Here is a 56,629-nt window from a genome sequence, read left to right on the forward strand (position 1 = left end):
TGAAGCGTCCAAGTCCGAACTTGTATTCCGGGCTCGCCCGGAATACAAAATCTTATATTCACTTGTCAATGAGCAGAATGAACTGGAAATTGACATCCACTTTGGATTTAAACTTATTATACGAGGAGGGGAAAGATGGACACAAAGCAAAAATATTTTTTCGTCATCGCCCCTTGACGTAGCCGTTCAGCCCCATATACAGCAAGGAGACGGCCGCCAAAACCGCAACAATAAAAGCCCCGAACTGCACGCCAACCCGCCTCCGTTTCGGGAAATGGACGATCGCGGCCGCCAAAAATCCACCGAAAAGCCCCCCAAGATGCCCGAAATTATCGACGCCGGATACGGAAAAACCGAAAATCAAATTTATCACGACAAGCATGATGACGCTTGAACCCATCGTCCGGAAAAACAGGTCGCGGTAAGCCGTCCCGATATAAAGCAACGCGCCGAACAGGCCGAAAATTGCACCGCTTGCCCCGGCGGAGATGCTGCTTGAGAACAAGAAACTTGCCAGGCAGCCCGAAAAGCCGGCAAACAAATAGATCCATGCAAAGCGCCATATCCCGTAAATCCTTTCCACAAGTGGGCCGATATAATACAATGACAGCGAGTTCATCAACAGGTGCATGATGCCGATATGAATAAAAACCGGCGTGATCAGCCGCCAATACTGCCCGTCGATAATCAGCGGATTATACTTGGCCCCGAATCGGATAAGGTTTTCCGTATTTTGCGTGCCGCCAAAGAGTGTCATCATGATAAAAACGGCAATCTGTACGGCAAGGAATACATACGTAAAAAACGGCCTGCCTGCATCAAACAGCTGCCGCTCCTGCTCTTCCCGGCGGGCGGCGTGTTCAAGGACAATGCGCTGCAGTGCATAGGTATCTTCCCCGCTTGCGCCGGGTGCGGTTTCAAAATTGCCTCCCGTCAAATTGTTCAGGCGCCTTAGCCCTTCCCCCAAATGCCCGCTTTCCAAAAGAATCGTATGGACTTCCGTTCTGCCCCGGTTCACAAGTAGCGGTTCCGCCAAATACATTTGATATTCATCGACGGGCGCATATTCACTGACGTAGATATTCAGGACACGGAATGCATTCCGGCCTGTCTGCCTGCACAAATCCTCCGCGTGCGCACCCGTATACCGGATATCGCGGTACAACCAACTTCCCCAGTCAAGATCATAACGCAATAGCCGTACAAACGGCATTTTTTTATTCGCAGTATTTTCTAGCCACATTTCATCCCGGCCCCCGCTGAGGTAGATGATCCGGTAGCCGTTTTCCACGACGAAATAGTGGCCTAGTTTCCAAAATAAAAAATCTTCCCTGCTGCTCACAATTTCCCCTGCCTTTTCCATTCGGTCTTACCCTAACTATAGCGAAAAAAAGGACGGCGTGTAAAGCGATTGCGCATTACACCCGTCCTTTTTCGTTTTTTTATTGGAAAGCGGACTGGATAAATCGGGAACGAATTCCGGGAATCCTCATTGCCGCCGTTACCGCCCACTTTCTGATGAGACCATACCCAAGCACGGCATTAAAAATCCGGTAACGGTTTCTGTACAACCCCGTTAAGAGCAGCAGCATCGCCAGCCATTTGATCCACCCGTTCATATTCCATTCCCCCCTTAAAAATTTTGCCGGAACTTTTATTAGGTTTCCAAAGGGAGAGGAAAATTATCCTTTGGCGAAAGAAAAAACAGCAGGAATTTCCTGCTGCTTACTTTGTTTCGCGGTGTAAAGTTGCGCGTTTGTCCCGCGGGCAGTATTTTTTCAATTCAATACGGTCCGGGTTCGTACGTTTATTTTTCGTTGTAATATAGTTACGCTCACCGCATTCCGTGCAAGCCAATGTTATATTTACACGCATGTTCATCCCTCCAAACCTAAATCTCATCAACTGTTCATACGACTTATCTATCATAGCATTTTTCCGCCCGAATTGCCAGTATGTTTTTTTCATACGCATAAATTCTTGCGCGCAACACCTGCGCCTTCCGGATTGGCTGTACACAATGCCGCAAAATCATGTTATAAATAGGGTTAGTACCTGATTAAAGGAGAGAAAACCATGGCGATTACCATCATCACCTTATTGGCGCTATCGGCCGTATTGTTTGTCATTTCTTTTTTCCATAAAGACCCTGCCCGCTACCTGGAAAAAGAATTGGAAGATTTATCCTTACAATTTTTCCAGGAGACATACAAAATCAAAAAAAGATTGCAGGTACTGGAAGAAGAATTAATGGCTGGTGACCCTTTTTTGCCGGAAAAGCCGTCGGCACGCATACAGGTAAATGAAATTGTGAAAAACCAGGTGCTGGCTTTGTTCAAGCAAGGCCTGTCTTTCGAGCAAATCGCGAAACAGTCCGCCCTGCCTGTGCAAGAAGTCCGGCTCATTATTTCCGATTACATGAATTAAGCATAGGATAAAAAACGGATAGCGAGGACACCCCGTTATCCGTTTTTTATTCTTAGCCTGTCCGACGTCAGTTGGATTTCGCCTGGCTTTAATTTTGAACAGTTTGTGAAGCCGTATTGGTTTCACTTCCCGCTTCTTTTTTCTTTAAGTCAAAATAGGCTTTAAATACCTGGTTGGCAATTTTCAAGTTCGTATGCGGATCCGTAGCGTTTCCCATATAGGACCAAGGCACGACAACAGAAATCGCGATTTCCGGATGGTTGTACGGGGCATAGCCGACAAATGTCGAGTTCCATGCCTCATTCCAAATTGCCGGCCGGGCTTTGCCTTCAGCTGCATACTGTTCCACTTTTTCCCCGCCGTATATGGCCTGGGCCGTACCAGTTTTGCCCGCTACTTTTAGACTCGAATCAATTCGTCCGTAAGCGGTCCCGTGTGGCATATTGACGACACGGTAAAAGCCTTCTTTAACACGGTTGATGTATGATGCGCTCATATCAACACGGTTCAGGACGGTTGTGCCGATTACTTTTTCAACAGCGCCGAGCGTTTTTCCATCTTTGCTCGGCTTTCTGATTTCTTTCGCAATATGCGGCTGCACGCGGTAGCCGCCGTTCGCGATCGTCGAAATATATTGGCAGAGCTGGAGCGGCGTATAGGTGTCAAACTGCCCGATCGCAAAGTCAAGCACATTCCCGTTATTCGGCGGTACCGGTGTTTGGTATCCAGTCACTTCGCCCGGAAGATCAATACCCGTTTTGACGCCGAGGCCGAATTCGGCAAAATACTTGCGAAATTCCTTAATGGCTTTCATTTTGTTAATATCCAATGTGCTGTTCGGCACATAGTTCTTCTGCCCGCCGAGGCTCATCGCTAGGCGGAACATATAGACGTTTGAAGAATACTGCAAAGCCGTCAGATCATTAATGGCGCCGAACCCGTTCCCGGCTACCCATGACTTTTTGGTAGGTGTGCCAAGAAAATGGAGCGGCTGGTCAACAAATACCTGGCCCGGCTTAATCGCGCCGGTCTGGTAACCGGTCAGGATCGTTGCGCCTTTTACAGCGGAACCGGATGGATAAGACGTTGTCATATTCCCGAGCGCAAAGTCGGCTATTTTTGCCCTTCCGGTTTTCGTGTCCGTTTGCACCTGTTTACCGGCCATTGCCAAAATTTCACCCGTATAAGGATTCATGACCGTAACAAATGCCCTGTCCACCAGCGGATTGCTTGCCCTTGCCGCCGAAATCTCCTGTGTCAAGATTTTTTCAATCTCTTTCTGCAGTTCGATATCAACTGTCAGGACAAGGTCGCTGCCCGGCTGCCCTTTGCTGATAACTGTCGATTTGATCACATTACCTTCTTTATCCGTCTTTGTTTTGATTTTCTCTTTTTCCCCGCTCAGCACATCTTCGTATTCCTGCTCGAGATAGCTCGTCCCGACGCGGTCATTGCGGCTGTAACCGCGGGCCGTGTAATATTGCTCCTTGTCGGAAGGAAGGCCCTCTTTCTCCGTCGAAACGCCGCCGAGGACAGAACCTAAAACGGAATCGCCGTTTGCTTCTTTAAACACATAATTCCGTTCCCAGTCGGTCGTAATGTCCACGCCCGGCAGAGAAGAAAGATTTTCGCTGACCGTTGCATACTCTTTATCCGTAACGCCCGTATTTTTAATAATTTGCGGTGATAAGGCATAGCCGGACGACATCTTCCTGTAAATCGCCAGCTCATTCAAATCCTGTTGGGAAAAAGAGTCGATATCATTTTTTGTGATACGCTTCAACTGCAATTTATAAATCGCGTCACTGTTGTTTTTCAATTTCTCCTGCTCTTTTTTTGAAACCAGCTGTTTCGCTTCGTTCTGGTGGGTCAGGATCCAAAAATCCTTTTTATCCCGATCCGTAATCTGCTTCAAATCGGAAGGCGATGCTTTCACAATTTTGGCCAAAGCCTTGGCGACCTTCAGCATTTTATCCGTGCTGTCAGCCGTTGTTCTAGTATATGTGATGGCTTTCTCCGCTTTATTTCCAACAATCACCTTATAGTTCCGGTCAAGAATTCTTCCACGGGGAACAGAAGTATTAATCGTCTGGTCCTCCGTCTGTTCCAGTTCTTTTTTATAATCCTGCCCGTAAACAATCTGAACAATGCCCAGACGCACGACTAAGACCGAAAAAAGCACAAAAACAGCAAAGAACAGCATATTCATCCGAAACGGAATATGCGATCTCTTTTTCCGCTTTTTTTTCTTCAAAACTTTTCTGCTCCTTTCGTAAATCGGCTCTACTGTCCATTTTAACGAAAAAAAGCTGCAATGGCTATAAAAAATACCGCCATTTTTGAAAACAGCGGTGCGTTACAGGTCTTCCCGGAGCCGGATGTTCCTTGTAAAAAACGAAATGCATAAATGACCTGCCCCGATCAAAAGCATCAGCACGCGGATGCTCACCTGGTCATTAAAAAAAGTTACAGCCACAATAAACAGCAAGATCGAAGTGATTCTCCCGGAATTGGTAAACATTTCAAGAACGACGATATACTCGATCCGTGCTTCCGCCGCTTTCCATGCCCTCCCGATCACATCATAGGTCATGGAATTATACGGGACGAGCAAAAGCGGATACGCAAGTGCAATCGTTGCCGCATACAAAAGCATTCTTGGATAGGTCACTTCAAAAATGAACAAAAAGACAGCCGCATACAAAAGCAGCCCCCCCAAAAAAATCAAACGCTGGCGGTGTTTGATTTTTACAAATCTGGCGACAAGTGTATATCCCAAAAACTGCAGGAATGAATTGATCAGCCCGAATGTGCCGAGGGAAAGTTCGCTCCCCGTGGAAAGAAACACAAATACGGAGATCATAAAAACAAACGTGCCGTCCCGGAGCCCTTGGACAAAATGCGCGTTTGTGATCCTTTTCCAGTTCGGGTTGTAGCTCCGCTGTTTTAATACGTGTTTAAACAAGTAACGGCCTTGTGCCGGACGAGGTGATATGAAAAAACTAAGCACGACTGCAATGGCAAACAACAGCAAAGATAAAGCAAAAACAACCGTATAGCCGTTTTTCCCGATGGCGGAAATAATCAGTCCGGCTGCAAACGGACCGGCCATGCCGCCGATGGAACTGAAAGCGCCCATAAAGCCGTTAAAAAAATCCCTCGTTTCGGGTTCTGTGATTTCAAACGTCAGCACATTATAGGCAAGCCAGTAGAACCCGTAACCTACCCCGAGCAGCCCCCCGAGCAAAACAATATATTGACTCGCATGCCCGCGGGAAAACAGGACACACAAATAAAACAGCGCCAAAAAAGCCACCCCGATCCGGAACACCAACACTCTGTCCACTTTTTTTGCCCAACGGCCGGCGACAATGAACGTCAGCGGCTGGAGGATGACCACCGATAAATTATAAACCGCCAGATCTATGTACTCTCCTGTTTGTTTCCATAAATAAATGTTGACAAAGGAATTCGACAGGGAAACACTTAAAGAATAAAGCCCCCCGATCGCAAGCAGCAAAACCAAATCCTTTGACAGTTCAATATCTCCAAACCATTTTTGAACTCGCTTCATCAATAAAAACTCCCCTCATTCCCCTATATTGTTTGAAAAAGCGGAGCCTTTATTCATATGGAACAAGCGGGCGGATAAAAAAGAGCGTGCCTGCGAAAACGCGGCACGCTCTTTTTTATCATTATTTTATTTTGTTGCTTCGTACAATTTTGCAACTTCATCCCAGTTGACGACATTCCAGAATGCTGCAATATATTCCGGGCGGCGATTTTGGTATTTCAAATAGTAAGCATGTTCCCACACGTCCAGGCCGAGGATCGGTTTTTTGCCTTCGGAAAGCGGGCTGTCCTGGTTCGGAGTGCTAGTGATTTCCAATTCGCCGTTGTTGACAACAAGCCATGCCCAGCCTGAGCCGAAACGGCCTGCTGCTGCAGCGGAGAATTGTTCTTTAAATTTTTCAAAACTGCCGAATTTGCTGTTGATCGCATCCGCAAGCGCGCCTTTTGGTTCTCCGCCGCCGTTAGGCGAAAGCAGTTTCCAGAACAGCGAGTGGTTCGCATGGCCTCCGCCGTTATTGCGGACAGCCGTACGGATATCTTCCGGAACGGCATCCAAATCCGCGATCAAATCTTCAACTGATTTAGCCGCCAGATCATCATGGCCTTCCAAAGCTTTATTTAGGTTTGTAACATAAGTGTTATGGTGCTTCGTATGATGGATGTTCATTGTTTCCTTGTCGATATAAGGCTCGAGCGCATCGTACGCATACGGCAATTGCGGTAAAGTATAGGTCATTTCTATTCCTCCCCTATGTAATGGTGTGAACTAAAAAGTTCAAAGTTTTGTCATATTTAATGTACCAAAACCCGCTTATTAATGGCAAATTTTATGGCTTGCATTTTTTAAAAACTTGGCGAAGTTCTTGATCAATGTTAATGATCGCGAAATCTGCTTCGCGCCCTGCGTCTGCAAGCCTTATCACTCAATGCCTGTGCACAAGGGGTCTTTTCTTGCTCGTTTATCCCGCAGTAGTCTAAGAAATCAGCGATAATCAACAATAAATTTAACAGAACCAAAAACTTAATCCCCTTTTCCCCGGTTCTGGTTCTATATGGACATCCCTGCACATATACATATAGCACCTTAAAGGAGGGGAATTGTCTCATGTTAAAAAAAATGTTTGCCCTTATCTCAGCCGCCATTATTTCCTACAGCATTTACTACGATATCCACGCCGGCACGATCCCGTCCTATGCGCAGGAAACACCTGAAAAATCCGCTTACCAAAATACAGTACAGCACAAACAGGAACCATTTGCCACGGTCCGGGTCAATCCCGGTGATACTGTCCTTACCATTGTCGAAAAACTTTCCGGCTCTTCCAAAGATCTTTCCATTGAAAAGATCATCCGCGATTTCAGCAGGCTCAATAACGGAATTGCCCCGGAAGATATTCAAATCGGACAGACATACCGTTTCCCAATCTATCATGCCTCCCATTAATTCCTTGTCAATCCATGCAGAAAATTGGTACAATAAAACTTGGCACAATCAGTTTTCACTAGATTGATAGATCATAAAAGGAGCGAATTTCCTTGGGTGAAATCATACATCGTTCAAAAACGCGCCCAGTTAAGGTCGGCAATTTGACGATCGGGGGAAGCAATGAATTATTTATCCAAAGCATGACGACGACAAAAACCCATGATGTGGATGCAACTGTCCGGCAGATCGAACGGTTGGAGGAAGCCGGCTGCCAAATCGTCCGTGTTGCTGTTCCGGATGAAAGGGCAGCCAATGCCATCCCCGAAATAAAAAAGAGAATCCGTATCCCGCTTGTTGCGGATATCCATTTTGATTACCGCCTCGCCTTAAAAGCAATTGAAGGCGGGGTTGATAAAATCCGGATCAATCCGGGCAATATCGGAAAGCGCGAAAAAGTTGAAGCGGTCGTAAAAGCCGCCAAGGAACGCGGCATTCCGATCCGTATCGGGGTCAATGCCGGAAGTCTGGAAAAGCATATTTTGCAAAAATACGGCTACCCGACGGCGGACGGCATGGTCGAAAGCGCCCTGCACCATATTCAAATTTTGGAAGACCTCGATTTCCATGATATCATCGTTTCGATGAAAGCATCGGATGTGCGGCTTGCAATAGAAGCCTATGAAAAAGCGGCAAGAACATTTGACTATCCGCTCCACCTCGGCATTACGGAATCCGGGACACTGTTTTCAGGGACCATCAAAAGCGCGGCCGGGATCGGGACGCTTTTGAACATGGGCATTGGCAATACACTCCGCATTTCGTTGAGCGCGGATCCGGTTGAGGAAGTGAAAGTGGCGCGCGAACTACTGAAAATTTTCGGGCTTGCTTCCAATGCCCCGACGCTCATTTCCTGCCCGACGTGCGGCAGGATCGCGATCGATTTGATCAGCATCGCAAACGAAGTAGAAGAATATTTACAAACCATCAAAGCACCGATTAAAGTGTCTGTGCTCGGCTGCGCGGTAAACGGACCGGGCGAGGCAAGGGAAGCGGATATCGGCATTGCCGGCGCCCGCGGCGAAGGGCTTCTGTTCCGCAAAGGGAAAATCGTGCGGAAAGTACCGGAAGACAAGATGGTGGAAGAACTGAAAAAAGAAATCGACATCCTTGCCGAAGCGTATTATAAAAAACAAGCTGAACAAAATATCAATTTGGTTTAAGAAAACACCGGCTCATTGCTTAGCCGGTGTTTCTTTATGCTGCTATCCAATTTAAAAGAAAGGAAATACAAACAGCCCGAGGATAAGGGATACCGCCCCGATCCCAATGGCCCATGCACCGGTCGTGCCGGCACCTTTGCCGCGGGCGATCAGCCCGAGCACAATGGCCGAAGCGCCCAGCAAAACCGGGAGAAAAAACAGTGAAAGCACAGCGAGAAAGAGCGAAGCCCAACCGTAAAACCGGGAAACCATTCCGTCTTCCGACACCGGCTCCTCCCTCCTGTTTGTATACGCAGGCGCCGAAAGCTCGGCAGCCGTTTCTTCACGATAATCGTGCCCGGCCGTGCCGGAATCGCTTTTCGTCGAAGCCTGTTGCATACGGTCTTCCCTGTCCACGCGCATCCCTCGCTTTCCATGAATAGAAGCACCATTATTTTGCACGCCGGATATCTTTCCATGCTGCCAATTTCCGTTAAAACTTGCTCCATTCCCCTTTTTGCGGGTTTGTGCTACACTGTTAATACTGAAGCAAAGGAGAGGCACCAATGAAAGGGAAAAAACGTTTCGGAATTGATATTGACGGGACTGTAACAAGTCCGGAATCGCTCGTCCCGTTTATCAATGAAGCTTTTCATATTCATTTAAAATATGAAGATTTGACGAAGTACGAAATCACAGATGTAGTCGACATACCGCCGGAAACATTTAACAGGTGGTTCATCCAATCCGAACCGGCCATCTATGAAAAATCGCCGATTGCTGAAGGGGCAAAAGAAGTACTAACCAAATGGGCAGACAGATTTGAGCTATATTTTATCAGTGCGCGTGCATCCCATTTGCTTAAAGTTACCAAAAACTGGTTTTCAAGACAGCAACTGAAATACCACCATATTGAACTGATCGGCACACATCATAAAGTGGAAACGGCCAAAAAATATGATATCGATGTCTTTCTGGAAGACAAGCATGATAACGCGGCCGCGATCGCCGAAGAACTCGGCATCCCCGTCCTTCTGTTCGACACCCCGTATAACCGGGATCCCGTCCCGAAAAATGTATACCGGGTTAAAAATTGGAAGGAAGCCGATGAATGGATCCGCCGCTGGGCCGGAACAACCGGGTAAGCCGTGCGCCTGTAAAAAAACCCTGCTGGGAAAATACAGCAGGGTTTTTTACATGTGCCCTTTCCCATGCGCCATGCATTCCGGGCAGGTGCCGTACACTTCGAATTTATGGCCGGAAATGGCGCAGCCTTCCAGCCCGCTGTGGATCGTCAGCATCGGGCAGTCCGGGATTTCCTTCGTCTTTCCGCACGCCAAACAAATGAAATGGTGGTGATGATGGTCCGTCGAGCATTTGAAACGGAAATGTTTTTCACCCGACAGCTCCGTCACTTCAAGAATCCCGAGTTCCGCAAACAGAGACAAATTCCGGTAAATCGTATCAAAACTCAAGCCCGGGTAATCACTTTTCATCCATTCCAGCACATCTTTCGCCGTTAAATATTTATTTCTTTTGGAAAGCAGGTCAAGCATTTTTTCACGTTTCCCCGTATGTTTATAGCCGTTATCCTTCAATATTTCAATTGCCTCTTCTAAAAGCACTTGACTCACACCTTCTTTTTGCTGAAGCGGATACCGGTCCGCAAACGTTTGATATAGATTGCCATAAGCAAAATAAGGATCGAAATCAGTACAATCGTTCCGCCAGGCGGCAGGTCGAGGTAAAAGGCGCTAACCAGCCCCCCCATCACGGAAATCTCACCGAATAAGACGGAAAACAAAATCGTCTGCTTAAAGCCGCGGCTGATGCGGATGCTTGCGGCGACCGGCAGCGTAATGAGCGCCGAAACGAGCATGATCCCGACAATTCTCATTGCTGCAGATATCACCAATGCAATTAGCACCATAAAAACCAAATGGATCGTTTTCGCCGGAATACCGGAAACTTTGGCGTATTCTTCATCGAAAGAGAGCAAAAATAATTCTTTATACAACAAAATAATAACAGCCGCCACCGCAATACTGATTGCCAATATCAGCCAAAGATCTGTCCGGCTCACCGCACTGACGCTACCGAACAAATAGTTCATTAAATCAACATTATACCCGCCGGCAAGCGAGATAAAAATCAGCCCGATGCCGATCCCGCCGGACATGATGATCGGGATGGCGAGATCCTGGTAATAGCGGTACACGACCCGCAAACGTTCGATCAAAACGGAACCGAGTACGGAAAAACCTGTCCCGATATAAAGCGGATTGAGTCCCGATAATACCGGGAGTTTACTGCTTAAAAACAGGCTGACAGCGATCCCTGACAATGTGACATGGCTGAGCGCGTCCGCAATGAGCGACAAGCGGCGCACGACGATAAAACTCCCGATCAGCGGCGCAATGATGCCGATCATGATGCCGGTAAGAAACGTATTTTGCAAAAATTGATAATGTAAAAGCGCTGTGATCATGCTTTACTCCTTCTCATCCATGTTCATGCGACAAAAGCCGGATATCATGGTGATACCATGAGGACAGTTTCTTATCATCCAGCTTTTCAAACGCTTCCCTGTCGCCGTGGAAATACAAGTGTTTGTTCAGGCAGGCGACATGCGTCACCCTATTTGAAATGGCTCCGATATCGTGGGTAACCAGTATAAGCGTGATCCCAAGCTGTTTATTCAGCCGTTCCAGCATTTCATAAAAAGACTGGACATGGCGCTGGTCAACCCCTACTGTCGGCTCATCCAAAATCAGGATCTCCGGTTTGCTGGCGATTGCCCTTGCGATAAATACACGCTGCTGCTGCCCCCCACTCAGTTCACCGATATTTTGATGCACATACCCTTCCATCCCAACCGAGCGGATCGCGTCCAATACTTCTTTTTTCGCTTCATTGCCTAAAAAGCGAAACAGTCCCGTTTTTTTCGTCAACCCGCTTGCCACCACCTCAAAGACGGTCGCAGGATATCCTGTGTTGAACGAGTTTGCTTTTTGCGAAACGAACCCGATCCGGCTCCAATCTTTAAATTTGTTAATTGGCGTGCCGAACAGACGGATTTCCCCTTCCAGCGGCTTTAACAGCCCGAGGATCAGCTTCAACAGCGTCGATTTTCCGGAACCGTTCGGGCCGACGATGCCGAGAAATGCTGCCCTCGGAATCTTCAAATCAATTTGTTCCAGTACATTTCTCCGGTCATACCGGAAAGAAACGCCGGAAACTTCAACAATATAGTCGTTCATAAACAGTCTCCCTCAATCAGAATCATTCCGATTTAAACATTATACACTTGCCACGCCCGATTGTAAAGGCGACAAAGGAACATTTTCCATAAAGGTGCATATACATGAAGCAGGGAGTGTGATGCGCAGTGAAGCTCATTCAAAATATGGTCAATTATAAGGTAAATATGATTACCGGTGAAGAATTATTTAAATATGCCCGGCAGTTTAAAGTGAAAATCAGCCGCGAAGATGCGGAAAAAATTGCGGATTATTTACGCGGAAAGCAGCTGGATATTTTTGAAGACCAGGCCCGCAGCAAAGCCCTGAAAGACATTGCAAAAATCACCAGCCCGGAAACAGCGCGGGAAATCAACCGGGTTTTTGTACTGTTTACGAAATAGTGTGCAACCGTAATCCGGCATTGCAAATGAGCGCAAAATACGTTTGCCCAACAGGTTTCCCACCCCGGAACGTTTTGTGTCAACGGGCCACTTTTTCCGCAGGAGCCCTACAAAACGCACCGATTGGGCCGGATAAAAAACCGGCTTGGAACCCCAAACCGGTTTTTTATCCATTATTCTACTACTCTTCTGACAACGCCGTTAAAGACGCTCTTCCAATAGCCATTGCTCAAACTGTCAACGGAAACGCCGTGGGAACTGTTGTCATCCAAAAATTGCCCGTTTCCGAGATAAATGCCGACATGGCCGTTCGTTTTGTACGTGTCAAAGAAGATCAAGTCTCCCCGTTTCATTTGTGACGGGCTGACTGCACGGCCCAAACCGACGAGCGTATCCGTCGTCGCACCCGCACCGCCTAAATTGACACCAGCCTGCAAATATGCCCAGTGCACAAAAGATGAGCAGTCAAAACGGCGGTTTGCAATATCGGATGCGTTCCTCCCGCCGCCAAATTTATACGGCGAATGCCCGATCAAAGAAGAACCTGCACTGATTGCTTTTTCAATAATTTCCGATGCGCTCTTCGATGTGCTTCCGCTCGACACCGATGTGTTGCCGGATGAAGGGGAAGAACTTGCCCCCACATTTGAACTTAAACCGGAGCCGGAGCTTGAACTTGCCTGGCTGTCCGATCCTGAATTTGTTTTTGCCTTATGCGTATTTGCGCTTGACTTGCTGCCTGAGCCGGATCCGTTTTGTGATGCGGATGCATCATTCGATTGGACGCTTGACGCCGTTGCGGTTTCCGAAGCGGAAGAAGCTTTTGCGGTGGACTGTTCTTTTTCAAGTTCTGCAAGGGCGGCTTTTTCTTGGGCACTTAAAGAAGCAGCCTTGTATTTCAGCTTGGAAATTTCATCCGCAATGGCCTGTTTTTGGTCATCCAGTGCGGCTTCCATGCTTTTCTGGTCTGCCAGCTCGTATTTATTTGCTTCTTTCAGCTCCTGCAAATCGGCCAAATCGGACTGAATTTTAGCTAGTTTTGCCTGCACTTCATCTTTTGACGCTTTTAATTCTTTTTTGTCTTTTTCCTGGGCCTCGAGGATGGACCGGTCAGCGTTGACAAAAGTTGTAACAGCTGCTGCACGGCTGATGAGGTCGCTTAAACTTTTCGATTCGAGAATGACATCCAAATAGCTGACAGAACCGCCGTTTTGCTGTATATCGCGCGCGCGCTCCGCAAGCACCTGGTTACGTTCTTCAATTCTTTTTTGCGTTTCCTTAATTTTCGTGTTCAGTTCGGCCACTTGGGCTTTTGTATTTTGCACTTCCTGGTTTTTTTCAGTGATTTTCCGGTTGGTTTCACTGATTTTACTGGAAATTTTTTTCATGTCATCCTGAAGCTGCTTCTGGTCCGCCAAAATTTTGGCGATTTCATTCTGCTTGCTGGAAATGCTCGATTGGACAAGCGATTCTTGGCTTTTGATACTTTTCGTAGTGCTTTCGGCAAATGCTTTGCTAAAAGGAACAAAAGTACTGCCGGCCCCGATGAAAGCCGCGGCCGTAATCGACAAAAACTTCTTACTCACTTTAACTCCTCCATAGCTATGTATCGTAATCTATCAATCTCGTAATTTACAATTATGTTAAATACCAGTTTTGTTGTTCTTTTTTATATTTAAATTATAGCATCAAAGTTCGACAAAAAGATTACAGTTTCTTTTCATTTTGCAAAAGCATGTCTGAATTTCCAAAAAAATGAAAAAAGCCTGCCGCATAAAGCGGTCAGGCCGTCAGACGGGCTGCTGCATAATTTTCATTAATAAATCTTCATCAAACTGCCGGTTTCTCAGCATTTCAATTTCATATTTGTACGGCGGTTTCCGGTTCTTTTTATCTTCGCCGACATACGGGGTTTCCAAAATTTTCGGGATGTCCTCAAGCTGCGGGTGGTGCACGATATAGTCGAGGGCTTCAAATCCGATATGACCAAAACCGATATTTTCGTGCCTGTCTTTCCGTGCGCCCGCTTCATTTTTGCTGTCATTGACATGCAAAACTTTGAGGCGGCCGATCCCGATGATGCGGTCAAACTCATCCAGCACATCATCGAACCGGTGCTTTATATCATAACCGGCATCATGCGTATGGCAGGTGTCGAAACAAACCGAAAGCTTGTCATTAAATTTGACACCGTCGATGATTTTCGCCAATTCTTCAAACGTCCTTCCGCATTCGGAACCTTTGCCGGCCATCGTTTCCAGCGCAATTTGGACATTTTGGCCCGGTGTGAGCACTTCATTTAAACCTTCAATGATTTTCCGGATGCCTTTTTCCGGCCCCTCACCGACATGGGCGCCCGGGTGGAGGACGATTTGCTTCGCCCCGATCGCTTCCGTCCGTTCGATCTCCGAATTCAAAAAATTGATGCCGAGCTCAAAAGTGGCAGGGTTGGCCGCATTCCCGATATTGATAATATAAGGCGCATGGACGACAATTTCTTTGATGCCGTGCTCTTTCATGTGGGCAAGGCCGGCTTCGATATTTAAGTCTTCGATTTTCTTTCTTCTCGTGTTCTGCGGCGCACCGGTATAAATCATAAAGGTGTTGGCGCCATATGATGCCGCTTCTTCGCTTGCCGCAAGCAGCATTTTTTTGCCGCTCATGGAAACGTGTGAACCGATTTTTAACATCAATGTTTCTCCCCTTTTATTTGCGTTTTTGCATTTTTCTTTGGCGTTTTTTGATTGTCTCGATTTGCCGCTCGATTTTCTTTTTATACCCCGGCTTCACTTTTTTCGGCCTGCCAATTGCCCTTCTCGCCGCTATTTCCATTTCATCTGCCTGCCTTACGCGTTTTTTGCGGCGGTTCCGGTCGTGCCGTTCCACCCATTCCCCGTTTCTCAAGTCGCGGTTTTCAAAAACGATGCCCAATTTTTCAAGTTGTGTAAGGGCATATTCATCAGAAGGCTCGTAGATGGTCGCGCAAATGCCCGAAAGGTTCGCACGTGCAGTCCTGCCGGCTCGGTGGATGTAAAACGTCAAGTCTTTCGGCAGCTCATAGTTGACGACATGGCTGACGCCTTCAATGTCAATGCCTCTCGCCGCCAAATCGGTAGCGACAATATACTGGAAATCAAGGTTTTTAATTTGCTTCATCGTCTTTGCCCTTTCCCGCGGCGTCAAATTCCCGTGGATGCGGGCAGTTTTCATCCCTTTTTCCGCCAGTCGGCCCGATATCTCGTCCACCATCACTTTTGTATTGGCAAACACAATCGCTAAATAAGGATTAAACGCTTTAAGTACATCATACAATACATCGATTTTCTCCCGCGAGCGTTTTGGTATTAAAATATGCTCGATTTTTTCCGCAGAAATTTGCTTCGGCTGCACCTGCTCGAATTTCGGGTTTTCCATATACTTTTTCAAAAACGGCTTTAATTTTTCCGGAATCGTGGCCGAGAATACGAGCATTTGCAGCTCTTTCGGTATCCGTCCGGCAATTTGGTCGACATCTGCAATAAAGCCCATATCAAGCATGATATCCGCTTCATCGACGACCAAAATTTTTGCAGTATGGACAAATAGGGCCTGTTCTTTCACAAGATCATAGATTCTTCCAGGCGTTCCAACAACGATCTGCGGCTGTTTTTTCAGCTTTCCAATATCGCGCTGCTTGTCCGTTCCGCCGATAAAAAGCCGCGCTGTAATGCCGCCTGTTTCATCCCATTTTAAAATATCCAGGACTTCATGATAGATCTGGCTTGCCAGTTCCCTAGTCGGCGCCGTAATGACCGACTGCACTTCATGAAGGCTTGGATCTGTTTTCTGCAAAACCGGCAGCACATAGGCATGCGTTTTGCCCGTGCCGGTTTGTGACTGGCCGATCGCGCTTTCCCCTTTTAGCACGAGCGGGATCATTTTTTTCTGGATTTCCGTCGGTTCAAGAAATCCCTTATTTTCTACAGCCGTTTCGATAAAAGGCTTAAAACCAAAATCTTTCCAATTCGTATTGATCATGTTTCCACTCCTTATCTCACACGCCTAGGAACGTCTTGTTATTATAATCGACATTCGAAAAAAACGCTACTTTCCGGCAAAGATGCTGCCAAGAAACTTTTCTGCATTCCAGACGTTTCCGCCTGCCCTGCATATTGTATAAATGAACGGCGTTAAAGAACAGAAAGGGGGATAAAACAATGCCGCCAAGAAATATGCCGTTTTTCGGGCCACCAAACCAGGGGCTGGGTCGTCCGATTGGCGGAATGCAAAGGAACCCATTTACGTTGAACCGCCCCGGTATGCTTAGGCCTTTCGGTGCCGGTTTTGGGCATAATCCGGTATTCCGCGCCGGGGGCGGACCCGCCTTCCAGGGCCGCGGCGGGCTCTTATCAAGGTTGTTCCAGCGCGGCGGGCAAAATGCAGCCATGAATCCGGCAAACGCCTTCCAAAGAGGAGCCGCCGGGGGAGGCGGATCGCTGCTGAAGTCGATTGCAAATCCGAATTCGATCAGTTCATTTTTAAACAATACACAAAATGTCATTAAAACGGCGCAGCAGGTCGGGCCGATGATCCAACAGTACGGTCCGCTGATTAAAAATTTGCCTGCCATGTGGAAAATGTACCGCGGATTAAAAAATGCGCCGGTTAATGAAGCAGGGGCAGAGGAATCAAGCGGGCAAAACAAAAAACGCACTTCTCCAAGCACCGCCGGCAAAACGGGGCGCGTCACAAAAAGCGCAGACCGCACATCCGCAAGCAGCTCCAGGAAGAAAAAGGAAAAGAAAAAAGAAGAAAACATCCAGGAAAAAGGCGCTTCCGTACCTAAATTATTTATTTAAAAAACAGGACCGTTTGTACCCCGGTACAGGCGGTTTTTTTGCATGATAAGCCTTATGCCCCATTTTGTATTCTGCCTTAAATTCCGATATAATACAATTGTGTTAGAATACAATTTTAAGTCCGGACTTCATATGTTTCCGGAATATTTACTAGGAGGATCGCAATGGAGGTTATTAAAATTTCCCCCCGAGGCTACTGCTACGGCGTTGTCGACGCGATGGTCATCGCCCGCAATGCCGCTTTAGATAAAACATTGCCGCGCCCCATCTACATACTCGGCATGATTGTCCACAACCAGCATGTGACGGACGCCTTTAAAGAAGATGGAATCATCACCCTGGACGGAAAAAACCGGAAAGAAATTTTGGAGAAGATCAATGAAGGCACTGTCATTTTTACCGCGCACGGCGTATCCCCCGAAGTGCGCGAACTCGCCAGGAAAAAAGGGCTGACTGCAATCGATGCCACGTGCCCGGACGTAACGAAAACGCATGACCTGATCCGTGAAAAGGAAAAAGAAGGCTATGATGTCATTTATATCGGTAAAAAGGGGCATCCCGAGCCTGAGGGGGCGGTCGGGGTTGCCCCGGGGATCGTCCACTTGGTTGAGACAAAAGAAGATGTGGAAGCACTCAACATCCGGAATGATAAAATCATCGTGACGAACCAAACGACGATGAGCCAATGGGATGTGGCGGACATCATGGATCTCGTCCAAGAAAAATACCCAACTGCCGAAAAATATAACGAAATTTGCCACGCAACGCAAATTCGCCAGAAAGCCGTTGCGGAACAGGCAAAAGAAGCGGATCTTCTGCTTGTTGTCGGCGACCCGAGAAGCAATAATTCGAACCGCCTGGCGCAAGTATCGGAAGAAATCGCGCATACGAAAGCATACCGCATTGCCGATGTGGAAGAAATCAAACTGGAATGGCTGGACGGCGTCAGCAAAGTAGCCGTAACCGCGGGTGCTTCGACTCCAACGCCGATCGTCCGTGAAGTCATTGCGTTTCTCGAGCAATATGACCCGGAGGATGAATCGACATGGATGCGCGAGCGGAAAGTGCCGTTAAGCAAAATTTTGCCGAAAGTAAAAAATCCCCATCCTACACTGTCCAAAAAAGCATAAATCTTGATGTGGCGGGTTCCCATGGTCACCCGCCGCTTATTTTTACAGAAACCTGAACGGATCCGTATTTACTTTGGACTCAATAAATCGGACATCAAGCCCTTTTTCCCCGCATGCTTTCTGCAAATAATTCGCAACGCCTTTTTTCATCACTTTTTCGACGTTGTGTCCGGGATCAATAACGTTCAGTCCCATCGCCAAAGCATCATGGGCATTATGGTAATAAAAATCCCCGGTTACGAAAACATCGGCGCCTGCCCTTTTGGCCCGCGAAAAATATTTATTGCCGTCACCGCCCAACACTGCCACTTTTTTCACTTTATCTTCCAAGTTTCCAACCACGCGCAAAGCTTTGACATCGAGCGCTTTTTTTACATGTTCGGCAAATTCCCAAAGTGCCATTTCCTTTTCCAGTTCGCCGATCCTGCCGAGTCCGAGCTTTGTGCCTTCATTTTCAACAGGATAAATGTCATAAGCGACCTCCTCATACGGATGCGTACGGAACATCGCCTGCAGCACCTGTTTTTCAATCGAAGCCGTGTATATCGTCTCCACCCTTACTTCTTCAGTTTCTTCAAGTTCCCCAACTTTTCCAAGAAAAGGGTTCGTGCCTTCCCCAGGCAAAAACCGGCCGGTACCGCGGACGGAGAAGGAGCAGTGGCTGTATGCCCCGATGGCACCGGCGCCTGCATTTCCGATCGCCGTCCTGACTTTTTCCTCGTGAGATACCGGCACATATACAACCAGTTTCCTCAGCTTGTCTTCATATGTAGGCGATAAAATTTCCGTGCTACAGAGGCCGAGCGCTTCCGCCAGCAAATCATTCACCCCGCCGGGCGCCACATCCAGATTCGTATGGGCCGCATAGACGGCAATTCCGTGGCGGATGCATTTTTCAACCAGCCTGCCCTGCGGGGTATCGGTAGCAACATTTTTCAGTGGCCGGTAAATCGTCGGATGATGGGCTATAATGAGCTGCACATCATTTTCAATCGCTTCATCCACAACGTCTTCAATCACATCAAGCGCGACCAGCACATTTTTTACTGGCCGGTTTAATTGCCCGATCTGAAGGCCGACCGGATCTCCTTCCATCGCATATTTTTTCGGTGCAAACTGTTCAAACAGTTGAATCACTTCGTGTCCGTTGGCGTTTTTCATTTTAAAACCTCCTCTGCCAGAGCAATCAAATGCCTGTAATGGCTTTTCTTCTCTTCAAGCTCCGGGCTTGGTTCGGCTTCTGACATTTTCCTGAGAATATGCTGCCATTTTCTTTTTTCGGACTGCCATTTTTTCCGGAATGCCGCGTTGTTTTCTTTTATCAAAATAGGCCCCATCATGAGTTCTGCTTCAGTCAGATTTTGGGGGCGGGCTTCGGCATCTGCTGCGAGTATTTCATAAATTTTCCCGTCTTCTTCAAGAATCCTTTCACCTATAATTACCCATCCGTTTTCCACGCACCATTTCCGGACAAACAATGATCCGACATTTGGCTGGAGAATCAGCCTTTTTGTTCCAGTAAGTTTTTCTTTTCCCCGTTCCAGTATGGAAGCGATCAAAGCACCGCCCATTCCGGCTATCGTGATGCATTCAGCTTCGCCCGGGGAAAGGACATCCAAACCGTCGCCTTTTCTCACACTGATTTTTCCGGCAAGGCCCAATTGTTCCACTTGCCGGCGCGCGGAACGGTACGGCCCGTCCGCGACTTCGCCCGCAACCGCCTCCCTGGCAATCCCATGTTTTACACAATAGCAAGGGAGATAAGCATGGTCGGAACCGATATCGGCAATTTTCGTGCCATTCGGTATAAAAGCAGCCACTGCCCCAAGCCTTTTCGAAAGTTTTTCGCTGTTCATTTCTTCACCACTTTATACAGGATACTTCTATTGTAGCCACTTTTTGCCATAAAAAAAAGGGCACTGTTTGGCGCCCGCATTTCGTTTATTTTAACTTCGATACCCAATCCGCCATTTCATCGATATGGTCCGCTTCAACAAGCCCTGCCGGCATACCGCCGCTTGTGCCGTTTTTCAGCACATCCTTAATTTTATCTTTGGACAATTTCTTGCCAACCCCATGCAGATTCGGCCCAACCGCTCCCTGCAGATTGTTCCCGTGGCAAGTCGCGCATGTTTTTTTGGCGAAACTTTCCGGGTCAAATTTTCCCGAATCAGCTGTCTGCGTTTGTTTAGGGCTTTCCTTTTCCTTCGCAACTTGTTTTGCATCGCCTACCCCCTTGATGGAAAAGAAAAAGACAAGTGCCAACCCGAATACCATGATCAGCAAATATGGTATGACAGGATTCTTTTTCATTGCGCTCCCCCTTTATTTTACCGCTTTTTCAGCGTGCGTCCATTATTTATCTCTTTTATTTTAACTGAAAATTTTTAATAAAGAAAGCCCTAACAACGTTTTTATACGTGAATAGATTTTGGTTGAATGCGCTTACATTTTGTGTTATAATAAAAATGATGTAGAATTCAATAAAAATTCACAATTCCAAATCAACAAAGCCGGAAACCGAAAGTTCCGAATTTAAAATATATTCTATATTAGGATAGAAAATACCAAAATGGCAGTCCCAAGAATTCCCGAAACGGTAAAAAACAGCAGTTTGTAGGATTTTCCGACAACAAGCCACAGGGCGCAGTTGGCAAAAAGCAGCAAATACAAGGAATGGCGCTGATTTCCAAATAACTTTTCATTCACGAGCACACTGAGCATCAGCAAAATAAACGCAGCGCCAATAAAGAAAAGTGAAAAAAAGAATTCTTTATTAGCATAACGAATTCCTACAATAAGTAAAAATCCGACAAAAGCTGTCAAAATCACCGTTTGCAAAATAAAATGTAATTCAGTAAAATAAATGACAAATACAGCTATTCCGGCTAAAGCTAAAATGAAAACGGAAAACACCGCGAGCTTTAGGGTAGGCTTTTTCCTGCCGCCGGCATTTTGTTTTTCGCCGGTTCCGCCTTCCGTGCCGCCATTGTAAAGAGCAAGCAGGAAATCGCAATATTCTTGTGGAATCATATGGTTTTCTTTCCACATTTTAATTTCGTTGATGATAATATTTTTCTTAGTATCATCCATATACAGCACATCCCAAATGATATATTCGATAGGCATTCGGATAATCCTTTTTTTGCACGAAAAAGGTTTACTTCCTTACCGGAGTAAATAAAGAATAAGGCGCTTGGCTGAAAAGGTTATGCACAAGCGCCATGCTATCTTGATGTGCGGAAGCGGGGCATATTATTCCAGGAAGTCTTTCAGCCGCTTGCTCCTGCTCGGATGGCGCAGTTTCCGGAGCGCTTTTGCCTCGATTTGGCGAATCCGTTCCCTTGTGACACCGAATACTTTGCCGACTTCTTCAAGCGTACGTGTACGTCCGTCGTCAAGGCCGAAGCGCAGGCGGAGCACATTTTCTTCCCTGTCGGTTAACGTGTCGAGTACATCTTCGAGCTGCTCTTTCAGAAGTTCATAGGCAGCATGGTCTGAAGGGGAAGTGGCTTCCTGGTCTTCGATAAAATCGCCTAAATGCGAATCGTCTTCTTCACCGATCGGTGTTTCAAGTGAGACCGGTTCCTGGGCAATTTTAATGATTTCCCTTACCTTATCCGGGGATATATCCATTTCTTCGGCAATTTCTTCCGGCGTCGGTTCCCTGCCCAGATCCTGGAGCAGCGAACGCTGTACACGGATTAATTTATTGATTGTTTCGACCATATGGACAGGGATGCGGATTGTCCTTGCCTGGTCGGCAATGGCGCGCGTGATGGCCTGGCGGATCCACCATGTAGCATACGTGCTGAATTTATAGCCTTTCCGGTAGTCGAATTTTTCAACCGCTTTGATCAGGCCCATGTTTCCTTCCTGAATCAGGTCAAGGAATTGCATGCCGCGGCCCACATACCTTTTTGCAATGCTGACAACAAGACGCAAGTTTGCTTCCGCAAGCCGGCGTTTCGCTTCTTCGTCGCCGTTTTCGATTCTTTTGGCCAGTTCAATTTCTTCATCTGCGGAAAGAAGGTCGACACGCCCGATTTCTTTTAAATACATGCGGACCGGATCATTGATTTTCACACCCGGGGGAACGCTCAGATCATTCAGGTCAAATTCTTCATCGTTTTCTTTTTCCAAATCAAGATGTGAAGGCGCAGCCTCATCATCGCCGGGATCGTCCATAAGATCGATACCTTGTTCGGTAAGAGATTCATAAAATTCATCCATTTGGTCGGATGTCAAATCAAAGTTGCCAAGCTTCTCGGAAATGGTATCATAGGTAAGAAACCCGCGTTTTTTCCCGCGTTCAACGAGTTGCTCCTTCGCTTTTTCCAATGTAGACTCACTTTCTTCTAATGCTTTGGAACGTGCTGACTTTTCAGCCATATGTTCCCCTCCTTCCAACAATTTCACTCACAATGGTCCAACTGCAGCTTAATCTATTGTGTAAAGCAGAGATTTATGTGATTGACTTCCGCAATGCCAAAATTTCATTTGCCAATTGCAGTGCCTTTTGAAAATCGTTTTGCCGTTCAGCATCTTTTTGCGCCCTTTGTTTTTCTTTAATAAGCAGCAATTTTTGATGTTTTAGCACATACTGCACATAGTCTTCCAACTCGGCTTCCGATAGCTCCTCGTTGACTGTCATCATTTCGATTTCGGCCACAATCCTTTGCAGCTTTGTATCGGGCAAGTAAGAAAGAAAAGCGCTGGCGTCAGGCGGATTCCCTTCTTCATACCAGCCGAGCAGGTAAGTGAAAATCGCCTGGTGCTCATCCACGTAAAAAGTATTACCGTGGAGAAGGTCTTTTACTTTATAGGCGGTCTCCCCGTCTTTCAACATATGTGCCAGTAATCTTCTTTCAGCGGTTATATTGGCGGGAAGCAACGGGCTTTCAGGGCCAGGCGCCGTCTGCAATCCGAGTCCGGTACCATTCCGGCTAGCCCGTTTTCCGGACCAGCGTATACGGAATTGCCGCTCCTGCTCTTTCAGGGCATCCAAAGATAATGAAAACTCTTCGGACAGTTGGCGTAAATAAAGATCTTTCTCAACGGCATTTTCCAATTTTGAAATTTCCTTTATTACTTCTTCTATATACGCCAGCTTTTCTCCTTCATTTTGGAGATTTTTATTCAGGCGGAAATAATTCATTTTGAAAGCCATAAACGTCAGGCTGGCCCCTATTACATCCCGACGGAATTTCTCGCCGCCGTTTTGGTTTATGTAGTCATCAGGGTCCAGTCCTTCAGGCATTTGCGCAACCCGCACTTCACATCCGTTTTCGCTCAGCATCCTGCCGGCCCGGAAAGCAGCTGTAATCCCAGCCTGGTCAGAGTCATAACAAATGACAACATTGTCCGTCAGCCTTTTGATGATTTGGACATGTTCCGGCGTAATGGAAGTGCCCATTGTTGCAATGCCGTTTTGGACGCCTGCTTTGTCTGCGGATATGACATCCGCATAACCTTCAAAAATCACCGCCTGCTGCTTTTTCCGGATTGGTCCCCTTGCCTGGTGCAGGTTGAAAAGAAGCGTGCTTTTGTTAAAAAGGGGCGTTTCAGGGCTGTTCAAATATTTCGGCTGCTCGCCCTTCCGTACCGCTCTTCCTGCAAACGCTATAATCCTTCCTTTTATGTCAATAATTGGGAACATGATCCGATCCCTGAACCGGTCGAAATATTTACCGTCCCGCTCATTTCGGATGATCAGGCCGCCCTTTTCCATGACAGGAAGTGAATATCCCCGCTTATGGAGCATTTTCGCAGCGAAATCCCAGGCCGGAAGCGCATATCCGATCCCGAACTTTTCAAGGCTTTCATCCGTAAAACCGCGCCCCCGCAAATATTCAAGCGCCGGCTGTCCCTCTTTTGTATGGAGGAGCAAATGATGGTATAATTTTTGCAACAATTCGTGCGCTTCCATTATCTGCGACAGCTCCGGATCGATGCTTTTCGACACTTCCGTCTGCAGCCCTATATCCAGTTCAATATGCAATTTTCGCGCAAGCTTCACTGCCGCTTCCTGGAAAGTGATGCCTTCGATATCCATAAGAAAAGTAAAAACATTGCCGCCAGCGCCGCATCCAAAACAATGGAAAATCTGCTTATCGGGCGAAACGGAAAAAGACGGGGTGTTCTCACCGTGGAACGGGCACAGCCCGAAATAGTTACGTCCCTGTTTTTTTAGCTGGACATATTCGCTGACCACATCCACGATATCCGCAGACTGGCGTATTTCATTGATTTTCTCGTTCGGAATTATTCCTGCCACGAAAACATCCCTTCTGCTCCATTTTTGAAAGCATTTCAGCCAGGGCACGGGCAAAATGTTCCCGGTCTTCGGCTGTAAAGCGTTTCGTACCCTTTCCGTACCTGCCCCGACTCCTTTCTTTTGCCGCCAGATAGCGGAGATCAAGCGCCGGGCCGATCGAGCTTTCCGTGTAAATCGTGCCCCTCGGCGTCAGCGCAGATGCCCCTTTCGGCAAAACGAGGCTCGCCAGGCCGATATCCTGCGTAACGACAATATCGCCGGTTTCCGCATGGTTTGCGATATAAATGTCGGCTGATTCCCGGTGCGGGTCGACGTACACCCAATGGCCTTCCTCAGGATCTGCCATCCGGTTTTTGTACGAAGCAACAAAAACAACAGCCGCCCCGTATTCCCGGGCAACAGAAACAATTTCCCCCTTTACCGGACAGGCATCGGCATCCACAAGTACGGTAGCGCCTTTTATCCTAAATATTCTACATCACTCCACAGAATCCTGCTTTATTTGCGTTTCTTCCCATAATTTTTTTCATATGTCGAATTTTTTTCAAAATTGGGCTTGACATTTGCTAATAAATAGTTTATTCCTTTACCGCCCACTCTAAACCTCATTTAAATACATTTTTATCACAATTTTTTATTATAGTATACTTGCTTCATTTTGACTATATATAAATACTGAAAAAAGGAAAGAAATATGCCTGGTTTTCTGCAATGCAACGAAAAAAAGCGGGGAGAAACAACGGCCAATTTCAAAAGGCCGGTTTCCGCCCGTTTTCCCACAATCTCTTCTTTAAATATCATTGCGTGCCGCAGTTCGCTTTTTCGGACGGAGGCCCCTGCTGATCCGCCCTGCCCGTATTAGGGGCTGAACCAGCATTTGCACTCCCCATTTTTATGCAGCCATCATGTAACTGCCTTTTTCACCATTTTCTCATTTCATTCATAATGATATTTGCTGTTTCTTCAACGGCTTTGCTCGTCACATCAATCACTTTGCACCCGAGCCGTTCCGCGACTTTATTGAAATATTCCAATTCATATTTAATCCTTTCAATTGTCGCATAGCTTGCCGTGCCTTGGAGCCCGAGCGTTTTCAGCCGCTCTTTCCGGATATGGTTTAACGTGTCCGGATCAATTTTCAAGCCGAAGCATTTTTCAGCCGGCACCCGGAAAAGCTCTTCAGGGGGATCCACTTCCGGCACAATCGGCACATTCGCAACTTTATAACAGTGGTGCGCCAAATATTGCGACAGAGGAGTTTTCGATGTGCGCGACACGCCGATCAATACGATATCCGCCCGCACAATGCCGCGAGGATCCCGGCCGTCATCATATTTTACGGCAAATTCGACGGCCTCCACCTTTTTAAAATAGGCTTCATCGAGTTTTCTCACGAGCCCTGGTTCATAAAGGGGCTTGCATTCATAAAGATGGAGCAGCTCGTCCATCAGCGGCCCCATTAAATCAACTGCCGCAATTCCGTGTTTTTTTGCTTCTTCATCCATATATTTTCTCATTTCCGGCTTTACAAGCGTATAAACAATCATTCCATAATTCAAGGAGGCGAGCGAAACGACTTCATCGATATGTACGGTGTCTTCCACATAAGGAAAGCGTTTCAGTTCCGCATCATTCTTTTCAAATTGGCTGATCGCCGCTTTTGTCACCAGTTCCGCCGTCTCCCCGACCGAGTCGGAAACGATATAAATATGAGGTTTTACCAAAGATCACCACATCCTTTTCAATCGCCGTCCGCGAGTTCTACAAATGCTTTTGTAATATTGGTTTTTGTAATCCGGCCTACCACTTCAAGGCCTTTTTCTGTTTCTTTTACGATTGGCATTGAATCAATTTGCTTTTCGATCAGTTTTTTCGCCACATCAATCAGCAGATCGTCCTTTTTACAGTAAGTGATGTTTGGCATTCTTGTCATAATGATATGTACGGGAAGCGAGGTTAATTCCTTATTTCCGAGGCTGGCCCGCAATAAGTCTTTCCGCGACAAAACGCCGACAAGATGGGCTTCATTGTCGACGACATAAAGCGTGCCGACGTCTTCGAGAAAAACCGTTACGATCGCATCGTACACAGATACATTCTCATTTACAACGACCGGCAAAGACTGGTAATCTTTCACATAAATATTTTTCAAATTTTCCGTGAGCAGCTGCGTGCTTGTTTTTCCGGTATAAAAATACCCTACACGCGGGCGCGCATCCAAATAGCCCGCCATCGTTAAAATGGCGAGATCCGGCCGCAGCGTTGCCCTCGTCAAATTCAGCTTTTCTGCAATATGCTCCCCTGTGATCGGGCCGCTCGTTTTGACAATTTCCAATATTTGTTCCTGCCTTTTTGTTAATTCGATCGTAATCACCGCCTTATTAAACGCAACCATATGAAAACATAGTATAGCACAATGCTGCCATTCTGTCTTCAAATGCCGTGTGTTGCACATAAAAGCTTCAAATCTTTATTTATATTGTAGGCACAATATGCATATACTGAATAACAGATTATCCTTCATCCGGTTTCAGGCCTTTTTTTAGCTCTTCCATTTGGCTGAGAAAACGTTTCGATTTCAAATGCAGGCCAGAATATTCATCATAGTACATGGAAATGGCCTGCCTTAATTCTTTTTTTGTCGATTCTTTTACGGAAATGGTGCCTAGCCGGTTGATATCCAGAAAATAAAAAATCCGGAGCAGCCTGATGGAGGGCTGGGACAACGGAAGCCGGTACGGGTCGCGGCCAAAACAGCGGTCGCAAAGAAGTCCGTTTTCCCGGATGGAAAATGCAAAGGCCCCTGCCCGGCTTCCGCATACCGCGCACTTGTCCATGGACGGGTACAGCCCGAGCACATTCAGCATTTTCATTTCAAAAATGTTGGTGATGATTTCCGTATCATAGCCTTCATCGATATATTCAAGCGTGCGCAGCAGCAGTTCAAACAAAAAAGGGTTCTTTTTTTTGTCTTCCACCGCCTTATCCAAAAGTTCAATCACATATACGGCATATGCCGTTTTAAAAATATCTTCGCGGATATAGCGCATGGAAGAAACAATTTCGCCCTGTTGGAGTGTGCCGAGACCCCGCGACGGCTGGAAAAGAAAGTTTCCGTATGTAAAGATTTGGGAAACCGCGGCCAAGCGGCTGTTCGGTTTTTTTGCACCGCGTGCCATTACACTCAGTTTCCCAAATTCCCGCGTATAAATATGCAATATTTTATTGGATTCGCCATAATCCGTATTTTTAATGACGATCCCTTCACATTTTTCGAACAACCTTCCCACCTCTTGCTTTTAAAAAGCGGCCGGCCCGGCCTGCCGGCGGGTCATGTTACCGGAAAATCCGCTTCAGCCGGATCTTCTTCGGGTTCCTGCCGTTCTTTTTGCCGATCCCTTTCCAGTTCTTTAAAAAGCAGGTACGTATCAATATTGCCGGTATCCGCAAAGACTTTCCAGGTAAATTCCAACATCTTCACCACGCCTTTCATGTTGTGAGGGTCATGAATTTTTAAAAGCCTTCACTCATAGCTTCACCAGAGCAGATGCAAACATTCGGCGTAAAAATTGTCAATTGGCGCGTGAATTCATCTCTGGGTTAATATTCGTCTTCCCTGAAGCCAAAATCGCGAAGCTGGCTGATTTTATTGCGCCAGTCTTTCTGCACTTTCACCCACAATTCCAAATAGACCTTTGATCCAAGCAAATTTTCGATATCCCCCCTTGCCCTTTTTCCGATTTCCTTTAACATGGCGCCTTGTTTGCCAATCACAATCCCTTTTTGCGACGGCCTTTCCACCACAATGGTGGCCATGACGCGGATGACATCCCGATTTTCCATCCTCTCAATCTTATCGATGACTACCGCGATGGAATGGGGAACTTCTTCTCTTGTCAGATGAAGCACTTTTTCGCGGATCAGTTCCGAAATGATAAAACGTTCAGGGTGGTCCGTCACCTGGTCGGCAGGATAATACTGCGGCCCTTCCGGCAAATACTTCTGGATGGTTTCAAGCAGCCGGTCAATATTGTTTCCGGCAAGCGCGGAAATGGGGACAACTTCCCGGAATGGATACAAATCCTTATACTGTCCAATGATCCCGAGCAGGTCATCCGGATGGACGAGATCAATTTTATTAATGACCAAAAATACGGGCGTACGAATGTTTTTTAACATTTCAATAATATATTCATCGCCGCGGCCGAGTTTTTCTTCGGCATTGACCATAAATAAAATGAGGTCGACTTCTTTCAGCGTGTTCGTTGCCACTTTCATCATGAAATCGCCGAGCTTATGCTTCGGCTTATGGATCCCGGGCGTATCGATAAAAATCATCTGCGCTTCATCCGTTGTATAGACGCCCTGGACTTTATTCCTTGTCGTCTGCGGCTTATCGCTCATAATGGCGATTTTTTGCCCAATGACATGATTCAAAAATGTGGACTTCCCGACATTCGGGCGCCCGATAATCGAGATAAAACCTGATTTATATGCTGAATTATCCATGCAAATCCTCCGCTGAGAAAGCGCCCGGCAACAGCGCTTCAACCGTTGTTTCCATAATATCACCCTTTAAATTGGCCAGTACAATTTTCATGTCTTTCGGGCAAAGCTCCGAGATGACCTGCCTGCACGCGCCGCACGGGGAGCATGGCCGGTCTGTATCCGCAATAACAGCCAGGGCGGTAAAATCCTTGACGCCTTCAGAATAAGCTTTAAAAATGGCCGTCCGTTCCGCGCAATTGCCGACCGAGTACGCCGCATTTTCAATATTGCAGCCGTGGAACATCCTTCCGTCTTTTGCAAGCAGGGCGGCGCCCACCGGAAATTTGGAGTACGGAACATATGCTTTGTTTCGTGCTGACTTCGCTTCTTCGATTAACTGTTTGATCTTCATATGTTTTCCCCTTTAATTGTATTTTACTACAAGTTTGCCTCAAAGTTAAAATGTATTTTTCATTATTTTTGAATATTTTAAGTTTCGTTAAAATTTTGTCGATGTATGGCTGGTTTAATCTTATTTTATCGTAAAGAAAGACGTGTTTCAAACCGCGCCGACCACAGGAAGGTTTAAAGGGCTATTTACAGGATCATGCGGATCAGTGCGAAATTTGCGGGACTCCTGCGGGAAAAGACGGGCCAGGCGAGACCCCGCAGTACGGAACCGTGCGAGGAGGCTCGGCGCGGGCGGAAAGCGGGCGGATTTCGCGCTGATCATTTCGGTTCTTCATAAAAAAAGAAGCCGCATCAAAAAGCCGCTCCTTCGAATAAGTGAAGCAGTTTCGGAAGAAATACGATGCAGCCGATGATGGCGGCGAGCACCGCAGCCATCAGCACCGCTGCCGCTGCCGCATCCTTTGCCTGCTTGGCAAGCGGATGGTACCGGCCATCCGCCAAATCTACCGTCCGCTCAACTGCCGTATTCATCAGTTCCATCGAAAATACGCCGAAGATTGAAAAAAGCACTGCAATCCATTCGGCTTTGGAAAGGGAGAAAAAGAAACCGAGCAAAACGGCGCAAAAAGCCGCAAAAAGATGAAACCGGAAATTCCGTTCCCGCCTGATCGTCTGCCACACTCCTTCCAAAGCCGGCCGGAAAGGGGTACGGTATTTCGGGATATTTTTACCTTTTGAGCCCATATCCGTCTAAAATCTCTTTCTGGCGTCCGAACATTTCCGCTTCATCTTCTTTTGTCATATGGTCGTAACCGAGCAGATGGAGAAACCCGTGAACGGACAAAAAGCCCAGCTCCCTTAAAAACGAGTGCCCGTATTCCCTGGCCTGCTCCCTTGCGCGCGGCACGGAAATGATAATATCCCCGAGCACACGCGGCAATCCCTCACCAATAATTTCGATCTCCCCTTCCCCGGACTCTTCAAGCGCAAAAGAAATGACATCAGTTGGCTGGTCTTTATCACGGTACTCGCGGTTAATTTCGCGGATCCGCTCGTTATCGGTGAAGGTCACCGACAACTCGGTCCCGTCCTCAACCCCTTCTTGTTCAGCCGCATAATTCAACAAATCTTCAACGAGCCGCAGATTTTCTTCTGCCAGCTCATTCGTTTCATCAATCAAATCAATCGATAAGGTCATGTCAGCCATCCTTTTTCTTTATATTATGCAATTGTAATGTTAACAAATATTGATGGTAAACGCGATACACCCACGGCCGTGAAACTACTTCGGATACTGGATCCTTGAATGGAAAATGCCGTTCAGCGTTTCGCAAAGCGTACATTTAACAATCTTCAATTCTTTCATCATAATGTCACATTCATTAAACTGTCCATCCATCATGCGGGCCTGCACAATGCTGTGGACCAAATTTTGAATTTCTTCCGGCGTCGGACGGCCGCTTCAACGCTGTCCGCAATATTGATGACAGCGGCTTCTTTCGTCTGCGGCTTCGGGCCGGAATAGCGGTAATCTTCTTCTTTTACCTCCGAGCTTTTCTTTTTCGCCTTGCTGTAAAAATATTTTATACATGTCGTCCCGTGGTGCTGTTCGGCAATGTACACCAAAGCTTTCGGCAGCCTATAATTTTTTAGCATTTCCGCCCCGTCTTTTGTATGGGCAAAAATAATGTCCCGGCTTACTTCCGGCTCGAGTCGGTCATGGGGATTGCCGGTATTCATCTGGTTTTCGATAAAAAATTGCGGGCGCTTCGTTTTCCCGATATCATGATAGTAGCTTCCGACACGCGCCAAAGGGCCGTTTGCCCCGATCGCTTCGCACGCCGCTTCGGACAAGTTTGCGACCATCAAACTATGATGATACGTGCCGGGGGCTTCTATCAAGATTTTTTTCAAAAGCGGATGGTTCGGGTTGGACAATTCAATCAGCCGCATCGGGGACAAAATGCCGAACGCCGCTTCAAAAAACGGCTGCAGCCCCATGGTCAAGACCGCAGACAAAATGCCGGACAAAAACGCAAACAAAAGGGAATACAAAAAATCCATTTGTGCCATTTGCCCGGGATTCAACAAATAAATAAAACAGACGGCCAGCATATTGAAAAGCGCGACGGATATCCCAGTTTTAAAAAGCCGTGTCCGCTCAAGCCGCGCCAGCAAAAGTAATATGCCGGCAGTACCGCTCAATAACGCATACACGACCATCTCGGCATTAAACATATCGGCTAATTCACCGTGGAATTCAATGCTCGCGCATGCCGCAAGCAGGACACCAAGCAAAAAAGCCGAACGGTCCCTGAGCAGAATCTGGGCAAGCATTGGGGCCATTGCCGCAGGGTAAACATATTCGATCCCGGCAATTTGCAGGTGGATCAATGCGCCGATCAGCTTCATCAATGCAAGCGCGATCAGAAGAATCATGCCTGCCATGACAAGCCGGTTCTGCTTCGTTTCTTCGGGGGCGCGCATATGGCGGACATATAAATACAAAAGGGTGCAGGCAAGCAGGACAAAAACGGCCAATCCGATATACGGTTTGATCGATCCGCTATTTTTTAATAAGCCGAACAGTTCAAGCTGGCGGTATGTTTCGCGGTCGATCAGATGCCCTTCCTGGACAATGACCTGCCCCTGAAGAATTTTAACAGGCTCCACACTATCCATCGCTTGCTTTTTTCTTTTTTCCGTCAGCTTTGCATCATACACATAATTGGGCACAATGGCGTACTTTCCGAGTTCGGCCGCCGCAGTTTTCAGACCTGCTGGCAATGCGGATCTGCTGATTTTCACCGCAACGGCATCCCGGGCATAAGCCACATCGTCTTCTGTGATTTTTTTGCCGAGCGCTTCTTCGGCACTACTGACCACAACGCTTCTAACTGCATCCAAATCATCCGGAGAAGCGGACAAAAGTGCGAGAAAACTGTTGTCGAAAATGGAACCGGCCACATTGCCTGAAACATTTTCAGTAAGGATTTCTTTTAGTTTTGCCAGTTTTTCTTCCTGTAATTTGTTGCTGCTTTTGCCGCTCTCTTTTTGTTTTTCATATTTCCCATTCACTTCTTCCACCACATCAAAGATAGAATTCATAAGGGAAACACGGTTTTGCACCTGGCTAGTTTCATAAGTGTAAGCTTTTGCCACTTCACGGGCCGCTTTCTGCTTTTCTTCGTTCGTCTTCTCTTCATCAATAACTGTTTTCGGGGAGCGGATCGTATTATTCGCAATCGAAAATAATTTAATATCGTATGTTTGTGGCCTGATGTCTGGATAAAAGATACCGAACATAATAAGGGCCAGAGAACACAGGATAACGGATGTAAACCCTTTAAATCCCAGCATCACCCGCAGCCTGCCGATATGCTCATGCAATTTCATCTGCCGTTTGACACCGCCCTTTTAGAATCAGTCTTAACGCTTCCATCATACCAGTTTTCCGCATAAATTGCATGGCAAAATAACCCGGATAAAAGCATTCGGGTTACGCATTCTGGTAGGCCTCGATGATTTTTGCAACCAAAGGATGGCGGACGACATCGCTTTCTTCAAGATACACAAATGCGATGCCTTGTATATTTTCGAGCACCCTTTCCGCTGTCAAAAGCCCCGATTCCACCCCTTTCGGCAGGTCAATCTGCGTCCTGTCGCCGGTAATGACCATTTTAGAATTTAAGCCAAGCCGCGTCAGAAACATTTTCATTTGCGCCTGCGTCGTATTTTGCGCCTCATCCAGGATGACAAACGCATCATCCAGCGTACGCCCGCGCATATAGGCAAGCGGCGCAATTTCAATCGTTTCCCTTTCTATAAGGCGCTGGGTATGTTCCGCGCCCAAAACATCATTTAACGCATCATAAAGGGGGCGCAAATACGGGTCGACTTTTTCTTTCAGGTCACCGGGCAAAAAGCCAAGGCTCTCGCCCGCTTCAACTGCAGGGCGGGTTAATATGATCCTTTTGACCTGCCCGCTTTTTAACGCATTCACCGCCATTACGACCGCCAAATACGTCTTTCCCGTACCGGCCGGGCCGATCCCGAAAACCAGGTCATGGTGCCGGATCGCTTTGATATAGTCTAGTTGCCCCAAAGTTTTGATGCGAATCGCTTTTCCTTTCGCATTGCGGGAGATTTCTTCTTCATACAGGATGGTAAAATAATCAAGGTGCCCCTTTCTTTCCAGTTCAACAGCGTATAGCACATCACGCCCGCTGATATGGATGCCTTTCCGGACAAGATCAAGCAGCTTGGCCATCACCATAATAACCCTTTCGGCAGCCTCTTCTTCCCCGCTTGCCTGGATCGTTTCACCGCGGGTGATGATATGCACCCCGTAGGCATCCTCAAGTAGTTTCAAATGCCTGTCGGAAATCCCGAACAGGAGCACTGCTTCGTTTGTATTTTCCAATTGTAGTTTTGCCGTGCTTTCTTCTGTCATTCTAAGTCTCCTTGAGCAATTGGTTTTGCAATTGCAATATTCTCTATCACTTCGTAATGGATTGCCATTTTTAATGTACCATTCTCCACTTTTTCTTGCAAAACATATTCATCTGTGATTTGCGCATCCTTTTCCAGTTTTTTGCGCAAATCTTGCATGGCCAAAATCTTTGCTTCCTTCACGGCCTCATTTTTTGTGTATACTCTCGGCGCATCTTCTTTTTCCCGTACCGTCTGCCGGATGATGCGGATCGGCGTCTTCCATTTCAGGAATTTCACGCTATCCGCCTCTTCCGACGTATCGGAATACTTGTACGCTTGGTTTTTAAACCCCCATACATGCAGCTTTACGGATCCGATACCGACGTAATATTTGCGGATTTCATTGCCAGTATAGACTTGGAAGCGGGATTTCAGCGGAAGCTCAACAGCAGTTTTATACCATGTTTTTCCATAGATCTTCCCCTTTGCCGCAACCGGATATTTTTCTTTATCATTTCCAATGATGCCCGAAACAAGCAGCTGGCCTTTTTTGACATACTGGTTGATTTTCACAACCGGCTTTCCCTTTTCGACAAACATATTTTCGACGACCGCTTTCTGCGAGGCGACAAGATGCTGCGGCCCCGGATTTTTAACCGGCTTCGGCGTATTTTTCTCTACGACAGTAAAATGGTAGGTTGTCCCCTGCAAATCAACACCGATCCACGTCACGCCGGGAAGCGCGTTTGTCAGCTTATGCTGGACCGTTTCGATGTCATCCAGGAAAAATTGCAAATTCCCTTTCTTAATTCCCAGTTTGTCCAATTGCTTGCGGATTTCATGCTCAGTTTTCGGGGACGCGCCTTTAATTTCCACCCCCCAAACCACATTGGAAAGAAGCGTGATCATGGCCAAAAACAGAAAAAAACCAAACAGGAATCCGGCGTTTTTCAGCGTCCTTTTCCATAAAAAAGGTACGCCCCGGCCACGTAAAAAGCGGATCTCTAAGTCTTGGCCCCTCGCCTGTTTCCGGAGTTTGTGGATATCAGCCAAATGCATCTCGAACGTGACGGTCATCGTTCCCTTCCGCTTTACATTCCATACCACCAAATCGGACCGTGTCAGCTGGTTGATAAAACGTTCAATCCCTTTTCCTTCAATTTTTACGAGCACTGTCCCCTTTATAAATGTTACCCATTGATTTTTCAACCGAAGCCACTCCTATCCGTTCAAATACACAACTTCATCTATTTTGCCTTCCAATAAGATTTCTTCAGGTAAAATCGTTTTGATGACAAACGACTGGCCTTTGATCAATAGCTGCCCGTTTTCGAGGAGCAGCCGGACTTCTTTATCTGTAAATGTCAAAAGGCCGCGGTGGTTTTCAATGTAAATATGGATCTGGCCAATCATCGTGATTCTTGGAAGGTCCATCATCACATCTTGTGGAAGTTCCATTTTATGTGCCATCCAGTTTTGCAATTGCTGCCGCCATTTTTTTGCCATAAAAAAGAACCCCCCTTTCATCTCATATTTATGACACAAAAAAGGGGTTCATCACTGAATTTGCGATTTTCTTGCAGGCACATTCCGGGATTTTATGTAAAATATTCGATCGTCCCGTCCGGAAAATATTTTTCAATGTATGCTTGAAGTTTTTCTTTCAATTCTGTTTCTTGTTCTTTCGGGTAAATTTACTTGCCGATCCCGTACCTTCCTCATTTTACGCAGTGCTTCTCTTCATCTGGAAAGGGGCTGGATGATCAGGGACGGGAGGATGAAAAGATAGGGAATGGGGCAGAGCATTTAAAAAACCGGAAACCCCTCGGATTCCCGGCTTTATTATGCAAAGATCATGATAATTGCTGCTGAACGATATTTCTAACAATCGAACCGTCGGCTTTGCCTTTTACTTTCGGCATGACGGCTCCCATTACTTTGCCAATATCAGCTTTCGAAGCGGCACGCACTTCCTCAATCGTTTGTTGGACAATTTCACGCAATTCATCTTCAGAAAGCTGCTCCGGCAAATATGCGTTCACATAAGTCAATTCATTTTGGATTTTTTCAACAAGGTCGTCACGACCCGCGTTTTTAAATTCCTGGAGGGAGTCTTTGCGTTGCTTTACTTCGCGAGAAAGGACCGTCAACTCTTCATCATTCGTCAAACCGTCTTTTCCGAGCTTGATCGCTTCGTTTTGAACAGCTGCTTTCAGCATACGAATTACGGAGAGTTTCTCTTTTTCTTTGTTCTTCATCGCTTGCTTCATATCGCTATTTAAACGCTCGAGAAGACTCATCATTCCACCCTCTCTTACCACTTACGTTTTCTGGCAGCTTCAGATTTCTTCTTGCGCCTTACGCTTGGTTTTTCATAGAATTCGCGCTTTCTATATTCTTGCAAAGTTCCCGTTTTGGAAACAGAACGTTTGAAGCGACGAAGAGCATCCTCAAGCGATTCGTTTTTCCGAACGATTGTTTTTGACATTTCTCTTTCCCTCCCTCCGAACACAAACGGTTACATGTCAGGCATGGAAACCCATGTACTTTATAAGTATATAATATCCTCCATATTCGGTCAACATCTGCGCTTCCATGTCTTGTTGATACCGGCTCTTTTTTTCTGCTCGCTCAAGTCAGCATATGCGGAATGTGCAGATGTTTACATGCTTTTGCCTCATCAGGGGCGCATATTTTAAAATTTTGTTATAATGGATGTAAAGTTTCTATAAAAGATTGAGGGATTACGATGGAAAAAAACGAAGTGGCACACGTCATTGTTTCCGGCAGAGTACAAGGCGTCGGGTTCCGCTATCATACCCAGTTTCTAGCAAACCAACTGCATATCCGCGGATGGGTCCGAAACAACGATGACGGCAGCGTGGAAGTGATGGCGGAAGGGGAACAAAAGGCGATGGAAAAGTTTATCGCGGGGCTAAAAAAAGGACCTTCCCGTTTTGCAAAAGTAACCGATGTCTATATTGAATATTTGCCAAACCAGGAACATTTCAAGGATTTCCGCGTGCTTTACTGAACGTCAAGCATTGCATCACAGTTGCCGGAGCCAAACAAGAAAAATAAAGCCCGCTTCATAAAACAGGCATGTTCTTCCCTTTCTTTCCATATGATCTTACGGGGGGAAGGACATGCTTTATTCTGTTTGGTTTCTTTTATTGATCATCACATTTTTATTCGGAATCCACAGGCTGCGAACCGGGCTGTTTGAATTGTCCGGCAACCAGGCCGAGCGTTGGCTAAAAAAACTGGCGGGCACACCATTTTCCGGCATGCTGTTTGGAACAGCCATGACGGCGCTTCTGCAAAGCAGCTCCGCTGTCATGGTCATCACGGTCGGGCTTGTTTCCGCCAAAATGTTAACGTTCGCGCAATCGATCGGCATTATTTTAGGCACCAATATTGGCACCACTTTTACGCTGGAAATGCTGACATTTCATTTATCCGGGCTGATCCTGCCATTTTTGGGTGCAGGCGCGGTTTTGATCTTTTTCGGAAACAAGCGTTTAAAAAGCGCGGGGCATATTTTGTTCGGCCTTTCGCTTGTGTTTGCCGCGATGCGCGGTTTTGAGGTGCTTGCCATTCCGCTTTCGAAAACGGCTTTCGTGCAGCATTTGTTTTCCGTTTTGAACACACACGCTATGTCCGCTTTTTTTCTTGGCATTCTCCTTTCCGCCGCCATCCAGTCGAGCACGGTCACGATCGGAATGGCAATGGGCTTTCTCGGATCGGGCGTTTTTCCGCTTGAAACCGGGATTGCGATTATGCTTGGCGCAAATATCGGGACATGCATAACTGGCCTTTTGGCGAGCATCGGCGCAGGTGAAGAAGCAAGGCTCACGGCTTTTACCCATGTTTGGCTGAATATCGGAGGTGCACTTATTTTTTTGCCTTTCCTCCATTTGCTTGCAGACGGGTGCCGGGCGCTTTCGTCCACCCCTGAACAGCAGCTTGCCCATGCAAGCCTTCTATTTAACTTGATCTCTTCCCTTGCCGTGCTGCCTTTTTCCGAAAACTTCGGCCGTTTCATTGTGACTTTCCACGGAAAAAAATAAAACACCCGGGCAGGAAATTTGCCCGGATGTTTTTATCAACCTTTGACAATTTGGGTGCCGGCACTTGTGCCGATTCTTGTGGCGCCGGCTTCCACCATCGCAAGCGCATCTTCGCGCGTACGCACCCCGCCGGAAGCTTTAACGCCGATTTCTTCCCCGACCGTTTTCCGCATCAAGGCGACATCTTCTTTTGTCGCGCCCCCCGTTGAAAATCCGGTGGACGTCTTCACATAATCTGAACCGGCTTTTACCGCAAGTTTACATGCCTCTACTTTCTCTTCGTCTGTCAGCAGGCATGTTTCAATGATCACTTTGACCAATGCCTTTTCCTTCGCTTTTTCGCAAACGGCACGGATGTCTTTTTCAACGAGTTCAAAGTTTTTGCTTTTTAAAGCGCTGATATTAATCACCATATCGACTTCATCTGCGCCGTTTTGGATCGCATTTTCCGCTTCGAACGCCTTAGCTTCAGGAGTAGTGGCGCCAAGCGGGAACCCGATCACCGTGCAGACTTTCACACCGGTTCCGGCCAAAAGCTGGTGCGCATATGCCACCCATGTTGGATTCACACAAACCGATGCAAAGCCGTATTGTTTGGCTTCTTCGCACAGTTTTGTGATCTGCTCCTGTGTGGCTTCCGGTTTTAATAATGTATGGTCAATCATTTTTGCGAGGTCTACAGCCATTTTTTCCGTCTCTCCTTTCACGTTTACATCGCTTCGTTTACAGCCGGAAGCACATCGTCCATTACCCTGACAAATTTAGCTTCATTGTACGGGTAACCGGCTTTTGTAATTTTAACTTTTACCAGCTTGCCGACCATATCCGGCGTTGCCGGGAAGACAACTTTCAGGTAATTGTCCGTATAACCCTCGTAAAGGCCGCTTTCCGGATCTTCTTTATAAGGCTCTTCCGGAATGACTTCGAGCACTTCGTTTTCAAATTTGGACGCATATTCTTTTGCCAGCTGGTCGCTCAACGTGATCATGCGGTGGACGCGTTCATTTTTCGTTTCCTCATCAATCTGGTCCTTCATTCTTGCAGCCGGCGTGCCTGTCCTTGGCGAGTACGGGAAGACATGGAGTTCCGCAAATTTATGTTCTTTGATAAAATGATAGGTTTCCATGAATTCTTCTTCCGTTTCACCCGGGAAGCCGACGATGACATCGGAAGTTAAAGCAAGACCCGGCAGCGCTTCTTTTAATTTCGTAATCCGCTCGGCAAATTGTGCCATCGTGTATTTACGGCGCATTCTTTTCAGCACGCTATCAGAGCCTGACTGGATCGGCACATGCATATGGCGGACGATGACCTTTGAGTTTTTAATGACATCGATCACTTCATCCGTCAATTGGCTTGCTTCAATTGAAGAAATGCGGACGCGTTTTAAACCATGCACTTTTTCTTCCAAATCCCTTAAAAGCATTGCCAAATTATAATCTTTCAAATCTTGCCCGTACCCGCCCGTATGGATGCCGGTTAAAATCAGTTCTTTGTAACCGGCATCGACGAGCTGCTGCGCCTGGCTGATCACTTTTTCAGGATCCCTTGACCGCATCAGGCCGCGGGCCCACGGAATGATGCAAAATGTGCAGAAATTGTTGCAGCCTTCCTGAATTTTTAAAGAAGCGCGGTGGCGATCCGTGAAATAAGGCACATCCATTTCTTCGTACACGCGGTTTTTCATAATATTTTTCACGGCATTGATCGGCTGGCGCTCTTTCCGGTACTGCTCAATGTAATCAAGCATTTTCCCGCGGTCCTGTGTGCCGACGACGACATCGACACCCGGGATCTCAAGAATCTCACCCGGGGACGTCTGCGCATAACAGCCGGTGACGCAGATGACGGCATCCGGGTTTTGGCGCACCGCCCTGCGGATCACCTGGCGGCTTTTTTTATCGCCGGTATTCGTTACCGTACACGTATTGATCACATATACATCGGAATTCGATTCAAAATCGACCCGTTCATAGCCGGCTTTCTTAAACAGCTGCCAAATGGCCTCCGTTTCATAATGGTTCACTTTGCATCCTAACGTATGGAATGCTACAGTTGACATCACATTCACCTCATTAATTCGAAATGGTAAGAAATGGCGGCAAGCGCATATAATGGCGCCGTTTCTGCCCGTAATATACGCGGGCCCAAACCGCAAGTCTCGAATCCCGATTCTTCAAGCAGGCGGACTTCTCCAGGGGACAGTCCCCCTTCAGGTCCGAAAACCATCAGGACATTGTCCCCTTCCGCCATTTTCGACAACGCCTCCGCAAAACGGCGCCGCTCCCCCAGTTTGGCGCTTTCTTCAAACGCAACCAGCATATGTTTGTATGTACGGCTTTCTTCGAGAAGCTTTTTAAAGGAAACAGGGGAAGATACGTCCGGTAAATGGTTGCGGTGCGACTGTTCCGCGGCTTCCAAAGCGATTTTTTTCCAGCGCTCCCTCTTTTTTGCTTCCTTCTTTGCATCCCATTTTACAACGGATCTTTCGGCAATGAAAGGCAGAAACTGATCGGCGCCAAGTTCTGTCCCCTTTTGGATGACCCACTCCAGCTTGTCAGCTTTCGGGAGGCCGCTTGCAACCGTGATATGCACCGGGAGTTCCTTCTGAGCGTTTTCCCAGCCGACGATTCTTGCAATGACCGTATCGCTTGTGATTTTTTTTATCTCGCATATGCACGCCTTTTCATCCAAAAATACACAATAAAAGCGGCTGCCTTCAGACATCCTCATGACATGGGCGATATGATGGTACACTTCGCCCTGCAGCCGGACTTCCTGTTCCCCGTGATAAAACTGTTTTAGAAAATAACGCTGCATCAAATCACCCGCGCTTTGCGATTAATGCAACCCAGTCTTCCATCACCATCGTTTCCTCAATGGTGAAACCGGAAGACAAAAGCGCATCTTTCACTACATCTTTCTTTTGGCGGATGATGCCGGACGTAATAAACCAGCCGCCCGGTTTCACCGTTTTTGCCGCATCTTCGGTAAACCCGATAATCACTTCGGCAAGGATATTCGCAACGACAACATCCGCCTGCCCATTGATTCCTTTCAGCAAATCATTTTGCTTCACCGTTACACGGTCCTGCATTTTATTGAGTTTGACATTGAGCGTGGCCGCATGGACCGCAACTTCATCCAAATCAAGCGCGGTAACCCGCTCCGCCCCGAGCATGGCCGCAGCAATGCTTAACACGCCGGAACCGGTTCCGACATCGATCACTGTATCGCCCGGTTTCACCGTCCGTTCCAATGCCTGGATGCACATGACCGTCGTCGGATGGGTGCCGGTGCCGAACGCCATGCCGGGATCCAGCTCGATAATCAGTTCGTCGCTTGATACCGGTTCATAGTTTTCCCACGTCGGAACGATCGTAAACTTCTCGGATATTTTGACAGGATTATAGTATTTTTTCCAAGCCGTTGCCCATTCTTCTTCATTGACTTCACTAATCGTCACTTTATTCGGGCCGATATCAATGTCGAAAGTGGCCAAATTGGTAATCGCTTGTTTGATTTCTTCCACTGTTTCGCCTAAAAAACTATTAATGGGCAAATACGCTTTAATGATGACCCCTTCATCCGGAAAATCATCCGGGTCCAATTCGTATATTTCGCCGAACCGGTCCTCATGCTCTTTCAGCAACTCATTCGAATCTTCGATCACAATGCCGCCCGCGCCCGCCTCATATAAAATATTCGAAATCGCCTCAACCGCCTCGTTTGCGGTATGGATCATAATTTCCGACCATTTCATGAAATGACCAACTCCTATTTGTTTAGTCCCCTTTAAAAGCTTTTTTCATTTTGCCAAAAAAATTATTGCTGTGTTCATCCGGGACTTTTCCGCTCGCTTCGGCAAATTCACGCAAAATTTGTTTTTGCCTCTCGGTGAGTTTCGTCGGCGTCACAATTCTTGTAATGACGTGCTGGTCGCCAGTGCCATAGCCGTGGACGTTCGGCACGCCTTTTCCGCGCAGCCTGAATTTCGTACCAGTCTGCGTGCCGGCAGGGATTTTCAATTTTACTTTGCCGTGCAAGGTCGGAACTTCGATTTCATCCCCAAGAGCTGCCTGGGTAAAAGCAATCGGGATTTCGCAGTAAATATCGTCGCCGTCGCGTTCAAACAATTCATGCGGCTTGACGTGAAAAATGATGTACAAATCGCCGGCAGGTCCGCCGTTTACGCCCGGTTCCCCCTGGCCTGCCACACGCAGCTGCTGGCCGTCATCAATGCCGGCAGGGATTTTCACATGAATTTTGCGGCGCTTTTTCACTTTTCCGGTCCCGCCGCAAGTTTTGCATTTTTCTTTAATGATCTTACCGGTTCCGCCGCAGTAATGGCATGTCCTGCGGTTGACAATGCGCCCGAATGCCGTTGTTTGTTCTGTATTTAACGTGCCGGTTCCGTGGCAGTGCGGGCAAGTTTCAGGATGTGTCCCCGGTCTAGCACCCGTCCCGTGGCATGTATCGCATGTTTCCTCGCGCGGTATCCGTATATCCGTTTCCTTCCCGAATACGGCTTCTTCAAATTCGAGCGTCATCGTGTATTGCAAATCGGCACCCTGCCGAGGCGCATTCGGGTCGTTTCTTCTTCCGCCGCCAAAGAAAGTGCTGAAAATATCTTCGAAACCGAAACCGCCGAAATCCGCGCCGCCGAATCCGCCAAAGCCCTGGTTCGGGCCCGCATGGCCGAACTGGTCGTATTGCGCGCGCTTCTGGTCATCGCTTAAAACTTCGTACGCTTCCGAGATTTCCTTGAATTTTTCGGCAGCATCAGGCTCTTTATTGATATCCGGGTGGTATTTTTTTGAAAGCCTGCGGTAAGCTTTTTTAATCTCTTCTTTGGTCGCATCTTTCCCGACGCCCAACACTTCATAGTAATCCCGTTTACTCATTTCTTCTCACTCCCGAAACGTTCACATAGAGGTAATTGTAGCATTGACATATGAAAAAAGTCAAAGCCGAGAATAGACCAGACTTTGACTTTTTCCATGGATATCATGCTGAAATGGGCAACATTGGTTACCAGATTATTTATCGTCGTCGACTTCTTCAAAATCGGCATCAACGACATTGTCATCTTTCTTTCCGCCGCCCTGTGCGCCTTCATTTTGCTGGGATTGTTGCTGTGCCGCCTGTTGGTACAATTTGACGGACAAGTTTTGCACGATTTCCTGCAGAGCATCTTTCTTTTGGCGGATTTCGTTGAGATCATTTTTCTCAATGGCAGATTTCAATTCATCTTTTGCTTTTTGCGCTTTTGAAATTTCGGAAGCATCCACTTTGTCTTCAAGCTCTTTTAGCGTTTTTTCCGCAGTGAAGACGAGCTGGTCTGCCTCATTCCGAAGTTCCGCTTCTTCTTTCCGTTTTTTATCCCTTTCAGCATTTTCTTCCGCTTCTTTTACCATCCGTTCAATTTCTTCATCGGATAATGTCGTGGAAGATTTTATCGTAATGTTTTGCTGTTTGCCGGTGCCCAAATCTTTTGCACTAACATTAACAATCCCGTTTTTATCAATATCAAAAGTAACTTCGATTTGCGGAACGCCGCGCGGTGCAGGCGGAATATCCGTCAATTGGAAACGACCAAGCGTTTTGTTGTCGGCTGCCATCGGGCGTTCCCCTTGCAGCACGTGGATGTCCACTGCTGTTTGGTTATCGGCTGCAGTCGAGAAAATTTGCGATTTCGACGTTGGGATCGTCGTATTGCGCTCGATCAATTTCGTGAACACGCCGCCCATTGTTTCAATGCCGAGCGAGAGTGGAGTAACGTCCAAAAGCACAACGTCTTTTACGTCACCGGTTAACACGCCGCCCTGGATCGCAGCACCCATTGCTACGACTTCATCCGGGTTGACGCCTTTATGCGGCTCTTTGCCGATTTCTTTACGGATCGCTTCCTGTACGGCAGGAATACGGGTCGAACCACCGACTAAGATGACCTTGTCAATATCGGCAGCCGTCAAACCAGCATCTTGCAAAGCCTGGCGGGTCGGACCCAATGTCCGTTCAACAAGGTGGGCTGTCAGTTCGTCGAATTTCGCACGGGTCAATGTCATTTCCAGGTGCAGCGGCCCCGCTTCACCGGCTGTAATAAACGGCAGCGAAATTTGTGTCGAAGTAACCCCGGACAAATCTTTTTTCGCTTTTTCGGCTGCATCTTTTAAACGCTGCAGCGCCATTTTATCCTGGGACAAGTCAATACCATGCTCTTTTTTGAAATTATCGACGAGGTAATCGATGATCGCCTGGTCAAAATCATCACCGCCGAGGTGGTTGTCACCGGCAGTCGCGTGCACTTCGAACACACCATCACCGAGTTCCAAGATGGATACGTCGAATGTACCGCCGCCAAGGTCGAAAACGAGAATCGTTTGGTCTTCATCCGTTTTGTCTAGGCCGTATGCAAGCGCAGCGGCTGTCGGTTCATTGATGATCCGTTCCACTTCAAGCCCGGCAATTTTTCCGGCATCTTTTGTCGCCTGACGCTGGGCATCGTTGAAATAGGCCGGTACGGTGATGACCGCTTTTTCCACTTTCTCTCCAAGGTAATCTTCAGCATAAGATTTCAAATATTGCAGGATCATTGCGGAAATTTCCTGCGGCGTATATTCTTTTCCTTCCACCTTGACTTTATGGGATGTACCCATATGGCGTTTGATGGAAATGATGGTATTCGGGTTCGTGATCGCCTGCCGTTTTGCGACTTCCCCTACTTGGCGTTCCCCGTTTTTAAAAGCGACAACTGAAGGCGTTGTCCTGCCTCCTTCCGGGTTCGGAATGACTTTCGGTTCGCCGCCTTCCAGCACTGCTACACATGAGTTTGTCGTACCTAAGTCAATACCGATAATTTTACTCATGGATAATGCCTCCCTTTTTATTTATGTAAAGCCCGTTACTGATTCACTTTCACCATTGACGGGCGGATGACTCTGTCTTTTAACATATAGCCTTTTTGGAATTCTTCAAGGACTACATTGGACGCAACATCTTCTTCCTGGCCCTGCATGATCGCCTGGTGGAAATGCGGGTCGAATTCCTTGCCAAGCGCTTCAATCGGCTCGGCGCCTTCTTTTTTCAGCGCCTCCAAAATGCTCCGGTACACCATTTCCATGCCGTCCAACAATTGTTTTGTATGATCGTTTTTCTCGGCCATGGAAAGCGCGCGTTCGAAATTGTCAATAGCCGGAAGCAGGTTCGTGATCAATTCTTGCGCCCTGTATTTTTCGGCCGCTTCCCGGTCCAAGTTCACCCTGCGCCGGAAATTCTCAAAATCGGCACGCAGGCGGAGGTAGCGGTTTTCGGCCTGTTCGAGCTCATTTTGCAGTTCTTTTATCGTCTGTTTCGCTTTTTCCAGTTCTTCATTGGCCGGCTGCGCTTCAGACGCGTTTTCTGCCTTCTCCTCTTCAGTTTTCGGCGCTTCCGCTTTTTCGGTTTCAGCGTCTTTGGTTTCCGGAGCCCCTTCCTTTGTTTCGGCGCCGCCGTTTTTTAGCGTATCAGCCGGTTTTTCCGTTTCTTTTTCTTCCTCGAAAACCGCTTCAATTTTTTCCTCTGCGGCTTCATGTGCGTTTTCAGATGGTTTTTTTTGTTCTTCTGCCATTTTTTGTTCACCCCCTTTAAAGTATAAACCGCCGGGCATAAAAAAGCACAATAAGAAGGACTTAAAGCATCCGGCCGCGCTTTAAGCCTTCCTACTTTCCAATATGTCCATATTGCCTATCGGTGATACAGTTTTGTCAAGGCATTGGTCATATCATTGCTTAAGAAATCCACAATACTGATGACTCGTGAATATTCCATACGCGTAGGGCCCAAAATCGCGATCTTGCCGACTGGTTCATCCCCGATTGAATAAGTTGCTGTAATCATGCTGCAGTCTTCCATCTCGGAAATCTTGTTTTCTTTTCCAATTTTCACGTGGATTCCGCTCGGTACTTGTTTTACAATTTCGTAAAAGCTGTCTTCCCGTTCAATCATGTCAAGCAAAGGCCGGACTTTGTCAAGGTCATGGAACTCCGGCTGGTTCAAAATATTGGCTTTTCCGCCGACAAAAATTTTCTCGTGGCGGCCGGCGTTGAACATTTTGATAATCGTATTCAGGATCGATTCATAATTTTCAATATGGCAGCGCAGAATATCCGCCACTTCTTTATGAATTTTATCTTTCAACTCCGAAATCGGCACATTGGCGAGGCGCTCATTAAAAATATTCACCATTTTTTCGAGCTGCCCCGGATGGAACCCTTCCGGTAGCGTAATCGTCTGGTTTTCCACGTGCCCGGTGTCCGTAATCATAATGGCAACAGCTGTTTTATCGTTAATCGGAACAATTTGCATGTTTTTCAGCTTCGTATCTTTCACTTCAGGGCCAAGCAGGATCGCCGTGTAATTGGTCATTTCGGAAAGAATTTGCGCCGATTTTTTTACAAGTCCTTCCATTTCAAAGATTTTTTCAGCGAAAATGGAATGGATTTGCGAAATATCCGCAGGCCCGAGTTTTTGCGGCGATAGAAGATGATCGACATAATAACGGTAGCCTTTTTCGGACGGAACCCTTCCGGAAGAAGTGTGGGTCTTTTCAATAAACCCGAGTTCCTCCAAATCCGCCATCTCATTCCGGATCGTGGCGGAACTGAAAGAGATCCCGCGTTTCTTGGACAGCGTTCTGGAACCTACAGGCTGGGCTGAACGAATAAAGTCATCAATGATCACTTGCAAAATTAACAGCTGACGATCAGTTAACAACTTCCATCACCCCTGTTAGCACTCAATACGAATGAGTGCTAATTTATATAAATAAATTAACAAAATCATGCGCCATTGTCAATATATTTACATGTTTACAGCTGGTCAGCCGAGCAAAAACGCTTCGAATACTTCGTTGCCGAGAAAGCGCCCTTTCCGCGTCAGCCGGATATGCCCGTCCACCTGTTCAAGAAGCCCCTTTTCCTCCATTTCCTTCACTGCATCGGCAAAAATTTCGGATAGATCCACTTGAAATTTTTCACGAAAATGGCGGATGCTAACCCCTTCATTTTTTCTTAAGCCGAGAAACATTTCTTCTTCCATTTTCTCCCGCTTTGTCTCCGGATGCTTCTCGATAACGGGAAGCATGCCGCCCCGAAGCAACTCGATATATTTTTTCAACGCGCCGTAATTCGACATGCGGACCCCGTTTTCATACCCGTGTGCCCCGGCGCCAAAACCGTAATATTCTTCGTTGTTCCAGTAAACGAGATTATGGCGGCTCTCATATCCGGGCAACGTGAAATTGCTGATTTCATATTGGCGGTAGCCGTGCTTTTCCATTTCATCCATTAACAACCCGTACATATCGGCCTCCGCATCCTCAGAAGGCAGATGGAGCTTCCCTTTTCTTTTTAAATGATAAAAAATGGTTTTCGGTTCAATGATCAAGGAATAGCTTGAATAGTGCTGGAGTTGCATGGACAATGCCTCATCCAGCGTATCACGGAAATCCTCCACGGTTTGCCCCGGAAGCCCGAACATTAAATCAAGGCTGATATTGGAAAAGCCAACCTTTACCGCATTTTCAATCGTCCGGTGCACGTCTTCGGCACGGTGCGTCCGCCCGATTTTCTTAAGCAGCCGGTCATTGAACGACTGGACGCCGAAACTTAACCGGTTGACGCCGTATTCGTAAAGGATCCGCAGTTTTCCTTCCGACGTCTCGCCGGGGTTCGCTTCAAACGTAAATTCGCCTTTCCCGTCATACGGCAGGATTTCGCGTATACCCGCCAGCAGGTTTTCAAGCTGGTATTCATTTAAAGCAGTCGGCGTGCCCCCGCCTACAAAAATGGTGTTCAGTTTTTCACATGCCCCGGCCGCCGTTTTCATTTTCATTTCTTTCAGCAGCATCTCGATATATTCATCCACCGGCTGGCCCTTTAATAAAAATTTATTGAAGTCACAATAATAGCAAATATGTTCGCAAAACGGGATATGGATATATGCAGCTTTCACTTCATCACAACCTTACTTGTCGGCTTTTTGAAAAATCCTTGTTATGCATTATCGGCGGGAATACCCGTGATGCGCGCCGGGATATCCCTTCTTCGAAAAATCCCCGGCTTTCCATCGCCGCCCATATTCAAGCAAAAAAAGAGAACAAAGCAGGAAGGGGCACGGGAATACACCAAAGCTGCCCCTTCCTGCCCCGGGCCGGTCATTTTTTCGAAGTATCGTCCATTTTCAATACTGCCATGAACGCTTCTTGCGGGATTTCTACGGAACCGACCTGCTTCATCCGTTTCTTTCCTTCTTTTTGTTTCTCCAAGAGTTTCCTTTTCCGTGAAATATCGCCGCCGTAACATTTTGCAAGCACGTTTTTGCGCAGCGCCTTAATGTTGGAGCGGGCGATGATTTTCTGCCCGACCGCAGCCTGGACCGGCACTTCAAACTGCTGGCGCGGGATGAGTTCTTTTAACCTTTCCACGATCGCTTTCCCGCGCTCGTACGCAAAATCGCGGTGGACAATGAAGCTTAAGGCGTCCACTTTTTCCCCGTTCAGCAAAATGTCCATCTTCACAAGGTTCGAACGCTTATACCCGATCAGCTCGTAATCGAAAGAAGCGTACCCTTTCGTGCTCGATTTCAGCTGGTCAAAAAAGTCGTATACAATCTCGGCAAGCGGGATTTCGTAAATGACATTGACGCGGATATCATCCAAATACTGCATATCGATAAAATTGCCCCGCTTCGCCTGCGCAATTTCCATGACAGCACCGACATAATCATTCGGCACCATTATGGAGGCGCGAACATACGGCTCTTCGATATATTCGATTTTTTGCGGTTCCGGCAAATTTGTAGGGTTGTCAACAGTCACCTCGCTGCCGTCCGTCAGTTTCGCTTTGTAAATCACGCTCGGGGCAGTTGTAATGAGGTCGATATTGAATTCGCGCTCAAGCCGCTCTTGGATAATTTCCATGTGCAAAAGGCCGAGAAAACCGCAGCGGAAGCCGAAGCCGAGCGCCTGTGATGTTTCCGGCTCATATTGCAGTGAGGAATCGTTTAATTCAAGTTTTTCAAGGGCGTCCCGTAAGTCGTTAAATCTGGCGCTGTCGACCGGATACAGGCCGCAGTAAACCATCGGGTTCATTTTCCGGTAACCCGGAAGCGGCTCTTTCGCAGGGTTTACAGTGCTTGTAATCGTATCCCCGACGCGCGTATCTTTTACATTTTTGATCGATGCAGTCAAAAATCCGACATCACCGACAGTTAATTCGTCGACATATACCGGCTTCGGGGTGCTGACGCCGAGTTCCGTCACTTCAAACTCTTTGCCGGTTGACATCATCCGGATTTTATCGCCGACTTTTACCGACCCCTGCATCACGCGGATATAAGCAATGACGCCTCGGTAGGAATCATACAGCGAATCAAAAATGAGCGCCTGCAGCGGAGCATCAGGGTCACCTTCAGGCGCCGGCACTTTCTCGACGATTTGTTCCAAAATATCTTCAATGCCGATCCCGGCTTTGGCGGATGCAAGCACAGCTTCCGACGTATCAAGGCCGATCACATCCTCAATTTCCTGCTGGACGCGTTCCGGATCGGCGGAAGGCAGGTCAATTTTATTGATGACAGGAATAATTTCAAGATTGTTGTCCAAAGCGAGGTATACATTCGCGAGCGTCTGCGCCTCCACCCCCTGCGCAGCATCCACAACGAGCACCGCACCTTCACAAGCGGCGAGGCTGCGCGACACTTCATATGTAAAGTCGACATGTCCCGGGGTGTCAATTAAATGGAGAATATATTCTTCTCCATCATTTGCTCTATATTTAAGCTGTACGGCGTTTAATTTAATCGTAATGCCGCGCTCGCGTTCCAATTCCATCGAATCAAGGAGCTGGTCTTTCATTTCACGCTGGCTTAACGCATGCGTCTTTTCCAATATGCGGTCGGCCAAAGTCGATTTCCCATGGTCGATATGGGCAATTATGGAAAAGTTTCGGATCCTCCTTTGCCTGTCTAGCTTTTCTTTACGGTTCATCATATCATTCACTCCTGTATTCGGCACATGTACACTATTTTTGATTATATCAGCAGGGAAACGGACATTCAATGAAAAACGACGGCGGGGTAAGCTCACCCGCAATCTGCCGCGGCAACCGCTCCGTACATAGCGCGGCCCTCTTTTCCTGCTATTCGCGACAGCTGCCCATGGAACAAAAGAAAAATCCGCCCATTGCCGGCGGTTAATTTTTCCCTGTTTCTGCAGAACCGGAACCACTCACGCTCTGCGCCTGCCAGTAATATTGGGCAAACACATCGGCAAATACATCCATCGTCCGGTACATCTCTTCAAATGTGTTATCGACGCCCCCGACTTCAATCAAAAAAGAATTCCCCGATAAATCCTGGTTGAATTTTCCGTTTGTGAGCGCGCCTTTTTTCAAGATGACACCCCTTGATAAATTTTTATATTTCTTTTTAATCAGGTTGTGCAAATCCTCGGCAAGCTTTGCATTTTTTTCCCAATTCGGGTTTTCCCCGCCAATAATAAAAGCGATTTTTGCGTAAGATTTTCCGTTTATTTCTACTGTCGTATCTTTTCTTCTTCTTGAGTCGCGGTGGACATCGATAAAATACTGGAGATCGCGGTCATTTTTCATGGCAGCTTCAACTACGGTCCGCGATTCCTGGTAGGACTGGGTATAGTCCATATGGTTCTGGACGAGCAATTTTTGAATATCGGTCGTACTGGAGGTGGCGCCGATCCCTCTGTCCTCCAAGTCCTGTGCCAGCTTTTCACCGACTTTCGTGACGTTGATTTTCGAGTGCTGGGCCAGATTCGGGTTCGTAACGCCTTTTAAATATGGCAAGTAAGATTCATGCGTATGCGTAAAATAGATAAATACTCGCTTTTTTCCGCCGGTTGTCCTTTCGGGAGGCTGCTTGGCTTCATCACTGCTGCTTTTATCATCAATTTGATCCGTGTTTTGCGTTGCCGGGTCTTTTGCTTTCAAAGCACTGTCGGGCGGGACGGATTCGATCGGCACATTTGTATAATTAGCGCCATCGCCGGCCACTAAAATTTTGCTGTCAAAGATTTCAAAGCCGGGCAGCTCGCGCCCAAGAAAACTGCGCGGATCTTCAAAACGGATGTTGGTCAACATTTCAAATACAAGATTGCTGACCGGACGCTCGTCCTGAACCGGAAAGTTGTGCACAAGCAGCTGGCTGTCCGACAGTAAGTACTTGTACAATGTTTTGCTTGAAAAATGTTTTGCCGCTTCATTGACAGCGGAAGACGACACACGGTATCCCGGCTTTAATGACGTCAGCGTGCCGATTAATATAAACACAAGCAACAGGGACATGATGACAATGGAAATCAGGTGAATGATACTTGTCAGATTGAGAATAAAAAAATGGCTGGATTGCCTGCCGAGTTTCATCGTCCCACCCTTTCCAATCAAGTCTATTACTATCTAATAAATCTTATGGCTTTCATAGAAAGAATAGAACGAAGAAATGCGGAGGGCGCTTGATTATCGGCGTTCGGATATTTTAGACTCCTGACTGGGATAAAGGAAACATGGCGAGGTATCGAGCCGATATTGACTAATCGTAGGGAAGCGGCCGGAAAATCCGCCAGCCGATAGCGCCAGCAGCTGGACATCCCGAAATGCGGAGGGCGCTTCTCCGGCATGGGAAAAACGCCCTCTCTTCATCCCGTCTTAAACCCTGTATTTTCTTGGTTGACGGATGAATGCAGGGCCGCATTCAGTCCGCTTGCCAACAGATTTGCCATATCCCCGATAAATACATCGATTTCTTTCGGCGTTACCATCAAATTATGGCCGAGCGGCGCGAGCACTTCATGGATCAGCTTCCGTTTTTCTTCATCTTCCAAATTTCCGACCATCCCCATGAACATTTTCCGCGCCTCACTCCCCGGCATATCCTCTTCCGTCAGGGTCCGCTTCTCACCGAATGTAAGCCCTGCCGGCGCAAGTGCCCGCGACGGCCGCGACGACTCTCTTATTTCTTTCCCGAAATGTTTTAAAAGGAAATCGATCGTATCGCTCGTAATCGTCACAGCGTCGACAACGGTCGGAACGCCAATCGCAATCACGGGCACCCCGAGCGTTTCCTTTGACAGCTCTTTTCTTTTATTGCCGATGCCCGACCCAGGCTGGATGCCTGTATCCGAAATTTGTATGGTGGCATTGACCCTTTCCAGCGAGCGGGACGCCAGTGCATCCACGACAATGATAAAATCCGGCTTCGTTTTTTCACTGACGCCGAAAATAATGTCGCTCGTTTCAATGCCGGTCAGCCCCATCACGCCAGGGGCAAGCGCGCTCACCGGCCTGTAGCCGGATTCAACGCTTTCCGGCTCCAACTTAAACAAATGGCGCGTCACAAGAACTTTTTCGCAAACAAGGGGGCCGAGCGCATCCGGCGTTACATTCCAATTCCCGAGCCCCACGACAAGACAGCTCGCATCTTCCTTGATGTTCAAATTTTTTAAATACCGGTTAAATTCTTCCGCAAATACTTCTTCCACTTTTTGCTGGACTTCCGTATCCCCGTTACGGATGCCCTGCACTTCAATCGTAAGATAATTTCCGGCTTTTTTTCCGAGCACTTTCTCCCCTTTTTTCGATATCTTCACGGTGGTGACTTTCATATCGTTTACAGTCCTTTCTTCCACCGTGACGCCTTCAAGCTCACCGCTTTCTTTATTTTTGATTTTTTCTTCAACGGCCAGATCACGGGCTTCAATCGCTAAATCCGTCCGGACGGAATAAATACTCAAATCCATTCGGTTTCCTCCTTTGGCGCTTCAATGTTTTTACCATTGTTTTTCCCTAATCCGGACAAACCATTCGGAAACCGGCAAATTGTTGTACAATGTATTGCAATATCACTTTCCATTTGTTACAATATCATTTGTTCTATAGTGCATGTGGACGAGTTAAAGATGTTTTTGCTCGCAGGAGGTGAAAGAAATGCCAAACATTAAATCCGCAATCAAACGCGTAAAAGTCAGCGAAAAAAATAATGCACAAAACACAGCGGCAAAATCCGCCATGCGTACTGCAGTGAAAAAATTCGAAGCTGCTGCTGCGAATAACGACGAAAATGCAAAAGAACTTTTAGTGAATGCGATAAAACATCTCGACAAAGCTGCATCTAAAGGTCTTATCCATAAAAATGCCGCAAACCGCAAAAAAGCACGCTTGATGAAAAAATTCTCCGCACAAGCGTAAAAAATAAAAAAGACGCCGATTGCGCGTCTTTTTTATTTTGTTCCTGCCTTCATCCCATGCAGTTTAAACAAAAACATTTCAATAATCATTTCTTTTTTCAGGCCGCTGGATTTCATTTCGTAGTCGCTGTCTGCAAGCAGCGACATAATTTGGTTCAGTTCTTCCTGTGTAAACAGTTTGGCCTGCCCGGCCGCCAATTTTAGCCTGTAAGGATGCACTTTTAAATAGGAAGCGATTTGCTGTTGTCCGTAACCGCGCTTCGCCAGTTCTTTCGTCTGGTAAATCAGCCTGAACTGGCCCGAAATAAGCGCCAAAATTTTTATCGGTTCTTCGTTGAGCTTTAAAAGGTCGTAATAGATCCGGAGCGCCTCATCAATTTTACGCTGGACCACTTTTTCCACAAGTTCAAACACATTTTGCTCAAGCGACCGCGCTGTTAAAGCGGCTACCATATCCAATGATATTTCATTTCCCTTGCCCGCATATAAACACAGCTTCATCATTTCATTGGCAAGGGCACTCATATCCGTGCCGGCAAGCGAAATCAGGAGTTCAGCCGCTTCCTTCCCGATCCGACAGCCTTCTCCGCCGGCGCGGCCAACAAGCCATTCTTTCAGCTCCCTTTCATTTAATTTTTTGGCTTCCCCGACAGTTGCCTGTTTTTTGAGCAGCTTCACCAGTTTTTTCCGCTCATCCAGTTTTTCATAAGGCGCAACCAGCACCAAAATGGAATAAGGAGCCGGCATCTTAACATATGCTTCCAGCTTGTCCAATTGGTGTTCCACTTTCTGCTTCGGCTTTTCGGCGGTTAAAAAGTACGGGTGATGCGCAATCACAATTCTTCTCTCCCCCATAAAAGGGAAAGTTTCAGCATCTTCAACAACCGTTTCGACCGGCGTTTCTTCCAAATCATAGGAAGCATAGTTAAAATCCATTTCTTCCGGGGCAAGGGCATGCCCAATCAATTTATTTTTCGTTTCCTGTATTAAATAATCTTCCGTGCCATACAATAAATAAAGCGGGGAAAATTGCCCCCGTTCGATTTTTTTCCATAACTCGTCCATTCTTCTCGCTCCCAAACTGCTCTACTTCCTATGGTATAAAAACTGGCGCTCCGTTGCAAGGAAAACAAATGAAAAAGGGGATTTGTAAGAAATCCCCTTTATCTATATAAACGCTAATGGAAAAGTCCCAGGATGCTTTCCCATTAACGGTGGACCCCTTTACCTTTATTGTCACCCGAAGGCCCAGGGCTATGATTGACAACTCCTGGCACCCAAAAATTTGTAGAAATGATTCAGAAATTATAATATAATCTAAAAAACAAAGGGGGGGATTAGATGAACGAATTCGAGCAGGATGTCCAGTCGAAAACAAATGATGTCGTCGACTCCGCTGCAGGGTTTCTCGTCTCTTTTTTATTTTTTGCCGTTATGTTTATCATTGCCACAGCTGTTGACATCATCGGGAAATAAAACTAAAGGGCCCGGGCGCAATCCGGCAGGGCAAAAGCCGGTTCGGCCGGGTTTTTTTGCTCCATCTTTCTTCTTGAAGCTACTTTATACTATGGAAGGACGGTTAAAAAGGTTCCCCTTTCTTTGAAAAAGCGGTACTGTACCGCTCCGTCTTCATCCGTGCGGAAAATCAACACATGCGCTTTCTTGAGTCTCCGAATTACTTCCTGGTTTGGATGCCCGAAGCGGTTATCTTTCCCTACGGAAATGACCACAACCGAGGGCTTATACTGCCGCAGCAGCGTTTCGCCCGTAGAGGTCTTGCTGCCGTGGTGACCGGCTTTCAGCACATCAATGTGCAATGCCGGATATGCCGCAACCAGCTTTTCCTCCCCCTCCTGTTCAAGATCCCCCGTAAAAAGCCATGTTTTCCCGCCCATTGCGGCGTAAAGCACAAGCGAGCCATTATTGCCTTCATACTTGCTGTCAAACGGCGAGACATATTGGAAAACGCCGAAATTGTTCCGCCATCCATTCCCGTTTTTCATCTCATAAACTGGAATCTTTTTTTGTGCAGCATGAGCGAGCATTTTCCGCATTAACGGCTTTTCCCACGAATGGGGCGAAATATGGATCTCTTTGACGCGCAATGACCGGATAACCGCCGCCGCACCCCCGATATGGTCTTCATCGCTGTGCGTTAAAATCAATTTGTCGATCGTACCAATTCCTTTGCTTTTTAAAAACGGGACAACAATATCTTTACCAACTTCAAACGGATTTTTTCTTTTTTTCCAAGCTGGTTTCTCAAACTGCACAGTTCCCCCTGTATCGATCAAATAGGTTCCCCTCCCCAGCGGAAGCCGGATTAAAATGCTGTCCCCCTGCCCGACATCAATAAATGTAACTTCGCCAAAAAGCGGATGATTTTCGCTTAAGATCAAGCAAAAAATAATAAAAACAAGCGGCAGCACGGAGCGGATGATTTTCTTTCCTCCCTCCATCAAGACAAAGCCATACACAATCGCCGCTGCTATAAGGATCAGCACCCAAAGCGGCGGCTTTCCGGTTAAAACGGTGGACCACCTCGTATCGATCATTTCCCCCATTTTTTCTGAAAGGGCAACCATCCAGTTGAAACATGAAGAAAAAAACGAAAAAAGCGGCGGAGCAAGCCATTCTGAGGCAAACGCCAAAACAGCAAGCGGAAGCAATATATAAGTGTACAATGGAATGTAAACGAGATTGGAAAGCAAGCCGATGGCGGAGAACTCATAAAAAGAATAACAGAGGACCGGCACAGCCGCCAATTGGGAAATGAAAGAAATGGCAAGCCCTTTTTTCAACGCACCCCGCATGTTTTCTAAAATGCCGCCCGAAAGCAAAAGGGCAAGGCAAACGGCAAATGACAGCTGGAAACCGATATTGTAAAGGATAAAAACATCTTTCAGCAAAAATAAAATAAAACAAATCGATAAAGCATCAAGTATGCCGACCGGGAGCTTTTTTTGGGCGGATAAAAGCAAAAGAACCGACATCGCGGCAGACCGTGAAACAGGCGGATTCAACCCGCACAGCACCGCATACACCGGCAGGATCAACATTAAACAGATGGCAGCGCGTTCCCTTGTTATGCCGATCCGGATCAAGAGATAAAAGCATGCGCCCGCTACCAATTGCACGTGCAACCCGGAAATCGCCAGCAGGTGGACGACGCCGAGCCTTTGGTAAAGCTGGTAAACACTGTCGTCAAAATTTTCCTGTTCGCCGAGCAAAAGCGCTTCCGCATAAGGCGCTGTACGTTCCGGGAAAGTATTTTCGATTTGAAGCAGGAGAGTATGGCGAATTTGCTTAAAAACGCTTCTCCATTGATGGGGTGGTTTGCCGCAGGAAAGGATACGGTCCGCTTGAAAAATCCAGTGGATATGCTGATGGGCTAAATATTCGCGGTAATTGAACATAGAGGGGTTGCGGTTCGGCTCCGGGGCTTCCAGTTCCCCTC

The 56,629-nt window shown here is 47.1% G+C and carries 58 protein-coding genes and 2 pseudogenes (1 of these 60 cut by a window edge); 11 read left to right on the top strand and 49 right to left on the bottom strand.

Annotated elements, in window-relative coordinates; all coding sequences use genetic code 11:
• Positions 1-163: 163 nt before the first annotated feature.
• The 3 genes from BpJC4_RS06870 to rpmG all read right to left on the bottom strand — a co-directional run bounded on the left by BpJC4_RS06870 (position 164) and on the right by rpmG (position 1,875).
• Positions 164-1,363, bottom strand: coding sequence for a rhomboid family intramembrane serine protease (locus tag BpJC4_RS06870; RefSeq protein ID WP_253724301.1), 1,200 nt, complete (start codon positions 1,361-1,363; stop codon positions 164-166).
• Positions 1,364-1,442: 79 nt separating this feature from the next.
• Positions 1,443-1,619, bottom strand: a complete 177-nt coding sequence (yqgO, locus tag BpJC4_RS16110; RefSeq protein ID WP_172967454.1) for a protein YqgO — start codon at positions 1,617-1,619, stop codon at positions 1,443-1,445.
• 106 nt (positions 1,620-1,725) lie between these two features.
• A complete protein-coding gene (gene rpmG / locus BpJC4_RS06875; RefSeq protein ID WP_151679850.1) occupies positions 1,726-1,875 on the bottom strand; it encodes a 50S ribosomal protein L33 in 150 nt (49 codons plus the stop codon).
• 201 nt (positions 1,876-2,076) lie between these two features.
• Between rpmG and BpJC4_RS06880 the strand changes: the two genes are divergently transcribed.
• Complete coding sequence (locus tag BpJC4_RS06880) at positions 2,077-2,427, top strand: hypothetical protein (RefSeq protein WP_151679849.1); 351 nt, start codon at positions 2,077-2,079, stop codon at positions 2,425-2,427.
• 88 nt (positions 2,428-2,515) lie between these two features.
• Here BpJC4_RS06880 and BpJC4_RS06885 read toward each other — a convergent pair whose 3' ends face one another.
• The 3 genes from BpJC4_RS06885 to sodA form a co-directional block, all read right to left on the bottom strand.
• Positions 2,516-4,681 carry a peptidoglycan D,D-transpeptidase FtsI family protein gene (locus BpJC4_RS06885; protein ID WP_151679848.1) on the bottom strand — a complete coding sequence of 722 codons (2,166 nt, stop codon included), beginning with the start codon at positions 4,679-4,681 and terminating at the stop codon, positions 2,516-2,518.
• Between the two features lie 102 nt (positions 4,682-4,783).
• The gene (locus BpJC4_RS06890) at positions 4,784-6,001 is read right to left on the bottom strand and encodes an MFS transporter (RefSeq protein ID WP_151679847.1); all 1,218 of its coding nucleotides are present in this window, start codon (positions 5,999-6,001) and stop codon (positions 4,784-4,786) included.
• A gap of 126 nt (positions 6,002-6,127) precedes the next feature.
• Positions 6,128-6,736 (bottom strand): superoxide dismutase SodA, encoded by a 609-nt coding sequence (gene sodA, locus BpJC4_RS06895; RefSeq protein ID WP_151679846.1) that lies wholly within the window; start codon positions 6,734-6,736, stop codon positions 6,128-6,130.
• A 369-nt stretch (positions 6,737-7,105) separates the two neighbouring features.
• Here sodA and yqfZ point away from each other — a divergent pair, with 369 nt between their 5' ends.
• Entirely contained in the window at positions 7,106-7,444 is a 339-nt protein-coding gene (gene yqfZ, locus BpJC4_RS06900) for a protein YqfZ (RefSeq protein ID WP_151679845.1), read from the top strand.
• A 92-nt stretch (positions 7,445-7,536) separates the two neighbouring features.
• A complete protein-coding gene (gene ispG / locus BpJC4_RS06905) occupies positions 7,537-8,646 on the top strand; it encodes a flavodoxin-dependent (E)-4-hydroxy-3-methylbut-2-enyl-diphosphate synthase (protein ID WP_371862162.1) in 1,110 nt (369 codons plus the stop codon).
• A gap of 51 nt (positions 8,647-8,697) precedes the next feature.
• Here the strand turns inward: ispG and BpJC4_RS06910 are convergent, their stop codons facing one another.
• Positions 8,698-9,042 carry a hypothetical protein gene (locus BpJC4_RS06910; protein ID WP_172967455.1) on the bottom strand — a complete coding sequence of 115 codons (345 nt, stop codon included), beginning with the start codon at positions 9,040-9,042 and terminating at the stop codon, positions 8,698-8,700.
• A gap of 149 nt (positions 9,043-9,191) precedes the next feature.
• Between BpJC4_RS06910 and BpJC4_RS06915 the strand changes: the two genes are divergently transcribed.
• Positions 9,192-9,770 carry a 5' nucleotidase, NT5C type gene (locus BpJC4_RS06915; protein WP_151679843.1) on the top strand — a complete coding sequence of 193 codons (579 nt, stop codon included), beginning with the start codon at positions 9,192-9,194 and terminating at the stop codon, positions 9,768-9,770.
• A 48-nt stretch (positions 9,771-9,818) separates the two neighbouring features.
• Here the strand turns inward: BpJC4_RS06915 and BpJC4_RS06920 are convergent, their stop codons facing one another.
• The 3 genes from BpJC4_RS06920 to BpJC4_RS06930 are packed head-to-tail and all read right to left on the bottom strand — an operon-like array spanning position 9,819 to position 11,885.
• Positions 9,819-10,250 carry a Fur family transcriptional regulator gene (locus BpJC4_RS06920; RefSeq protein ID WP_151679842.1) on the bottom strand — a complete coding sequence of 144 codons (432 nt, stop codon included), beginning with the start codon at positions 10,248-10,250 and terminating at the stop codon, positions 9,819-9,821.
• 5 nt (positions 10,251-10,255) lie between these two features.
• A complete protein-coding gene (locus BpJC4_RS06925) occupies positions 10,256-11,113 on the bottom strand; it encodes a metal ABC transporter permease (protein WP_151697707.1) in 858 nt (285 codons plus the stop codon).
• Between the two features lie 13 nt (positions 11,114-11,126).
• Complete coding sequence (locus tag BpJC4_RS06930; protein WP_151679840.1) at positions 11,127-11,885, bottom strand: metal ABC transporter ATP-binding protein; 759 nt, start codon at positions 11,883-11,885, stop codon at positions 11,127-11,129.
• A gap of 128 nt (positions 11,886-12,013) precedes the next feature.
• Here BpJC4_RS06930 and BpJC4_RS06935 point away from each other — a divergent pair, with 128 nt between their 5' ends.
• Positions 12,014-12,268, top strand: a complete 255-nt coding sequence (locus tag BpJC4_RS06935; RefSeq protein WP_151679839.1) for a DUF2624 domain-containing protein — start codon at positions 12,014-12,016, stop codon at positions 12,266-12,268.
• Positions 12,269-12,441: 173 nt separating this feature from the next.
• On the opposite strand, the gene BpJC4_RS06940 is transcribed toward BpJC4_RS06935, so the two are convergent.
• The 3 genes from BpJC4_RS06940 to BpJC4_RS06950 form a co-directional block, all read right to left on the bottom strand.
• Entirely contained in the window at positions 12,442-13,854 is a 1,413-nt protein-coding gene (locus BpJC4_RS06940) for a C40 family peptidase (protein ID WP_151697708.1), read from the bottom strand.
• A 204-nt stretch (positions 13,855-14,058) separates the two neighbouring features.
• Complete coding sequence (locus tag BpJC4_RS06945) at positions 14,059-14,958, bottom strand: deoxyribonuclease IV (RefSeq protein ID WP_151679837.1); 900 nt, start codon at positions 14,956-14,958, stop codon at positions 14,059-14,061.
• 16 nt (positions 14,959-14,974) lie between these two features.
• The gene (locus BpJC4_RS06950) at positions 14,975-16,285 is read right to left on the bottom strand and encodes a DEAD/DEAH box helicase (RefSeq protein WP_151679836.1); all 1,311 of its coding nucleotides are present in this window, start codon (positions 16,283-16,285) and stop codon (positions 14,975-14,977) included.
• Between the two features lie 179 nt (positions 16,286-16,464).
• On the opposite strand from BpJC4_RS06950, the gene vrrA reads away from it, so the two are divergent.
• Together vrrA and BpJC4_RS06960 are read left to right on the top strand one after the other, a co-directional pair.
• A complete protein-coding gene (vrrA, locus tag BpJC4_RS06955; RefSeq protein ID WP_151679835.1) occupies positions 16,465-17,106 on the top strand; it encodes a VrrA/YqfQ family protein in 642 nt (213 codons plus the stop codon).
• Between the two features lie 164 nt (positions 17,107-17,270).
• The gene (locus BpJC4_RS06960) at positions 17,271-18,236 is read left to right on the top strand and encodes a 4-hydroxy-3-methylbut-2-enyl diphosphate reductase (protein ID WP_151679834.1); all 966 of its coding nucleotides are present in this window, start codon (positions 17,271-17,273) and stop codon (positions 18,234-18,236) included.
• A gap of 42 nt (positions 18,237-18,278) precedes the next feature.
• Here BpJC4_RS06960 and BpJC4_RS06965 read toward each other — a convergent pair whose 3' ends face one another.
• The 22 genes and pseudogenes from BpJC4_RS06965 to rpsU all read right to left on the bottom strand — a co-directional run bounded on the left by BpJC4_RS06965 (position 18,279) and on the right by rpsU (position 36,334).
• Entirely contained in the window at positions 18,279-19,397 is a 1,119-nt protein-coding gene (locus tag BpJC4_RS06965) for a Nif3-like dinuclear metal center hexameric protein (protein ID WP_151679833.1), read from the bottom strand.
• Positions 19,394-20,092: a tRNA (adenine(22)-N(1))-methyltransferase gene (locus BpJC4_RS06970; RefSeq protein ID WP_151679832.1), complete on the bottom strand. Its 699-nt coding sequence runs from the start codon at positions 20,090-20,092 to the stop codon at positions 19,394-19,396. Before BpJC4_RS06970 ends, BpJC4_RS06965 begins: the two co-directional genes overlap by 4 nt.
• An 85-nt stretch (positions 20,093-20,177) precedes the next feature.
• Positions 20,178-20,549, bottom strand: a complete 372-nt coding sequence (gene cccA / locus BpJC4_RS06975; RefSeq protein ID WP_151697709.1) for a cytochrome c550 — start codon at positions 20,547-20,549, stop codon at positions 20,178-20,180.
• Between the two features lie 234 nt (positions 20,550-20,783).
• A complete protein-coding gene (locus BpJC4_RS06980; RefSeq protein WP_253718595.1) occupies positions 20,784-21,365 on the bottom strand; it encodes a hypothetical protein in 582 nt (193 codons plus the stop codon).
• Between the two features lie 126 nt (positions 21,366-21,491).
• Positions 21,492-22,628, bottom strand: coding sequence for an RNA polymerase sigma factor RpoD (rpoD, locus tag BpJC4_RS06985; protein ID WP_151679830.1), 1,137 nt, complete (start codon positions 22,626-22,628; stop codon positions 21,492-21,494).
• A 73-nt stretch (positions 22,629-22,701) separates the two neighbouring features.
• Positions 22,702-24,513 (bottom strand): DNA primase, encoded by a 1,812-nt coding sequence (dnaG, locus tag BpJC4_RS06990; RefSeq protein ID WP_151679829.1) that lies wholly within the window; start codon positions 24,511-24,513, stop codon positions 22,702-22,704.
• Positions 24,479-24,955, bottom strand: a complete 477-nt coding sequence (locus tag BpJC4_RS06995; RefSeq protein WP_172968271.1) for a YaiI/YqxD family protein — start codon at positions 24,953-24,955, stop codon at positions 24,479-24,481. The genes dnaG and BpJC4_RS06995 overlap by 35 nt, the downstream gene beginning before the upstream one ends.
• 478 nt (positions 24,956-25,433) lie before the next feature.
• The gene (locus BpJC4_RS07000) at positions 25,434-26,237 is read right to left on the bottom strand and encodes a pyruvate, water dikinase regulatory protein (RefSeq protein WP_151679827.1); all 804 of its coding nucleotides are present in this window, start codon (positions 26,235-26,237) and stop codon (positions 25,434-25,436) included.
• A gap of 17 nt (positions 26,238-26,254) precedes the next feature.
• Positions 26,255-26,908, bottom strand: a complete 654-nt coding sequence (ccpN, locus tag BpJC4_RS07005; RefSeq protein ID WP_151679826.1) for a transcriptional regulator CcpN — start codon at positions 26,906-26,908, stop codon at positions 26,255-26,257.
• A 118-nt stretch (positions 26,909-27,026) separates the two neighbouring features.
• Entirely contained in the window at positions 27,027-27,794 is a 768-nt protein-coding gene (gene recO / locus BpJC4_RS07010; protein WP_151679825.1) for a DNA repair protein RecO, read from the bottom strand.
• A 50-nt stretch (positions 27,795-27,844) separates the two neighbouring features.
• Positions 27,845-27,988 carry a YqzL family protein gene (locus BpJC4_RS07015; protein WP_151679824.1) on the bottom strand — a complete coding sequence of 48 codons (144 nt, stop codon included), beginning with the start codon at positions 27,986-27,988 and terminating at the stop codon, positions 27,845-27,847.
• 125 nt (positions 27,989-28,113) lie between these two features.
• Entirely contained in the window at positions 28,114-29,022 is a 909-nt protein-coding gene (gene era / locus BpJC4_RS07020) for a GTPase Era (protein WP_151697710.1), read from the bottom strand.
• Positions 29,015-29,413: a cytidine deaminase gene (locus tag BpJC4_RS07025; protein ID WP_151679822.1), complete on the bottom strand. Its 399-nt coding sequence runs from the start codon at positions 29,411-29,413 to the stop codon at positions 29,015-29,017. Before BpJC4_RS07025 ends, era begins: the two co-directional genes overlap by 8 nt.
• 350 nt (positions 29,414-29,763) lie before the next feature.
• The gene (locus tag BpJC4_RS07030) at positions 29,764-30,156 is read right to left on the bottom strand and encodes a diacylglycerol kinase family protein (protein WP_151679821.1); all 393 of its coding nucleotides are present in this window, start codon (positions 30,154-30,156) and stop codon (positions 29,764-29,766) included.
• Positions 30,140-30,610: an rRNA maturation RNase YbeY gene (gene ybeY, locus BpJC4_RS07035; RefSeq protein WP_151679820.1), complete on the bottom strand. Its 471-nt coding sequence runs from the start codon at positions 30,608-30,610 to the stop codon at positions 30,140-30,142. The genes BpJC4_RS07030 and ybeY overlap by 17 nt, the downstream gene beginning before the upstream one ends.
• 84 nt (positions 30,611-30,694) lie before the next feature.
• Positions 30,695-32,808 (bottom strand): annotated as a pseudogene (locus BpJC4_RS07040) (HD family phosphohydrolase).
• A gap of 103 nt (positions 32,809-32,911) precedes the next feature.
• A complete protein-coding gene (locus tag BpJC4_RS07045) occupies positions 32,912-33,865 on the bottom strand; it encodes a PhoH family protein (RefSeq protein WP_151679819.1) in 954 nt (317 codons plus the stop codon).
• Positions 33,862-35,055, bottom strand: coding sequence for a sporulation protein YqfD (yqfD, locus tag BpJC4_RS07050; protein ID WP_151679818.1), 1,194 nt, complete (start codon positions 35,053-35,055; stop codon positions 33,862-33,864). Before yqfD ends, BpJC4_RS07045 begins: the two co-directional genes overlap by 4 nt.
• A gap of 12 nt (positions 35,056-35,067) precedes the next feature.
• Positions 35,068-35,352, bottom strand: coding sequence for a sporulation protein YqfC (gene yqfC, locus BpJC4_RS07055; RefSeq protein ID WP_151679817.1), 285 nt, complete (start codon positions 35,350-35,352; stop codon positions 35,068-35,070).
• 92 nt (positions 35,353-35,444) lie between these two features.
• Positions 35,445-35,564 (bottom strand): annotated as a pseudogene (locus tag BpJC4_RS16955) (spore photoproduct lyase family protein); the annotation flags it as partial.
• A 135-nt stretch (positions 35,565-35,699) separates the two neighbouring features.
• Positions 35,700-36,146 carry a GatB/YqeY domain-containing protein gene (locus BpJC4_RS07060; protein WP_151679816.1) on the bottom strand — a complete coding sequence of 149 codons (447 nt, stop codon included), beginning with the start codon at positions 36,144-36,146 and terminating at the stop codon, positions 35,700-35,702.
• A gap of 14 nt (positions 36,147-36,160) precedes the next feature.
• Positions 36,161-36,334 (bottom strand): 30S ribosomal protein S21, encoded by a 174-nt coding sequence (gene rpsU / locus BpJC4_RS07065; RefSeq protein ID WP_151679815.1) that lies wholly within the window; start codon positions 36,332-36,334, stop codon positions 36,161-36,163.
• A 261-nt stretch (positions 36,335-36,595) separates the two neighbouring features.
• Between rpsU and yccX the strand changes: the two genes are divergently transcribed.
• Complete coding sequence (gene yccX, locus BpJC4_RS07070) at positions 36,596-36,880, top strand: acylphosphatase (protein ID WP_151679814.1); 285 nt, start codon at positions 36,596-36,598, stop codon at positions 36,878-36,880.
• 112 nt (positions 36,881-36,992) lie between these two features.
• Positions 36,993-37,916, top strand: a complete 924-nt coding sequence (locus BpJC4_RS07075; RefSeq protein ID WP_151697711.1) for a Na/Pi symporter — start codon at positions 36,993-36,995, stop codon at positions 37,914-37,916.
• A gap of 35 nt (positions 37,917-37,951) precedes the next feature.
• Here BpJC4_RS07075 and deoC read toward each other — a convergent pair whose 3' ends face one another.
• The 12 genes from deoC to gpr all read right to left on the bottom strand — a co-directional run bounded on the left by deoC (position 37,952) and on the right by gpr (position 52,725).
• Entirely contained in the window at positions 37,952-38,602 is a 651-nt protein-coding gene (gene deoC / locus BpJC4_RS07080) for a deoxyribose-phosphate aldolase (RefSeq protein ID WP_151679878.1), read from the bottom strand.
• Between the two features lie 23 nt (positions 38,603-38,625).
• Entirely contained in the window at positions 38,626-39,978 is a 1,353-nt protein-coding gene (mtaB, locus tag BpJC4_RS07085) for a tRNA (N(6)-L-threonylcarbamoyladenosine(37)-C(2))-methylthiotransferase MtaB (RefSeq protein ID WP_151679812.1), read from the bottom strand.
• 5 nt (positions 39,979-39,983) lie between these two features.
• Positions 39,984-40,736 (bottom strand): 16S rRNA (uracil(1498)-N(3))-methyltransferase, encoded by a 753-nt coding sequence (locus tag BpJC4_RS07090; RefSeq protein WP_151697712.1) that lies wholly within the window; start codon positions 40,734-40,736, stop codon positions 39,984-39,986.
• A gap of 4 nt (positions 40,737-40,740) precedes the next feature.
• Positions 40,741-41,679 (bottom strand): 50S ribosomal protein L11 methyltransferase, encoded by a 939-nt coding sequence (gene prmA / locus BpJC4_RS07095; RefSeq protein ID WP_151679810.1) that lies wholly within the window; start codon positions 41,677-41,679, stop codon positions 40,741-40,743.
• Positions 41,680-41,701: 22 nt separating this feature from the next.
• Positions 41,702-42,820 (bottom strand): molecular chaperone DnaJ, encoded by a 1,119-nt coding sequence (dnaJ, locus tag BpJC4_RS07100; RefSeq protein WP_151697713.1) that lies wholly within the window; start codon positions 42,818-42,820, stop codon positions 41,702-41,704.
• Positions 42,821-42,955: 135 nt separating this feature from the next.
• Entirely contained in the window at positions 42,956-44,785 is a 1,830-nt protein-coding gene (dnaK, locus tag BpJC4_RS07105) for a molecular chaperone DnaK (RefSeq protein WP_151679808.1), read from the bottom strand.
• 35 nt (positions 44,786-44,820) lie between these two features.
• Positions 44,821-45,525 carry a nucleotide exchange factor GrpE gene (grpE, locus tag BpJC4_RS07110; RefSeq protein ID WP_151679807.1) on the bottom strand — a complete coding sequence of 235 codons (705 nt, stop codon included), beginning with the start codon at positions 45,523-45,525 and terminating at the stop codon, positions 44,821-44,823.
• Between the two features lie 116 nt (positions 45,526-45,641).
• Positions 45,642-46,670 (bottom strand): heat-inducible transcriptional repressor HrcA, encoded by a 1,029-nt coding sequence (hrcA, locus tag BpJC4_RS07115; protein ID WP_151679806.1) that lies wholly within the window; start codon positions 46,668-46,670, stop codon positions 45,642-45,644.
• A gap of 105 nt (positions 46,671-46,775) precedes the next feature.
• The gene (hemW, locus tag BpJC4_RS07120) at positions 46,776-47,909 is read right to left on the bottom strand and encodes a radical SAM family heme chaperone HemW (protein ID WP_151679805.1); all 1,134 of its coding nucleotides are present in this window, start codon (positions 47,907-47,909) and stop codon (positions 46,776-46,778) included.
• Between the two features lie 202 nt (positions 47,910-48,111).
• Positions 48,112-49,944, bottom strand: coding sequence for a translation elongation factor 4 (lepA, locus tag BpJC4_RS07125; protein ID WP_371862230.1), 1,833 nt, complete (start codon positions 49,942-49,944; stop codon positions 48,112-48,114).
• 205 nt (positions 49,945-50,149) lie between these two features.
• Positions 50,150-51,352: a stage II sporulation protein P gene (gene spoIIP / locus BpJC4_RS07130; RefSeq protein WP_151679803.1), complete on the bottom strand. Its 1,203-nt coding sequence runs from the start codon at positions 51,350-51,352 to the stop codon at positions 50,150-50,152.
• 272 nt (positions 51,353-51,624) lie between these two features.
• Positions 51,625-52,725 carry a GPR endopeptidase gene (gpr, locus tag BpJC4_RS07135; protein WP_151679802.1) on the bottom strand — a complete coding sequence of 367 codons (1,101 nt, stop codon included), beginning with the start codon at positions 52,723-52,725 and terminating at the stop codon, positions 51,625-51,627.
• 187 nt (positions 52,726-52,912) lie between these two features.
• Here gpr and rpsT point away from each other — a divergent pair, with 187 nt between their 5' ends.
• Positions 52,913-53,173: a 30S ribosomal protein S20 gene (gene rpsT / locus BpJC4_RS07140; RefSeq protein ID WP_151679801.1), complete on the top strand. Its 261-nt coding sequence runs from the start codon at positions 52,913-52,915 to the stop codon at positions 53,171-53,173.
• A gap of 32 nt (positions 53,174-53,205) precedes the next feature.
• On the opposite strand, the gene holA is transcribed toward rpsT, so the two are convergent.
• Entirely contained in the window at positions 53,206-54,237 is a 1,032-nt protein-coding gene (gene holA / locus BpJC4_RS07145; protein ID WP_151679800.1) for a DNA polymerase III subunit delta, read from the bottom strand.
• A 276-nt stretch (positions 54,238-54,513) separates the two neighbouring features.
• Between holA and BpJC4_RS07150 the strand changes: the two genes are divergently transcribed.
• Complete coding sequence (locus BpJC4_RS07150) at positions 54,514-54,648, top strand: YqzM family protein (protein WP_151679799.1); 135 nt, start codon at positions 54,514-54,516, stop codon at positions 54,646-54,648.
• Positions 54,649-54,737: 89 nt separating this feature from the next.
• Here the strand turns inward: BpJC4_RS07150 and BpJC4_RS07155 are convergent, their stop codons facing one another.
• On the bottom strand, positions 54,738-56,629 hold the 3' portion of the coding sequence (locus BpJC4_RS07155) for a DNA internalization-related competence protein ComEC/Rec2 (protein WP_151679798.1). It continues 394 nt past the right edge of the window; 1,892 of the gene's 2,286 nt are visible here — the last part of the coding sequence; its start codon lies off the right edge, out of view; the stop codon is at positions 54,738-54,740.

It is taken from the genome of Weizmannia acidilactici (genome assembly GCF_008974185.1).
In the GTDB taxonomy this organism is placed as follows: Bacteria; Bacillota; Bacilli; order Bacillales; family Bacillaceae_C; genus Weizmannia; species Weizmannia acidilactici.

Excerpts from the sequence above, each read along its gene's own strand:
- holA (WP_151679800.1), bottom strand. The coding sequence starts at position 54,237 with ATGGACGAGTTATGGAAAAAAATCGAACGGGGGCAATTTTCCCCGCTT.
- BpJC4_RS07075 (WP_151697711.1), top strand. The coding sequence starts at position 36,993 with ATGCTTTATTCTGTTTGGTTTCTTTTATTGATCATCACATTTTTATTC.
- rpsT (WP_151679801.1), top strand. The coding sequence starts at position 52,913 with ATGCCAAACATTAAATCCGCAATCAAACGCGTAAAAGTCAGCGAAAAA.
- dnaJ (WP_151697713.1), bottom strand. The coding sequence starts at position 42,820 with ATGAGTAAACGGGATTACTATGAAGTGTTGGGCGTCGGGAAAGATGCG.
- mtaB (WP_151679812.1), bottom strand. The coding sequence starts at position 39,978 with ATGTCAACTGTAGCATTCCATACGTTAGGATGCAAAGTGAACCATTAT.
- BpJC4_RS06870 (WP_253724301.1), bottom strand. The coding sequence starts at position 1,363 with ATGGAAAAGGCAGGGGAAATTGTGAGCAGCAGGGAAGATTTTTTATTT.
- ybeY (WP_151679820.1), bottom strand. The coding sequence starts at position 30,610 with ATGACCTTATCGATTGATTTGATTGATGAAACGAATGAGCTGGCAGAA.
- ccpN (WP_151679826.1), bottom strand. The coding sequence starts at position 26,908 with ATGGTTGCGTTTAATAAGGCGGTGATTACGATCGAATTAACAAAAAGG.
- rpsU (WP_151679815.1), bottom strand. The coding sequence starts at position 36,334 with ATGTCAAAAACAATCGTTCGGAAAAACGAATCGCTTGAGGATGCTCTT.
- yqfZ (WP_151679845.1), top strand. The coding sequence starts at position 7,106 with ATGTTAAAAAAAATGTTTGCCCTTATCTCAGCCGCCATTATTTCCTAC.
- BpJC4_RS06960 (WP_151679834.1), top strand. The coding sequence starts at position 17,271 with ATGGAGGTTATTAAAATTTCCCCCCGAGGCTACTGCTACGGCGTTGTC.
- BpJC4_RS07015 (WP_151679824.1), bottom strand. The coding sequence starts at position 27,988 with ATGTTGGAATTTACCTGGAAAGTCTTTGCGGATACCGGCAATATTGAT.
- sodA (WP_151679846.1), bottom strand. The coding sequence starts at position 6,736 with ATGACCTATACTTTACCGCAATTGCCGTATGCGTACGATGCGCTCGAG.
- grpE (WP_151679807.1), bottom strand. The coding sequence starts at position 45,525 with ATGGCAGAAGAACAAAAAAAACCATCTGAAAACGCACATGAAGCCGCA.
- BpJC4_RS07150 (WP_151679799.1), top strand. The coding sequence starts at position 54,514 with ATGAACGAATTCGAGCAGGATGTCCAGTCGAAAACAAATGATGTCGTC.
- BpJC4_RS06880 (WP_151679849.1), top strand. The coding sequence starts at position 2,077 with ATGGCGATTACCATCATCACCTTATTGGCGCTATCGGCCGTATTGTTT.
- lepA (WP_371862230.1), bottom strand. The coding sequence starts at position 49,944 with ATGAACCGTAAAGAAAAGCTAGACAGGCAAAGGAGGATCCGAAACTTT.
- spoIIP (WP_151679803.1), bottom strand. The coding sequence starts at position 51,352 with ATGAAACTCGGCAGGCAATCCAGCCATTTTTTTATTCTCAATCTGACA.
- BpJC4_RS07030 (WP_151679821.1), bottom strand. The coding sequence starts at position 30,156 with ATGGGCTCAAAAGGTAAAAATATCCCGAAATACCGTACCCCTTTCCGG.
- BpJC4_RS06980 (WP_253718595.1), bottom strand. The coding sequence starts at position 21,365 with ATGCCTATCGAATATATCATTTGGGATGTGCTGTATATGGATGATACT.
- BpJC4_RS07060 (WP_151679816.1), bottom strand. The coding sequence starts at position 36,146 with ATGAGTCTTCTCGAGCGTTTAAATAGCGATATGAAGCAAGCGATGAAG.
- rpmG (WP_151679850.1), bottom strand. The coding sequence starts at position 1,875 with ATGCGTGTAAATATAACATTGGCTTGCACGGAATGCGGTGAGCGTAAC.
- gpr (WP_151679802.1), bottom strand. The coding sequence starts at position 52,725 with ATGGATTTGAGTATTTATTCCGTCCGGACGGATTTAGCGATTGAAGCC.
- yccX (WP_151679814.1), top strand. The coding sequence starts at position 36,596 with ATGGAAAAAAACGAAGTGGCACACGTCATTGTTTCCGGCAGAGTACAA.
- vrrA (WP_151679835.1), top strand. The coding sequence starts at position 16,465 with ATGCCGCCAAGAAATATGCCGTTTTTCGGGCCACCAAACCAGGGGCTG.
- BpJC4_RS06890 (WP_151679847.1), bottom strand. The coding sequence starts at position 6,001 with ATGAAGCGAGTTCAAAAATGGTTTGGAGATATTGAACTGTCAAAGGAT.
- rpoD (WP_151679830.1), bottom strand. The coding sequence starts at position 22,628 with ATGGCTGAAAAGTCAGCACGTTCCAAAGCATTAGAAGAAAGTGAGTCT.
- deoC (WP_151679878.1), bottom strand. The coding sequence starts at position 38,602 with ATGGCTGTAGACCTCGCAAAAATGATTGACCATACATTATTAAAACCG.
- dnaK (WP_151679808.1), bottom strand. The coding sequence starts at position 44,785 with ATGAGTAAAATTATCGGTATTGACTTAGGTACGACAAACTCATGTGTA.
- prmA (WP_151679810.1), bottom strand. The coding sequence starts at position 41,679 with ATGAAATGGTCGGAAATTATGATCCATACCGCAAACGAGGCGGTTGAG.
- yqfC (WP_151679817.1), bottom strand. The coding sequence starts at position 35,352 with ATGGCAAAAAAATGGCGGCAGCAATTGCAAAACTGGATGGCACATAAA.
- BpJC4_RS06950 (WP_151679836.1), bottom strand. The coding sequence starts at position 16,285 with ATGATCAATACGAATTGGAAAGATTTTGGTTTTAAGCCTTTTATCGAA.
- BpJC4_RS07045 (WP_151679819.1), bottom strand. The coding sequence starts at position 33,865 with ATGACAGAAGAAAGCACGGCAAAACTACAATTGGAAAATACAAACGAA.
- cccA (WP_151697709.1), bottom strand. The coding sequence starts at position 20,549 with ATGAAAAAGAATCCTGTCATACCATATTTGCTGATCATGGTATTCGGG.
- BpJC4_RS06915 (WP_151679843.1), top strand. The coding sequence starts at position 9,192 with ATGAAAGGGAAAAAACGTTTCGGAATTGATATTGACGGGACTGTAACA.
- yqgO (WP_172967454.1), bottom strand. The coding sequence starts at position 1,619 with ATGAACGGGTGGATCAAATGGCTGGCGATGCTGCTGCTCTTAACGGGG.
- BpJC4_RS06930 (WP_151679840.1), bottom strand. The coding sequence starts at position 11,885 with ATGAACGACTATATTGTTGAAGTTTCCGGCGTTTCTTTCCGGTATGAC.
- era (WP_151697710.1), bottom strand. The coding sequence starts at position 29,022 with ATGGATAATTCAGCATATAAATCAGGTTTTATCTCGATTATCGGGCGC.
- BpJC4_RS06925 (WP_151697707.1), bottom strand. The coding sequence starts at position 11,113 with ATGATCACAGCGCTTTTACATTATCAATTTTTGCAAAATACGTTTCTT.
- BpJC4_RS06965 (WP_151679833.1), bottom strand. The coding sequence starts at position 19,397 with ATGAAAAACGCCAACGGACACGAAGTGATTCAACTGTTTGAACAGTTT.
- BpJC4_RS06945 (WP_151679837.1), bottom strand. The coding sequence starts at position 14,958 with ATGTTAAAAATCGGTTCACACGTTTCCATGAGCGGCAAAAAAATGCTG.
- BpJC4_RS07025 (WP_151679822.1), bottom strand. The coding sequence starts at position 29,413 with ATGAAGATCAAACAGTTAATCGAAGAAGCGAAGTCAGCACGAAACAAA.
- BpJC4_RS06970 (WP_151679832.1), bottom strand. The coding sequence starts at position 20,092 with ATGAACAGCGAAAAACTTTCGAAAAGGCTTGGGGCAGTGGCTGCTTTT.
- BpJC4_RS07090 (WP_151697712.1), bottom strand. The coding sequence starts at position 40,736 with ATGCAGCGTTATTTTCTAAAACAGTTTTATCACGGGGAACAGGAAGTC.